The 57,671-nt window shown below is 37.5% G+C and carries 53 protein-coding genes and 1 tRNA gene (2 of these 54 cut by a window edge); 35 read left to right on the top strand and 19 right to left on the bottom strand.

The genetic code is table 11. The features are described 5' to 3' along the window. Positions 1 to 227 carry the end of a DNA repair protein RecN gene (recN, locus tag DV356_RS07720; RefSeq protein ID WP_118806767.1) on the top strand. 1,450 nt of this gene lie to the left of the window's left edge, so the window shows 227 of its 1,677 coding nt (coding positions 1,451–1,677); the start codon falls outside the window, past its left edge; its stop codon occupies positions 225 to 227. 83 nt (positions 228 to 310) lie between these two features. On the opposite strand, the gene glnE is transcribed toward recN, so the two are convergent. The 8 genes from glnE to dksA form a co-directional block, all read right to left on the bottom strand. After that, positions 311 to 3,310 (bottom strand): bifunctional [glutamate--ammonia ligase]-adenylyl-L-tyrosine phosphorylase/[glutamate--ammonia-ligase] adenylyltransferase, encoded by a 3,000-nt coding sequence (glnE, locus tag DV356_RS07725; RefSeq protein WP_118806768.1) that lies wholly within the window; start codon positions 3,308 to 3,310, stop codon positions 311 to 313. A gap of 5 nt (positions 3,311 to 3,315) precedes the next feature. After that, on the bottom strand, positions 3,316 to 4,251 hold the full coding sequence (gene miaA / locus DV356_RS07730) for a tRNA (adenosine(37)-N6)-dimethylallyltransferase MiaA (protein ID WP_118806769.1): 936 nt from the start codon (positions 4,249 to 4,251) through the stop codon (positions 3,316 to 3,318). A gap of 7 nt (positions 4,252 to 4,258) precedes the next feature. Then, positions 4,259 to 6,160 carry a DNA mismatch repair endonuclease MutL gene (gene mutL, locus DV356_RS07735; protein ID WP_118806770.1) on the bottom strand — a complete coding sequence of 634 codons (1,902 nt, stop codon included), beginning with the start codon at positions 6,158 to 6,160 and terminating at the stop codon, positions 4,259 to 4,261. Continuing rightward, positions 6,161 to 7,459: a LysM peptidoglycan-binding domain-containing protein gene (locus DV356_RS07740; protein ID WP_118806771.1), complete on the bottom strand. Its 1,299-nt coding sequence runs from the start codon at positions 7,457 to 7,459 to the stop codon at positions 6,161 to 6,163. A 7-nt stretch (positions 7,460 to 7,466) separates the two neighbouring features. Then, entirely contained in the window at positions 7,467 to 7,943 is a 477-nt protein-coding gene (tsaE, locus tag DV356_RS07745; RefSeq protein WP_005691003.1) for a tRNA (adenosine(37)-N6)-threonylcarbamoyltransferase complex ATPase subunit type 1 TsaE, read from the bottom strand. A gap of 75 nt (positions 7,944 to 8,018) precedes the next feature. Continuing rightward, complete coding sequence (folK, locus tag DV356_RS07750; RefSeq protein WP_118806772.1) at positions 8,019 to 8,501, bottom strand: 2-amino-4-hydroxy-6-hydroxymethyldihydropteridine diphosphokinase; 483 nt, start codon at positions 8,499 to 8,501, stop codon at positions 8,019 to 8,021. Positions 8,502 to 8,509: 8 nt separating this feature from the next. Then, positions 8,510 to 9,868 carry a polynucleotide adenylyltransferase PcnB gene (pcnB, locus tag DV356_RS07755; RefSeq protein ID WP_112119571.1) on the bottom strand — a complete coding sequence of 453 codons (1,359 nt, stop codon included), beginning with the start codon at positions 9,866 to 9,868 and terminating at the stop codon, positions 8,510 to 8,512. A 247-nt stretch (positions 9,869 to 10,115) separates the two neighbouring features. Then, positions 10,116 to 10,553 (bottom strand): RNA polymerase-binding protein DksA, encoded by a 438-nt coding sequence (gene dksA / locus DV356_RS07760; protein ID WP_005657744.1) that lies wholly within the window; start codon positions 10,551 to 10,553, stop codon positions 10,116 to 10,118. Positions 10,554 to 10,812: 259 nt separating this feature from the next. Between dksA and DV356_RS07765 the strand changes: the two genes are divergently transcribed. The 6 genes from DV356_RS07765 (at position 10,813) to DV356_RS07790 (ending at position 19,531) form a co-directional block, all read left to right on the top strand. Then, a complete protein-coding gene (locus DV356_RS07765; protein WP_118806773.1) occupies positions 10,813 to 13,179 on the top strand; it encodes a DNA internalization-related competence protein ComEC/Rec2 in 2,367 nt (788 codons plus the stop codon). Between the two features lie 40 nt (positions 13,180 to 13,219). Then, positions 13,220 to 14,983, top strand: a complete 1,764-nt coding sequence (gene msbA, locus DV356_RS07770) for a lipid A ABC transporter ATP-binding protein/permease MsbA (RefSeq protein ID WP_005663238.1) — start codon at positions 13,220 to 13,222, stop codon at positions 14,981 to 14,983. 72 nt (positions 14,984 to 15,055) lie between these two features. Continuing rightward, the gene (gene lpxK, locus DV356_RS07775; RefSeq protein ID WP_118806774.1) at positions 15,056 to 16,054 is read left to right on the top strand and encodes a tetraacyldisaccharide 4'-kinase; all 999 of its coding nucleotides are present in this window, start codon (positions 15,056 to 15,058) and stop codon (positions 16,052 to 16,054) included. 70 nt (positions 16,055 to 16,124) lie between these two features. After that, positions 16,125 to 16,889 carry a 3-deoxy-manno-octulosonate cytidylyltransferase gene (gene kdsB, locus DV356_RS07780; RefSeq protein ID WP_118806775.1) on the top strand — a complete coding sequence of 255 codons (765 nt, stop codon included), beginning with the start codon at positions 16,125 to 16,127 and terminating at the stop codon, positions 16,887 to 16,889. 1 nt (position 16,890) lies between these two features. Next, positions 16,891 to 18,720, top strand: a complete 1,830-nt coding sequence (gene uvrC, locus DV356_RS07785; RefSeq protein WP_118806776.1) for an excinuclease ABC subunit UvrC — start codon at positions 16,891 to 16,893, stop codon at positions 18,718 to 18,720. Between the two features lie 97 nt (positions 18,721 to 18,817). Next, a complete protein-coding gene (locus tag DV356_RS07790; RefSeq protein WP_118806777.1) occupies positions 18,818 to 19,531 on the top strand; it encodes a TerC family protein in 714 nt (237 codons plus the stop codon). Positions 19,532 to 19,583: 52 nt separating this feature from the next. On the opposite strand, the gene uxuA is transcribed toward DV356_RS07790, so the two are convergent. From uxuA to DV356_RS07805, 3 genes are all read right to left on the bottom strand, one after another. After that, positions 19,584 to 20,768: a mannonate dehydratase gene (gene uxuA / locus DV356_RS07795; protein WP_005667994.1), complete on the bottom strand. Its 1,185-nt coding sequence runs from the start codon at positions 20,766 to 20,768 to the stop codon at positions 19,584 to 19,586. Between the two features lie 19 nt (positions 20,769 to 20,787). Further along, positions 20,788 to 21,543 carry an FCD domain-containing protein gene (locus tag DV356_RS07800; protein WP_118806778.1) on the bottom strand — a complete coding sequence of 252 codons (756 nt, stop codon included), beginning with the start codon at positions 21,541 to 21,543 and terminating at the stop codon, positions 20,788 to 20,790. Between the two features lie 100 nt (positions 21,544 to 21,643). Beyond that, complete coding sequence (locus tag DV356_RS07805) at positions 21,644 to 21,946, bottom strand: transposase (protein ID WP_225732527.1); 303 nt, start codon at positions 21,944 to 21,946, stop codon at positions 21,644 to 21,646. A gap of 324 nt (positions 21,947 to 22,270) precedes the next feature. On the opposite strand from DV356_RS07805, the gene DV356_RS07810 reads away from it, so the two are divergent. From DV356_RS07810 to DV356_RS07835, 6 genes are all read left to right on the top strand, one after another. Next, on the top strand, positions 22,271 to 23,116 hold the full coding sequence (locus tag DV356_RS07810) for an SDR family oxidoreductase (protein WP_112119546.1): 846 nt from the start codon (positions 22,271 to 22,273) through the stop codon (positions 23,114 to 23,116). A gap of 22 nt (positions 23,117 to 23,138) precedes the next feature. Further along, positions 23,139 to 23,966 carry an HAD family hydrolase gene (locus tag DV356_RS07815; protein WP_239495801.1) on the top strand — a complete coding sequence of 276 codons (828 nt, stop codon included), beginning with the start codon at positions 23,139 to 23,141 and terminating at the stop codon, positions 23,964 to 23,966. Between the two features lie 10 nt (positions 23,967 to 23,976). Further along, entirely contained in the window at positions 23,977 to 25,737 is a 1,761-nt protein-coding gene (locus DV356_RS07820) for a glycoside hydrolase family 3 protein (protein WP_112119544.1), read from the top strand. 18 nt (positions 25,738 to 25,755) lie between these two features. Continuing rightward, on the top strand, positions 25,756 to 27,159 hold the full coding sequence (locus DV356_RS07825; RefSeq protein WP_038439608.1) for an MFS transporter: 1,404 nt from the start codon (positions 25,756 to 25,758) through the stop codon (positions 27,157 to 27,159). Between the two features lie 68 nt (positions 27,160 to 27,227). Next, positions 27,228 to 28,631, top strand: coding sequence for a glucuronate isomerase (gene uxaC / locus DV356_RS07830; protein WP_112119543.1), 1,404 nt, complete (start codon positions 27,228 to 27,230; stop codon positions 28,629 to 28,631). Between the two features lie 9 nt (positions 28,632 to 28,640). Continuing rightward, complete coding sequence (locus DV356_RS07835) at positions 28,641 to 29,279, top strand: bifunctional 4-hydroxy-2-oxoglutarate aldolase/2-dehydro-3-deoxy-phosphogluconate aldolase (protein WP_112119542.1); 639 nt, start codon at positions 28,641 to 28,643, stop codon at positions 29,277 to 29,279. A 53-nt stretch (positions 29,280 to 29,332) separates the two neighbouring features. On the opposite strand, the gene DV356_RS07840 is transcribed toward DV356_RS07835, so the two are convergent. Continuing rightward, on the bottom strand, positions 29,333 to 29,659 hold the full coding sequence (locus tag DV356_RS07840) for a zinc ribbon domain-containing protein YjdM (protein ID WP_112119541.1): 327 nt from the start codon (positions 29,657 to 29,659) through the stop codon (positions 29,333 to 29,335). 103 nt (positions 29,660 to 29,762) lie between these two features. Here DV356_RS07840 and DV356_RS07845 point away from each other — a divergent pair, with 103 nt between their 5' ends. Continuing rightward, on the top strand, positions 29,763 to 30,317 hold the full coding sequence (locus DV356_RS07845; RefSeq protein ID WP_118806779.1) for a YtfJ family protein: 555 nt from the start codon (positions 29,763 to 29,765) through the stop codon (positions 30,315 to 30,317). A gap of 56 nt (positions 30,318 to 30,373) precedes the next feature. Here the strand turns inward: DV356_RS07845 and DV356_RS07850 are convergent. After that, positions 30,374 to 30,463 (bottom strand) — tRNA-Ser (locus DV356_RS07850). A gap of 180 nt (positions 30,464 to 30,643) precedes the next feature. On the opposite strand from DV356_RS07850, the gene DV356_RS07855 reads away from it, so the two are divergent. The 5 genes from DV356_RS07855 to DV356_RS07875 are packed head-to-tail and all read left to right on the top strand — an operon-like array spanning position 30,644 to position 34,741. Next, positions 30,644 to 31,306, top strand: coding sequence for a Bax inhibitor-1/YccA family membrane protein (locus DV356_RS07855; RefSeq protein WP_005649826.1), 663 nt, complete (start codon positions 30,644 to 30,646; stop codon positions 31,304 to 31,306). Positions 31,307 to 31,365: 59 nt separating this feature from the next. Next, positions 31,366 to 32,430 carry a YcjF family protein gene (locus DV356_RS07860; protein ID WP_118806780.1) on the top strand — a complete coding sequence of 355 codons (1,065 nt, stop codon included), beginning with the start codon at positions 31,366 to 31,368 and terminating at the stop codon, positions 32,428 to 32,430. After that, positions 32,430 to 33,104: a TIGR01621 family pseudouridine synthase gene (locus DV356_RS07865; protein ID WP_116945416.1), complete on the top strand. Its 675-nt coding sequence runs from the start codon at positions 32,430 to 32,432 to the stop codon at positions 33,102 to 33,104. Before DV356_RS07860 ends, DV356_RS07865 begins: the two co-directional genes overlap by 1 nt. A gap of 47 nt (positions 33,105 to 33,151) precedes the next feature. Beyond that, on the top strand, positions 33,152 to 33,955 hold the full coding sequence (xthA, locus tag DV356_RS07870) for an exodeoxyribonuclease III (protein ID WP_116938202.1): 804 nt from the start codon (positions 33,152 to 33,154) through the stop codon (positions 33,953 to 33,955). A gap of 9 nt (positions 33,956 to 33,964) precedes the next feature. Beyond that, positions 33,965 to 34,741 (top strand): TIGR01619 family protein, encoded by a 777-nt coding sequence (locus DV356_RS07875; RefSeq protein ID WP_005657798.1) that lies wholly within the window; start codon positions 33,965 to 33,967, stop codon positions 34,739 to 34,741. A gap of 50 nt (positions 34,742 to 34,791) precedes the next feature. Here the strand turns inward: DV356_RS07875 and mreD are convergent, their stop codons facing one another. From mreD to DV356_RS07895, 4 genes are all read right to left on the bottom strand, one after another. Further along, a complete protein-coding gene (gene mreD, locus DV356_RS07880; protein WP_005657800.1) occupies positions 34,792 to 35,280 on the bottom strand; it encodes a rod shape-determining protein MreD in 489 nt (162 codons plus the stop codon). After that, positions 35,280 to 36,335 (bottom strand): rod shape-determining protein MreC, encoded by a 1,056-nt coding sequence (mreC, locus tag DV356_RS07885; protein WP_012054775.1) that lies wholly within the window; start codon positions 36,333 to 36,335, stop codon positions 35,280 to 35,282. Before mreC ends, mreD begins: the two co-directional genes overlap by 1 nt. Before the next feature lie 79 nt (positions 36,336 to 36,414). Further along, positions 36,415 to 37,470, bottom strand: a complete 1,056-nt coding sequence (locus tag DV356_RS07890; RefSeq protein ID WP_005657804.1) for a rod shape-determining protein — start codon at positions 37,468 to 37,470, stop codon at positions 36,415 to 36,417. A gap of 129 nt (positions 37,471 to 37,599) precedes the next feature. Next, complete coding sequence (locus tag DV356_RS07895) at positions 37,600 to 39,378, bottom strand: ABC transporter ATP-binding protein/permease (RefSeq protein WP_118806781.1); 1,779 nt, start codon at positions 39,376 to 39,378, stop codon at positions 37,600 to 37,602. A 205-nt stretch (positions 39,379 to 39,583) separates the two neighbouring features. On the opposite strand from DV356_RS07895, the gene DV356_RS07900 reads away from it, so the two are divergent. From DV356_RS07900 to miaB, 11 genes are all read left to right on the top strand, one after another. Continuing rightward, positions 39,584 to 41,239 (top strand): putative transporter, encoded by a 1,656-nt coding sequence (locus tag DV356_RS07900; RefSeq protein WP_065251200.1) that lies wholly within the window; start codon positions 39,584 to 39,586, stop codon positions 41,237 to 41,239. Positions 41,240 to 41,363: 124 nt separating this feature from the next. Further along, complete coding sequence (gene rsfS / locus DV356_RS07905) at positions 41,364 to 41,672, top strand: ribosome silencing factor (protein WP_005652613.1); 309 nt, start codon at positions 41,364 to 41,366, stop codon at positions 41,670 to 41,672. A 53-nt stretch (positions 41,673 to 41,725) separates the two neighbouring features. Beyond that, a complete protein-coding gene (gene rlmH / locus DV356_RS07910) occupies positions 41,726 to 42,193 on the top strand; it encodes a 23S rRNA (pseudouridine(1915)-N(3))-methyltransferase RlmH (protein ID WP_118806782.1) in 468 nt (155 codons plus the stop codon). Between the two features lie 21 nt (positions 42,194 to 42,214). Then, positions 42,215 to 44,170 (top strand): penicillin-binding protein 2, encoded by a 1,956-nt coding sequence (mrdA, locus tag DV356_RS07915; RefSeq protein ID WP_005649850.1) that lies wholly within the window; start codon positions 42,215 to 42,217, stop codon positions 44,168 to 44,170. Continuing rightward, positions 44,160 to 45,275, top strand: a complete 1,116-nt coding sequence (gene rodA, locus DV356_RS07920; protein ID WP_005687466.1) for a rod shape-determining protein RodA — start codon at positions 44,160 to 44,162, stop codon at positions 45,273 to 45,275. The genes mrdA and rodA overlap by 11 nt, the downstream gene beginning before the upstream one ends. 52 nt (positions 45,276 to 45,327) lie before the next feature. Then, on the top strand, positions 45,328 to 46,191 hold the full coding sequence (locus tag DV356_RS07925; RefSeq protein ID WP_118806783.1) for a septal ring lytic transglycosylase RlpA family protein: 864 nt from the start codon (positions 45,328 to 45,330) through the stop codon (positions 46,189 to 46,191). 15 nt (positions 46,192 to 46,206) lie between these two features. Further along, a complete protein-coding gene (locus DV356_RS07930) occupies positions 46,207 to 47,388 on the top strand; it encodes a D-alanyl-D-alanine carboxypeptidase family protein (RefSeq protein WP_118806784.1) in 1,182 nt (393 codons plus the stop codon). A 55-nt stretch (positions 47,389 to 47,443) separates the two neighbouring features. After that, positions 47,444 to 47,722: a DUF493 family protein YbeD gene (gene ybeD / locus DV356_RS07935; protein ID WP_005649857.1), complete on the top strand. Its 279-nt coding sequence runs from the start codon at positions 47,444 to 47,446 to the stop codon at positions 47,720 to 47,722. A gap of 1 nt (position 47,723) precedes the next feature. After that, on the top strand, positions 47,724 to 48,362 hold the full coding sequence (gene lipB, locus DV356_RS07940; RefSeq protein WP_005668019.1) for a lipoyl(octanoyl) transferase LipB: 639 nt from the start codon (positions 47,724 to 47,726) through the stop codon (positions 48,360 to 48,362). Positions 48,363 to 48,415: 53 nt separating this feature from the next. Further along, positions 48,416 to 49,378, top strand: coding sequence for a lipoyl synthase (gene lipA, locus DV356_RS07945; protein WP_005652627.1), 963 nt, complete (start codon positions 48,416 to 48,418; stop codon positions 49,376 to 49,378). A gap of 169 nt (positions 49,379 to 49,547) precedes the next feature. Next, positions 49,548 to 50,972, top strand: a complete 1,425-nt coding sequence (gene miaB / locus DV356_RS07950) for a tRNA (N6-isopentenyl adenosine(37)-C2)-methylthiotransferase MiaB (protein WP_005649877.1) — start codon at positions 49,548 to 49,550, stop codon at positions 50,970 to 50,972. A gap of 70 nt (positions 50,973 to 51,042) precedes the next feature. Here miaB and ung read toward each other — a convergent pair whose 3' ends face one another. Further along, positions 51,043 to 51,702 carry a uracil-DNA glycosylase gene (gene ung, locus DV356_RS07955; RefSeq protein ID WP_118806785.1) on the bottom strand — a complete coding sequence of 220 codons (660 nt, stop codon included), beginning with the start codon at positions 51,700 to 51,702 and terminating at the stop codon, positions 51,043 to 51,045. Between the two features lie 254 nt (positions 51,703 to 51,956). Here ung and grcA point away from each other — a divergent pair, with 254 nt between their 5' ends. From grcA to era, 5 genes are all read left to right on the top strand, one after another. Continuing rightward, positions 51,957 to 52,340, top strand: coding sequence for an autonomous glycyl radical cofactor GrcA (gene grcA, locus DV356_RS07960; protein ID WP_118806786.1), 384 nt, complete (start codon positions 51,957 to 51,959; stop codon positions 52,338 to 52,340). Between the two features lie 167 nt (positions 52,341 to 52,507). Continuing rightward, positions 52,508 to 54,304, top strand: coding sequence for a translation elongation factor 4 (lepA, locus tag DV356_RS07965; protein ID WP_005652644.1), 1,797 nt, complete (start codon positions 52,508 to 52,510; stop codon positions 54,302 to 54,304). Positions 54,305 to 54,312: 8 nt separating this feature from the next. After that, on the top strand, positions 54,313 to 55,362 hold the full coding sequence (gene lepB, locus DV356_RS07970; protein WP_118806787.1) for a signal peptidase I: 1,050 nt from the start codon (positions 54,313 to 54,315) through the stop codon (positions 55,360 to 55,362). Position 55,363: 1 nt separating this feature from the next. Continuing rightward, a complete protein-coding gene (gene rnc, locus DV356_RS07975) occupies positions 55,364 to 56,047 on the top strand; it encodes a ribonuclease III (protein ID WP_012054767.1) in 684 nt (227 codons plus the stop codon). Next, positions 56,044 to 56,952: a GTPase Era gene (gene era / locus DV356_RS07980; protein ID WP_118806788.1), complete on the top strand. Its 909-nt coding sequence runs from the start codon at positions 56,044 to 56,046 to the stop codon at positions 56,950 to 56,952. Before rnc ends, era begins: the two co-directional genes overlap by 4 nt. 63 nt (positions 56,953 to 57,015) lie before the next feature. Here era and rsmC read toward each other — a convergent pair whose 3' ends face one another. Continuing rightward, positions 57,016 to 57,671 carry the 3' portion of a 16S rRNA (guanine(1207)-N(2))-methyltransferase RsmC gene (gene rsmC, locus DV356_RS07985; protein ID WP_118806789.1) on the bottom strand. It continues 337 nt past the right edge of the window, so the window shows 656 of its 993 coding nt (coding positions 338–993); the start codon falls outside the window, past its right edge; the stop codon is at positions 57,016 to 57,018.

The following is a 57,671-nucleotide window of genomic DNA, read 5'->3' on the forward strand; positions in this document are numbered from 1 at the left end:
GTGAACGCTGCCAAGTATTATGCGTAACGCACTTGCCACAGGTTGCTTGTCATGGCCATCATCAGTTTAATGTGGAAAAATTTACTGTGGATAATAAAACTGAAACAAAAATGACCGCACTTTCACAATCTGAACGTGTACCAGCCTTGGCAAGACTCTTGGGCGGAAGTGAAATTACAGAATTAGCTCTAGCCAATGCACAGGAAATGTTAGATTTGGTTCATTAAAAATAGGATTGAATATTTAGTTTTTGGGAGGTTTCAAGAAGATTTGTGATGAAGGCTATTTTGAAACGTTCACAAGCCATATTTTAGGATACAAATAACCTATCCCAAAATGCTTGAATAAATGACCGCTCTTTAACAAATTCACTGTCTTCCACAACGGAAGATTTACCCAACAAATTTAAATGATGAATGGTATTGCGTAAATCGACATAACATTGTTTTAATGTGTCGCAGTCTGTTTGGCTAATAATTTTAGCCTCTGCCATATCATCGAAAATACGTACATTGTCTGACCATTTTGTTAGTTGTGGTTTTTTCGGGGCATTGGCAAGCATTAAATATTGAGCAATAAATTCTATATCTGTAATGCCACCGCGATCTGTTTTAAGGTTAAATTCACTGTGTTTTGAGTGAGATAAATGGGTAAACATTTTTTTTCGCATCTCAATAACATCTTGTTTTAATTGTTCAATATCTCGTGATGCAGAAAGCACTTGTTGGCGGATATGCTCAAATTTAGCTTTAAGAGATGATTCGCCAAATATTGGACGAGCGCGCACAAGTGCTTGTTTTTCCCATGTCCAAGCGTCATTCAATTGATAATGGGAAAATGCAGAAAGAGAGCAGCCAATTAAGCCAGCATCGCCAGAAGGGCGCAGGCGCATATCTGCCTCATAAAGTACGCCAGCGGAAGTATTTATGCTGAAAATACTCACAATCTTTTGTGCCAAGCGTAGGTAAAATTGATTGCTATCAATCACTTTTTTGCCACCTGTTGTTTGACTTTCTACGGCATCGTACAAAAATACGAGGTCTAAATCGGATTTATAACCGAGTTCAATACCACCTAGTTTTCCATAACCAATCACTAAAAATCCTTTTTCGTTATTTTGTAAATGTTCAGGTACACCAAATCTAGAGGAAACTTGTTTCCAAGCTAGATTCACAACCACTTCAATAATGGCTTCAGCAAGATAGGTTAAATGATCGCTTACTTTCATTACTGGCAATGCACCTAAAATATCTGCCACTGCCACTTTTAATAGGGTTGCTTGTTTAAATTGACGTAAAGCATCGATAAGCTGTTCTTCATCATCAGGGGGTAAACGAAGCAAATATTGGTGTAACTCTGTAGGATATTGGGTAAATGGCAATGGATGACGTAGTGCTTCCGTATTAAGCAATTCATCTAATAAGATAGGATGGCGCGCCAATTGTTCTGAAATAAGTTGAGACTGCGCACAAAGTTCAATAACTTGCTGAAGGGCACGAGGATTTTCCAACAATAATTCTAAATAAGTCGTACGACTCGAAATTTTTTCAATAATGTTCAGTATTCGGGGGAGCAAAGTGCGGTAATTTTCTTGTTCAAAAATGAGTGCAAGTATTGTTGGCATCAAATGACTCAAAACATCACGCCCACGCGAACCAATCACTCTGTGATTTAGGCCGTCTTTGAATTGAGCAAGCTTTTCTAAAACTTCATCAATATTATTTTCTGATACACTACTCTCTAATAATGTTTGTTCAATATCCTCAAAATCTGCTTCTAAAAAATCTTGCCATTGGCTATCAGTTTGTGAAGGCTCATCTTGTTCATCACCGATTAATTGAGTAAATACTGCCCGCACTTTTTCTTGTTTTTGTTGTAAAGTGCGGTAAAAATCGTCCCAATTTTCTATTGGATAATGTTTTTCAATGGTTTGATTATTTTCATTTAAACAGGTGAATGTTTTACATGCCTCGACTAAACGAATTTGATCTATTTCATCGGTTGGTAGTGTTTGAGTTTGTTGATCGTTAATGGCTTGTAGAATGTTTTCTACGCGGCGTAAAAAAATATAACTTTCACGTAAATCGTGGAATTGTTGTTCGGTAATTAATCCTAGTTTGGTAATTTCAGGCAAGATCTTTAAGAGTGAATGTTGTTGCAGATTGATTTCTCGCCCGCCTCGAATGAGTTGAAAAACTTGTACGATAAATTCGACTTCACGAATACCACCAGCACCTAGTTTAATATTATCTTTCAAACCACGACGATGTACTTCTCGCTCAATTTTGCCTTTCATTTCACGTAAAGATTGAATCACACTAAAGTCAATATAGCGACGATACACAAAGGGGCGTAACATTTTTTGCAATTTAGATACGTTGGGATCCTTTGTTTGTACGCCCAATACTCGCCCTTTAATCATTGCATAGCGTTCCCAATCTCGACCTTGATCTTGATAATATTGTTCCATTGCTGCAAAGCTGAGAACAAGCGCACCGCTGTCACCAAATGGGCGCAAGCGCATATCGGTTCGATACACAAAACCATCAGAGGTAAATTCATCTAAGGCAGAAATAAGGCGTTGCCCTAAACGTGTAAAAAATTTCGTATTATCTACAGAACGTCGAGCATTCGTATTATCTACAGAACGTCGAGCATTCGTATTATCTACAGAACGTCGAGCATTCGTATTCTCAACGGACGTTTCCCCTTGTGATGGATAAGTAAAAATTAAATCAATATCTGAGGAAAAATTTAGTTCAAAGCCGCCTAATTTCCCCATTCCTAGGATATAAAGCTGCTGCGGATTGCCTTGTTCATCCATTGGTGTGCCTATCTCCGCACAGGCTTGATGATAAAGCCAATCGCGGGCAGAGATAATTAAACTTTCTGCAAGTTGTGAAAGCTGAACAAAAATTTCCTCAACAGTCGCAAGATTCAAACTTTGACAAAAACTTAATTTTGCCATTTCAATGTTACGGAATTGGCGTAATGTTTGATAGAGTGCAGTTTCGTCATGTACATTGGCTAACTCTCTATTCAAACGTTCAATATAGGCAGTGCAATCTGCAAAACAGGGGGATTTTTCCCACCATTGTTTCACTAAGTGCGGGTATTTTTGCAAGACTTTTTCCACAAAGTCAGACATTGCTATGGCATAGCCTAATTGATAAACAGGCAGTTCTGGATGATTTGAATTTTGTTGAATAGCTTCGTGAATTTTTTCTGGGGAAAGCTCTGGAAAAGATTGGCACAGGATTGTGCCAAGAGATTGTAATTTTTGTTCAATGAGGGCAGAAAGTGCGGTCATTTTTTCTAACCTTTTTGATAGGAATCTAAGTGACGTAATACGGTTTCTTTCGCTTGTTGAGGTTGCAAACTATCTAGCCATTGTATTGGTGTTTTCCAACCGCGTAGCCAAGTAAGCTGGCGTTTTGCAAGTTGGCGCGTAGCGCAAATACCACGGAAAATCATTTCCTCGTAAGCGTAATCACCTTGCAAATATTCCCACATTTGACGATAGCCTACACAGCGAATTGACGGCAGATTAATATTTAAATCGCCACGTGCATAAAGTTTTTCCACTTCTGCTTGAAAGCCTAGTTCAATCATTTTATGAAAGCGTTGTTCGATGCGTTCATGCAAAACATGGCGATCTTGCGGCGCAATTGCAAATTGCACAAAATCATAAGGCAAGGCTTCGCCTTTTTCTTCAGTCAGCTCTGTGAGTGATTTTCCCGTGATATAAAAAACCTCTAAAGCACGATTGATTCGTTGAGAATCACTGGGATTAATTCGGGCGGCAGAAATAGGATCGATTTTGGCGAGTTCTGTATGCAATGCTGCCCAACCTTGTTGAGCTGCTTTTTGTTCAAGCTCGGTGCGAATATTTTCATCAGCAGAAGGCAAGGGAGAAAGCCCTTCAATTAAGGCTTTGTAATACAACATGGTGCCGCCCACTAGTAACGGAATTTTGCCTTGTGCGGTAATATCCGCCATTTCGCGTAGCGCATCATCGCGGAAATTCATTGCGGAATAGCTTTCTGATGGATCTAAAATATCAATCAAACGGTGAGGCGCAAGGGCTAGTTCTTCTTTTGATGGTTTCGCTGTGCCTATATCCATTCCTTTATAAATGAGTGCTGAATCCACACTAATCACTTCGACTGGAAGTGAGTTTCGTAATTGAATGGCTAAATCTGTTTTACCTGAGGCAGTTGGCCCCATTAAAAAAATTGCAGTTGGTTTCATAAAAAATTTAAATTTCGTCTAATAAAGGCTGCCAATTAACAGGTTTGAGTAATTGGGTGAATGCGGTGCGATTTGTTTGCGTCAGTAAACGTTCTGTCTCGCTTAATAAATTGAGTGCATCCGCTAAAGCGTTAAAGGTTTTGCATTCTAACTGTGCACAAAGTGCGGTTAAAAATGGGGATGAATTTTCATTTTTTGTTAGCATTGTCATCACGCATTTTTGTAGATTTTGCGTGCGTAATATACTTGGTACGCGATTTAAGGTTAAGCGTAATTGGGCTTGATTTTCGATAAATTCAAAGCCAATTTTTTTGAAGTCATCTGAATATTGTTGCCATTTTTGGAATTGTGATTCGGTTAAGCGAAACACGATTGGAATCAATAAAGGCTGTTGTCCGATGTGTATTTGTTGTAAAGCCAATTGCCATTGCAAGCGTTGTAATTTTTCCAATGAAAGCAAAAAGAAATCTTGATTTTGTTGTAATAACAGCGCGCGATTTTCAATAAGTGAAAGGGTGCGTAGATGTGATGAGCACTCAATTATTTCAGTTGGGATGATTTTGGCTGTATCTGAAATATTTTGTTGTGCTGTATTCGATATATCCTTTTGCTCTGTAGGCGGTAATGTGCGTAACAATTCCCCATACAACTGCTGTTCTGTTTTACTTGGCGTGTCTTTTTTATAATTTTCGCGATAATCACGATAGTCTGCTGTGACATGGCTTGATAAGCCGCGACCATCAAAAAAGTGCGGTGGATTTTGCTGGGGTTTTTCATAATATTGTGGCGCAAAGCTATTTTGCCCCGCAGCTGCACGATTAGGACGAATGCTGTAATTCGGCTGGGGTTCACGCACTGTATTTTCTTCGTGATTTTCTACCGCACTTTGTTCAGTATGCCAATTAATCTGTTCTTGATTGTTTAGTGCATAACTTATGCCTTCGTAAATAAAATCATGAATCAGACGTTGTTGATGAAAGCGTACTTCATGTTTGGTTGGATGAACATTGACATCTACATCGTGCGGATTTAAATCAATAAACAACACAAACGCAGGATAAGCATCGCTTGGCAAATATTGAGCGTAGGCTTGTCTAATAGCGTGGTTGATCACTTTATCACGCACCATTCGCCCATTGATATAGCAATAACTTAAATCATTTTGAGTTCGGCTAAAATTTGGTGTGGCTACCCAGCCCGATAAATGTAAATCATCGTGTTTCCAATCAATTCGTAAGGCATTTTTGACAAAATCATCCCCACAAATCGCGGCGACACGTTTTAGTTGTTGATTGATTGCTTCGGCAGGACGGTATTGACGCACAATTTTTCCATTATGCGTTAATGTAAATGCCGTGTTGAATTTCGTTAAAGCAATGCGGCGAATGACTTCATCAATATGAGCAAATTCTGTTTTATCTGTGCGCAAAAATTTTCGGCGGGCTGGTGTGTTGAAAAAAAGATTGGCGACTTCAACTGTTGTGCCAACAGGATGTGATGCGGGTTTGATTGTTGTTTCCATATCACGACCTTGTGCATAAACTTGCCAAGCTTCAGTTTGTTCTTCAGTGCGAGAAGTAAGGGTTAGGCGTGATACAGAGCTGATACTTGCTAAGGCCTCGCCTCGAAAGCCCAAACTTAAAATGGCTTCGAGATCATCAAGATCGGCTATTTTACTCGTAGCATGTCGTGCTAAAGCAAGACTTAATTCTTCTTTTGGAATGCCACAGCCATTGTCACGAATACGGATTAAATTTGCCCCGCCATTTTCGATGTCGATTTGGATTTTATTTGCGCCTGCATCAAGGCTATTTTCCACTAATTCTTTTACCACAGATGCAGGGCGTTCTACCACTTCTCCAGCAGCAATTTGGTTAGCAAGTTGTGGGGAAAGAATTTTAATTGGCATTTACTTTTCTCTTAATTTAATTTTTTGTCCTGTAATAACTTTGCCATTTTTTAAATGTGGATTTAGGCTCAATAGTATATTTACTGGAATGTTATATTCCCTCGAAATAGCATAGAGTGTTTGGTTTTTTGTTACTTTATGATAGAGCGGAATTATATTTTTTTGATTGTTGTTTTGTATATTCTTCTCTTTTTTTAAATCTTTATTGGTATTATTTACTGATCTATTTTGTTTTTTGTGAGAACTATTTTCATTAATTATTAATGGTTTATTTTTTATATCGCCATTATCAGGAATTTTAATACTTTCATTTAGCCAAAGTGTTTTTCTTTTTAATTGATTTAATTTAATAATATCAGAGACTTTTACGTGATATTTATTTGATAAGCTACCTAAACTTTCTCCTTTTTTTACAATATGGCGAATGCCACTGTCTTTAATATTATCTTCATTTATATTTTGTTCTGAAGTGCGGTTATTTTTCCCTGATTTTTTTATATCGTTTTGTTTGATGTTTTGAACTAAATTGTCTTTCACTAAGGCATTGGTTTTACCGCTACGGAATGCAACTAAGCCTTCATAAATCATATAAGCAATGCGGCGGCGATAGGCTTGAGAGTTAAGTTTTTTTTCTTCTTCTGAATTGGAAAGAAATCCCGTTTCTACCAACACAGAAGGAATATCTGGCGAACGTAGAACACCTAGACTTGCATGTTGTGGCGTACTGCGACTTAATATTGTTACTTTAGCAAAATGGCGCAAAATATGTTCGCCTAACGCATAGCCAGTACGTTGGCTATGTCCAAATTGCAGATCAAGTACAGTCTGATCAAGATATTTGTCATTATTGTGTGAAAGTACTTTTCCTGCGCCACCAAGTAATTCTGAGCGTTTTTCATCGTCTTCTAGCCATTGACCCATTTCATCATTGGCTCGACGGTTTGACAATACCCAAACAGAAGCCCCACGACGATCAGGCGATTCAGATGAATCAGCATGGATAGAAATAAGATAATTCGCTTTAAATTTACGTGCGATTTCTGAACGTTCAGGCACGGAAATATAATAATCACTTTTACGCGTTAATACTCCACGAAAATGTGGATCTTTATCCAATAAGGCTTTTAATTCTTTTGCAATTGAAAGGGTAACATTTTTTTCATAAATACCTAAATTTCGGCTGATTGCACCAGGATCTTTTCCTCCGTGACCTGGGTCAATCGCAATCGTAATAGGTGCTGCCAAAATAGAGAAGCTAAATGTCGAGAAAAAAAGAAAAAATAAGATTTTAGTTTTCATAAATAAGTTAATTAGAAAATGCGCTTATAATATTTTTACCCAAATTTGTTTGTGCGATTAATTCAATATTTCGTGCATCATCGTAATAATCAATATTCACTAAAATATCAGCTTCTGGCAATATGCCTTGACCTTTTTCAGACCATTCAATTAAGCAAATGCTATTAGTATTAAAATAATCTCTAATACCCATAAATTCGAGTTCTTCAGGATCAGCTAACCGATATAAATCAAAATGATAAATCATTTTGCCTGCAATATTATATTCTTCAACCAGCGTATAAGTTGGGCTTTTTACATTACCTTGATGACCTATACCTTGCAGCATTCCGCGCGTCAGCGTTGTTTTTCCTGCCCCAAGATCACCGTTAAGATAAACCATAATTGCTTTTTCTGTATGCAATTTTAAAAGAATTTCGGCGAATTTTTTGCCGAAGCGGAGCATAGAAAATTCATCAGGGATATATTGAGTTAAGCTTTCCATAACAGGTTATGAATGAAGAAAAATGTGGGCAGATTCTACCGCACTTTTGAGATTCATAAAAGTGCGGTGAAATTTCTAGGGATTTAATTTTATCATTTCATGGTCAGCAAATTGCTTGACCAAATCTGCTAGTGGCTGAGCGTTAGGTAAGACCAAATCTGATTCGATTTCAAACAATGGCACAATGACAAACTCACGGTTATGCATATCGTAATGTGGAACTGTTAAGCGTTCGTTTTGAATAATTTCATTGCCGTAAAGTAAAATATCTAAATCTAATGTGCGTTCGCCCCAGCGACGTAAACGCACTCGACCTTGCTCGTTTTCAATACGCTGTAATTCATCTAATAGCTTGAGCGGACTAAGTTCGGTTTCAATTTTTGCAACGGCATTCACATAATCGGGTTGATCTTGTGGGCCGAGCGGTTTGCTTTTATAAAAAGAGCTCGTCGTTACTAAATGCGTGTTTGGTAACTGACTTATCGCTTTAAGCGCAGCATGTAATTGTTCTACTGGTGTGTTTAAATTGCTACCTAGAGCAATATATGCAGTAATCATATCTCCCCTTACTCTGCTGAACGTGTTATTTTACGACTGCGTGGACGGTAGTATTTTTTCTTTGGTTTAGGATGTAAGCGTTGTTGCTCTTGTATCAACTGTTCGCGCTGTTCACCATTGCTGAATTGATATTCGTGCCACCATTTGGCTAATTCAATGGTTTCGCCACCTTCAATTTCTGCACGCATAGCCAGTAAATCAAAGCCTGCACGGAATTTTGGATGTTCCATGGTACGCATTGGTGATGAGCCAGTACGTTTTAATAATTGCAGCTGTAAGAACCAAATATCACGAATGACCGCAGTATGACGACGTGGTGCAGCCAAAGCACGGCAGAATAAATCTAAAACTTCATTACCCGCTAAAGCATAAGCATCATGGTTATTTAGACCGCCTTCATTTTTCAAGATTTCCACTTTTTCGCGTAATGGATACCAGAAAAATGCTGCAAATAAGAATGCAGGATTAATACGAAGTTTATCCGCAACACGTTCATCTGTCGAACTAAGGGCGGTAATGATCATACGTTCTGCAAAACTATCTTCTTTCTCTGTAAAATATGCGCTTAATGCAGGGAAAAGTTGTTCAAATAAACCATATTGGCGTAATAAACGATAGGTTTTTACCCCTTGTCCCGCCTGCAATAATTTTAAACTTTCGTCAAATAAGCGAGCTGGCGGAATATTTTTTAATAAAGGCGCAAGTTCACGAATTGGCTGTTCACTTGGTTTTTCAAGGAACATATCAAGTTTTGCCATAAAACGAATGGAGCGTAGCATGCGCACAGGATCTTCTTGATAACGTGTAACAGGATCGCCAATTAAGCGTAGTTTTCCTGCTTTGAGATCTTTAATGCCCTCGAAATAATCTCGTAACGTATTATCTTGTGGATTGTAATACAGCGCATTGACCGTAAAGTCTCGGCGCACTGCATCTTGTTCGATCGTACCGTAAACATTATCGCGCAGTAACATGCCTTCATTGCTCTGTTTCGCTTGATTTTCATTGCGAGCATCACTGTGATTAGCACGGAAAGTGGCGACTTCAATAATATCTCGACCAAACATAATATGTGCTAAGCGGAAACGGCGACCCACTAAACGACATTGGCGTTGAAAAATGTTTTGGATTTGCTCAGGGCGGGCGTTTGTTGCAACATCAAAATCTTTTGGTTTTTTACCGAGCAATAAATCACGGATACATCCCCCGACGATATAAGCCTCGAAACCTTGACGTTGCAGTTTTTCCACTACATTGAGAGCATTACGGCTAAAATCACGTGGAGAAATATCAAATTGAGCCGCTTTAATCACATTTTTATCATAGCGACGTGTTTGTTCTGATTTTTTTGCTCGCGCTTTTGGCATTTGGCTATTAGAACGCTCAACTCGTTTAGAATGAGCACTTGTTTTGGCAACCTCTTTTGATTTTTTTGTCTTCTTGCCAAACAAATTTTTGATATAAGTAAGAATAATTTACTCCGTTTTGTTGTTGGAAATAAATGACTTGGCTCTTTTCTTGTAAAGAAAAAGGCAAGTGGATTTTCCTGCATTTTTAAATGCAAAAAAGTGCGGCTAATTTTAACCGCACTTTTGTATTTTTCAATAGAATGAATTAACCAGCGACTTGTTTTTCGCGGATTTCAGCTAAAGTTTTGCAATCAATGCAAAGATCTGCTGTTGGGCGAGCTTCTAAACGGCGAATGCCAATTTCTTCACCACAACAATCGCAGTAACCAAAATCATCGGTATCAAGTTTCTTCAAGGTCGCTTCGATTTTTTTCATTAGTTTACGTTCGCGATCTCGATTACGTAATTCTAGACTAAATTCCTCTTCTTGAGTTGCTCGGTCTGCAGGATCGGGGAAATTGGTTACTTCATCCTGCATATGTGCAACGGTGCGAGAAGCTTCTTCCACGATTTGCTCGTGCCAAGCATTAAGAATCTTTCTGAAATGAAGAATTTGCTCTTCATTCATATATTCTTCATCTTTTTTCATTTGATAAGGCTTAACGCCTGCTAAATCTAGCAAGCTCAATGATTCTCTTGACATCTCTCACTCCTAATACATACAGAATTTAAGCGTGGACTTCACGACTTCCTGTCTTGTTATTTTAGTTTGTTCCTGGCTGCTATTTTAGGAACCCAACTTTTGCGGGCGGTATAAATATCAGAAGTTGTTTGTTTTAGCAAGTAAATTTTCCTGAAAAATTTATTTTTACGATATGGATCGCAAAATTTGAAGCAACCGTTTGCATATTTAAATAAAACTAGCCTAGGCTTAGAGAGACTGGAATTAATCTTTTATAAAAATGAAATTAAACTTAATAACTTTAGCTGTCTTGTTAATTGTCGCGGATTTAACGTTGTTATTTCTACCGCAACCGTTGCTATTGCCTTGGCAAGTTGCTCTCGTTATTGCGCTTGTTTTGATTTTTCTTTTTATTTTCTTGCGTAGAAATTTCTTAGTTAGCCTTGCTTTTTTTGTTGCCTCTCTTGGCTATTTTCATTATTCGGCTTTGAGTTTATCACAACAAGCTCAAAATATTACCGCTCAAAAGCAAGTGGTAACTTTTAAGATTCAAGAAATTTTGCACCAACAGGATTATCAAACGCTTATCGCCACAGCAACATTGGAGAATAATTTGCAAGAACAACGAATTTTCTTAAATTGGAAAGCGAAAGAGGTGCCTCAATTATCGGAAATTTGGCAAGCTGAAATTTCTTTACGTCCCCTTTCTGCACGATTAAATTTCGGTGGGTTTGATCGGCAACAATGGTATTTTTCAAAGGGGATTACGGCTGTTGGAACGGTAAAAAGTGCGGTGAAAATTTCGGATGTTTTATCATTGCGAGCAGAAAAATTGCAACAAGTAAAGAAGCAAACGGAAGGATTATCTCTACAAGGTTTATTGATTGCCTTAGCTTTTGGCGAACGGGCTTGGTTAGATAAAACCATTTGGTCAATTTACCAACAAACCAATACCGCGCATCTTATTGCTATTTCTGGCTTACATATTGGGTTGGCTATGGGGATTGGATTTTGCTTGGCGCGTGTTGTGCAAGTCTTTTGCCCCACCCGTTTTATTCATCCTTATTTTCCTTTAGTTTTTGGTGTTTTATTTGCTTTAATTTATGCGTATTTGGCTGGTTTTAGCGTGCCAACTTTTCGTGCCATTTCAGCACTTGTTTTCGTTTTCTTCGTTCAAATAATGAGGCGGCATTATTCGCCTCTTCAGCTTTTTATGCTGGTTGTCGGATTCTTGCTTTTCTGCGATCCATTAATGCCACTTTCGGTCAGTTTTTGGCTTTCTTGTGGTGCAGTTGGTTGTTTGATCCTCTGGTATCGTTATGTGCCTTTTTCACTTTTTCAATGGAAAAATCATCCCTTTTCCCTAAAAGTGCGGTGGATTTTGGGCTTATTTCATTTGCAATTGGGGTTATTGCTCTTTTTTACGCCTTTGCAACTTTTTCTATTTAATGGCTTATCGCTGAGTGGATTTTTAGCCAATCTTATGGCTGTTCCAATTTATAGTTTTTTCCTTGTGCCATTAATTTTATTTGCCGTTTTTACTAACGGCACAATGTTTTCTTGGCAACTAGCAAACAAGTTAGCCGAAGGAATTACTGGGTTAATTTCTGTTTTTCAAGGGAATTGGTTTAATGTTTCATTTAATTTAGCATTGGTTTTAACCGCACTTTGTGCAGGAATTTTTATGTTAATTATTTGGAGTATTTATCGAGAACCAGAGGTTTCATCATCAACTTGGAAAATTAAACGACCAAGATTTTTTACATTGAATCTCAGTAAACCTTTGCTAAAAACTGATCGAATCAACGTTTTGCGATGTTCTTTCGGCATTATTCTTATGTGTTTTATGATTTTGTTGTTTAAACAATTGAGCAAGCCAACTTGGCAGGTAGATACTTTAGATGTGGGGCAGGGCTTGGCAACGCTGATTGTGAAAAATGGCAAAGGGATTCTTTATGATACGGGTTCTTCTTGGCGAGGTGGAAGTATGGCTGAGTTGGAAATTTTGCCTTATTTACAAAGAGAAGGGATTGTTTTGGAAAAATTGATTTTAAGCCACGACGATAACGATCACGCAGGTGGTGCTTCGACAATTTTAAAGGCGTATCCCAATGTGGAATTGATTACCCCTTCACGGAAAAACTATGGGGAAAATTACCGCACTTTTTGTACTGCTGGGCGTGATTGGCATTGGCAAGGGTTGCATTTTCAAATACTTTCTCCTTACAACGTTGTGACACGAGCTGATAATCCCCATTCTTGTGTGATTTTAGTCGATGATGGAAAGAATAGCGTTTTGCTAACTGGCGATGCTGAAGCAAAAAATGAGCAAATTTTTGCCCGCACTTTAGGCAAAATCGATGTGTTGCAAGTGGGGCATCATGGGAGTAAAACATCGACAAGTGAATACTTGCTTTCTCAGGTTAGACCAGATGTAGCGATTATTTCTAGTGGGCGTTGGAATCCGTGGAAATTCCCTCATTATTCGGTTATGGAAAGGCTTCATCGCTATAAAAGTGCGGTAGAAAATACCGCTGTTTCGGGGCAAGTGCGGGTAAATTTTTTTCAAGACCGATTAGAAATCCAGCAAGCTCGCACAAAATTTTCCCCTTGGTATGCACGTGTAATTGGATTATCAAAGGAATAAAAGGTACAATGCACGCAATTTTTACTATTAGATAGCGACTATGCAAGAGCAAAAATTACAAGAAAATGATTTTTCAACCTTACAAACTTTTAAACGTTTGTGGCCAATGATTAAACCTTTTAAAGCGGGGCTTATTGCTTCAGGTATTGCGTTAGTTTTTAATGCATTGGCTGATTCAGGCTTGATTTATTTGTTAAAACCGTTGTTGGACGATGGTTTTGGCAAGGCAAACCATTCATTTTTGAAAATAATGGCTTTTGTTGTTGTGGGAATGATTATTTTACGTGGCGTGACTAACTTTATTTCTAATTATTGCTTGGCGTGGGTATCAGGCAAAGTTGTCATGACAATGCGTCGCCGTTTATTTAAACATTTAATGTTTATGCCAGTGAGTTTCTTTGACAGAAATTCAACGGGGAAATTACTTTCTCGTATCACTTATGATTCTGAGATGATTGCAAGTTCTTCTTCAGGATCTTTGATTACCATTGTGCGAGAAGGAGCATATATTATTTCGCTATTGGCAGTGATGTTTTATACAAGCTGGGAATTAACCCTTGTTTTATTTGTTATCGGACCAATTATTGCAGTGTTGATCACTATCGTTTCAAAAATTTTCCGTAAGTTGAGTAAAAATTTACAAGATTCAATGGGGGAATTGACGGCGACGACGGAGCAAATGCTGAAAGGACATAAAGTCGTGATTTCTTTTGGTGGTCAGTTTGTCGAGGAAGAGCGTTTTAATAAAGTGAGTAACAACATGCGTCGTAAAGGTATGAAAATGGTTACTGCAGATTCCATTTCCGACCCTGTTGTGCAGATTATTGCTTCTTTTGCTTTAGTTGCTGTATTGTTTTTAGCTACCACGCCATTAATTGCGGAAGATAATCTAAGTGCGGGTTCTTTTACGGTAGTTTTTTCATCTATGTTGGCAATGATGCGCCCATTAAAATCCTTAACGAATGTAAACTCTCAATTCCAACGTGGAATGGCAGCATGTCAAACGCTATTTGCCATTTTAGATTTAGAACCAGAAAAAGATAACGGCACTTATAAAGCAGAACCTGCTAAAGGCGAGTTAGAATTTAAAAATGTGAGTTTTGCATATCAGGGAAAAGAGGAACTTGCATTAAATAATATTTCTTTTAGCGTGCCTGCAGGAAAAACCGTTGCTTTAGTGGGACGTTCTGGATCGGGCAAATCAACCATTGCTAATTTAGTGACACGTTTTTATGATATTGAGCAAGGTGAAATTTTACTGGATGGCGTAAATATCCAAGATTATCGTTTATCTAATTTGCGTGAAAACTGCGCTGTGGTTTCTCAACAAGTCCATTTATTTAACGATACCATTGCGAATAATATTGCTTATGCCGCACAGGATAAGTATTCTCGCGAAGAAATTATTGCTGCAGCAAAAGCGGCTTATGCTTTAGAGTTTATCGAAAAATTACCGCAAGGTTTTGATACGGTAATTGGCGAAAATGGTGCGAGCCTATCTGGTGGGCAACGCCAGCGTTTAGCGATTGCTCGTGCTTTATTGCGTAATTCGCCAGTATTAATTTTAGATGAAGCCACATCTGCACTAGATACGGAATCAGAACGCGCCATTCAATCTGCATTAGATGAATTGAAGAAAGATCGTACTGTTATCGTTATCGCCCATCGTTTATCAACCATTGAAAATGCGGATGAAATTCTTGTGATTGATCACGGAGAAATTCGTGAGCGTGGCAACCATAAAGCATTGCTTGAACAAAATGGAGCTTATAAACAGCTATACAGTATGCAGTTTAGTGGCTAATTTATTAATTATCGAAAACGCGAGTTGAAAAACTCGCGTTATTTTATCCGCACTTATTAGAAAGGATTTCCTATGCCCTTCTGGTATTCCAACTCCAAACTTATTTGGCTCTTATCGCCTTTTTCTTTATTGTTTTGGTTGATTAGCCAACTTCGTCGCGCCTTATTTTGTTTGGGGATAAAATCTTCTTATCGTGCACCAAAACCAGTGATAATTGTGGGAAATTTGTCTGTGGGTGGAAATGGCAAAACGCCCGTGGTGGTGTGGCTTGTGGAAGAATTAAAAAAACGAGGTTTGCGCGTAGGTGTGATTTCTCGTGGTTACGGCAGTAAATCTAAAACTTATCCGTTGTTTGTTACTGAAAATACAAATCCAATTGAAGGTGGCGATGAGCCAGTATTGATCGCTAAACGCACCAATGCGCCAGTCGTGATTTCCCCGAATCGCCAGCAAGCGATTGAATTACTCTTAAGCCAAGCAGAGTGCGATATTATTGTTTCTGACGATGGTTTACAGCATTATCAATTACAGCGTGATTTGGAAATTGTCGTAATGGACGCTGAGCGTGCATTGGGAAATGGTTTTGTATTGCCTGCAGGCCCATTGCGAGAATTACCAAGTCGATTAAAATCCGTAGATTTTGTGATCACTAATGGTGGAAAAAATCAGTATTCAGATGCAGTTATGTATCTTGTACCCCATTTCGCGATTAATTTAAAAACCAATGAAAAACGCCAATTAAAGGAATTTCAATCTAGTGTTGCCATTGCAGGGATTGGCAATCCACAGCGTTTTTTTACTATGTTAGAAAAGTTAGGGATTCAATTAGAACGAACTCAAGCATTTCAAGATCATCAACATTTTGAAGCCTCTCAATTAGAAAAACTTGCTGAAAATCAACCGCTCTTTATGACGGAAAAAGATGCCGTAAAATGCCAATCTTTTGCCAACGATAATTGGTGGTATGTTCCTGTAGATGCAGAGATTATTGAGGCTGAAAAACAAGGTGAAAATTTACCGCACTTTTGGGACAAAATAGACAAACTTGTGGCGCAATATAGAAATGGCTGAAAGGATTAATCTCCAGTTGTTTTGATTGCTTGCCGATAAAGCTGAAATATTAAAGAATAAGGAATAAATTATGTCATTTACCGTGATTATCCCTGCTCGTTTTGCATCAAGTCGTTTGCCTGGAAAACCGCTTGCTGATATTGCAGGTAAGCCAATGATTCAACATGTATTTGAGAAAGCACTGCAGTCTGGGGCGAACCGAGTGATTATTGCCACCGATAATGAAAATGTGGCTGATGTTGCTAAAAGTTTTGGCGCAGAAGTGTGCATGACTTCGGTTAATCATAATTCTGGTACAGAACGTTTAGCGGAAGTTGTAGAAAAATTAGCGATTCCTGACAATGAAATCATTGTCAATATTCAAGGCGATGAGCCTTTGATTCCTCCCGTTATCGTGCGACAAGTGGCAGATAATTTAGCAAAATTTAATGTCAATATGGCAAGTCTTGCGGTAAAAATTCATGATGCTGAGGAATTATTTAATCCAAATGCAGTGAAAGTATTAACAGATAAAGACGGCTATGTGCTGTATTTTTCCCGTTCGGTTATTCCTTACGATCGTGATCAGTTTATGAATTTACAGAATGTTCAGAAAGTACAGCTTGCGGACGCTTACTTACGTCATATTGGCATTTACGCATATCGTGCTGGTTTCATAAAACAATACGTGCAATGGGCTCCGACTCAACTTGAAAATCTAGAAAAACTTGAGCAGCTTCGTGTGTTATATAACGGCGAACGCATTCATGTGGAGCTTGCGAAAGAAGTGCCTGCAGTGGGGGTGGATACCGCTGAAGATTTGGAAAAAGTGCGGGCAATTTTAGCGGCGAATTAAAATGTTTGATGCTAAAAAGTTCTTAGCGGATGTCTCTCACGAACCTGGTGTTTATCGTATGTATGACGATAAAGATCAGGTTATTTATGTTGGGAAAGCAAAGGATCTAAAAAAACGTCTTTCAAGCTATTTTCGTAAAAATCTGAGTAGTAAAAAAACAGAGGCGTTGGTGGCATCAATTCATCATATTGACACCATGCTAACTTCATCTGAAACGGAAGCTTTACTGCTAGAGCATAATTTTATCAAGCTTTATCAGCCTCGCTATAACGTATTATTGCGTGATGATAAATCCTATCCATTTATTTTATTAACCAAAGAACGTCATCCAAGAATCACTTCCTATCGTGGGTCTAAAAAATTTGCGGGTGAATATTTCGGGCCTTATCCTCACGCAGGCGCCGTGCGTGAAACCTTATCACTTTTGCAAAAACTTTTCCCTGTTCGACAATGTGAAAATTCCGTTTATTCCAACCGCTCTCGTCCTTGTTTGCAATATCAAATTGGGCGTTGTTCTGCGCCTTGTGTACAGGGATATGTTTCTGATGAAGAATATAACCAGCAAGTTGAATTAGCCCGCTTATTTTTACAAGGCAAAGATCAACTGGTGTTAGATTATTTAATCGGGAAAATGGAGCAGGCAAGCAGAAATTTAGATTTTGAACAGGCGGCTCGTTATCGTGATCAGATTCAGGCGGTGCGTTCGGTTATTGAAAAACAATTTGTATCCAATGAACGTTTAGATGATATGGATATTATGTCCATCGCTTACCAACACGGTTTGGCTTGTGTACAAGTGATGTTCATTCGTCAAGGAAAAGTGCTAGGCAATCGCAGTTACTTCCCAAAAGTCCCTGCCAATACGGATTTATCGGAACTTACCGAAACTTTTGTGGGACAATTTTATTTACAAGGTCATCAAGGGCGAAGTATCCCGAATAGTATTATTGTTGATCGTCAATTAGCTGAAAAATCAGAGCTTGAGCAACTTCTTACGGAGCAAGCAGGCAGAAAAGTGACGATTCAAGAAAGTGTAAAAGGCGATAAGAGTAAATACTTACAGCTCGCACAAGTTAATGCTAAAGCGGCTTTAAATGTACAACTTAAACAATCTTCACGAATGTCAGAGCGTTATCAAGCGTTGTGTGATCTGTTAAATCTCCCTGAAATTAAGCGTATGGAGTGTTTCGATATAAGCCACACGATGGGAAATCAAACGATAGCATCTTGTGTTGTTTTTAATCAAGAAGGCCCACTGAAATCTGATTATCGTCGTTTTAATATTGAAGGCATTACTGGTGGGGATGATTATGCAGCAATGGAACAAGCGTTGCAGAAACGTTATGAGCGTGATTTAGAAGAAGATAAAATTCCTGATATTATTTTTATTGATGGTGGAAAAGGGCAATTAAATCGTGCGCTGAACGTGCTCCAACATCTTCAAGTAAAATGGGATAAAAATAGACCGCACTTAATTGGCGTGGCAAAAGGTGTGGATCGTCGAGCAGGGCAGGAAGTACTGATCATCAGCAAACAAGACCGCGAAATTCATTTGCCTGATGATAGTTTGGCATTGCATTTGATTCAACACATCCGTGATGAAAGTCATAATCACGCAATAAGCGGACACCGTAAAAAACGTCAAAAAGCCTTTACACAAAGTGGTTTAGAAACGATTGAAGGTGTGGGTGCTAAACGTCGTCAGGCTTTACTGAAATATCTTGGCGGTTTACAAGGTGTGAAAAAGGCGACCTTAGATGAAATAGCCTCTGTACCGGGAATTTCCCTTAAACTTGCTGAAACGATTTTTGAAACGCTCAAAAACGATTAATCAATTATCTCTTAAATGTAAATAACGATTGCTTTTCATCATAAAGTCATTATGATCCGAACTTTAGGATCTATTTAACTCTATTATAGGAAAAATTATGTTTGAATGGATTACCGATCCTGAAGCCTGGGTATCACTTGCGACACTTACTGCTTTGGAGATCATTTTAGGAGTCGATAATATTATTTTTATTAGTATCCTAGTTGGGCGTTTACCTGAAAGCCAACGCCAGTCTGGTCGTATTATTGGACTTGGTTTAGCAATGCTGACAAGAATTTTACTTTTAATGTCACTTGCTTGGATTATGAAACTTACTGCACCGTTATTTACTGTGTTTAATCAAGAAATTTCTGGGCGTGATTTGATTTTATTAATCGGTGGTTTATTCCTGATTATAAAAAGTTCTGGCGAAATTAAAGAGGCGATAAATCATCAAGAACACCATGAATCTGAAAGCAAAAACAAAGTGAGTTATCTTGGCGTATTAATTCAAATTGCTGTGCTAGATATTGTATTTTCTTTAGATTCTGTCATTACAGCGGTGGGTATGGCAAGCCACCTTCCTGTGATGATTTTGGCGATTATGATTGCCGTGGGGGTGATGATGTTTGCAGCAAAACCAATCGGCGATTTTGTGGATACACACCCAACGTTGAAAATTCTAGCTTTAGCTTTCTTAGTTTTAGTCGGAATTAGTTTAATTGCAGAAAGTTTGGATATTCACATCCCGAAAGGTTACATCTATTTTGCAATGGGATTCTCTGTTGTGGTCGAGATGATCAATATTCGAATGAGAAGATTGATGAAATAAATTAGAAGTGCGGTCGATAAAAATAATGTTTTTTATGACCGCACTTTTTCTTTTACTTATTGAAATACACTTTTTTTAGTGCCATCTCTAAACCGCGAAATTCAGCTAGACCTTTTAACCGACCAATGGCAGAGTAGCCAGGATTGGTTTTTTTACGTAAGTCATCCAACATTTGATGTCCATGATCTGGGCGCATTGGGATTAAACGAGTTTCTCCTAGATTTAATCGACGATATTCTTCATTTAATAAAGCTTTTACTACATTAAACATATCTACGTCTCCCTCTAGATGAGCTGCCTCATGGAAGGTTAGTGGATTACCTTCACGTTGAGTAGAACGTAAATGAGCGAAGTAAATACGATCAGCGAATTGTTCAGTCATTTTTACCAGATCATTATCGGAACGTACGCCATAAGAACCCGTACACATTGTAAAACCATTTGCTGGTAATGGTTGAGTTTCTACAAACCACTGCATATCTTCAATAGTTGAAACTATGCGTGGTAAGCCTAAGATTGGGCGTGGAGGATCGTCTGGATGAATCGCCATTTTGATTCCTACTTCTTGGGCAACAGGTACGATCTCATTTAAAAAATAAGCCAAATGCGTACGGAATTTTTCGGATGAAATATCTTTATAGCGATCTAATTGAGTTTGAAATTCATCAAGAGTGTAACCTTCTTCTGCACCGGGTAAGCCCGCAATAATATTACGCGTTAATTGCACTATATCTTGCTCTGACATATTGTCATAATAGGTTCTTGCTGCAACTTGTTCTTCTTGATTATAGGTTTTTTCTGCATCAGGACGTTTTAAAATATGAAGTTCAAATGCGGCAAAAGCGATATGATCAAAGCGCAATGCTTTAGAACCATCTGGTAATTCATAAGCAAGATCGGTTCGAGTCCAGTCTAAAACTGGCATAAAATTGTAGCAAACAGTGTCAATTCCACATTGAGCAAGATTGCGAAGAGTTTGTTTGTAGTTATTAATCCATTTTTGATAATTTCCAGTCTGAGTTTTGATCTCTTCATGAACTGGTACACTTTCCACTACTGACCAGCTTAAACCAGCATTTTCTATTTCAGTTTTGCGTTTTTTAATTTCTTCGATACTCCATATTTCACCGTTAGGAATATGGTGAAGTGCAGTGACTATACCAGTTGCGCCTGCTTGACGAATATCAGATAAAGAAACAGGATCTTTTGGTCCATACCAACGCCATGCTTGTTCCATTTTTAACTCCTATAGTTTTCTAACGATCAACAACAATTGGGCTCATATTAAATAGATAACCATCAAAATTAGGATCATCTACATCAGATAATTCAAAAAGTTTTTGCTTAACATTTTCTAAATGTTGCCACATTGCTTTTTTTGCCATTACAGGATCTTTTCTCTGCAGGGCTGTAATAATATTTTCATGATCTTGTAACCAAAGGTGACGATAACTTTGATTTGGAATATGAAGATGTAAACCTTTCCACATTTGACTATTGGTACGAAGATCCCATAATGCTTTTTGCATCTGTAAGATAACTTCATTTTGAGTTATTTCTGCTATAGTGCGATGAAAATCTTCATCTGCCACATAATCTTCATCACCTTGTTCAAGAGTATTTCGCTCTCTTGCTAGAATGTCTTTTAATTTAGTAATATCTGCTCTTGTCACTTGTAATGCAGCAAATTCAGCCATACTACTTTCTAATAATTGGCGAGCTTGTAAAAGTTCAAAAGGACCTACATCAACCTTATCTAAAAATTCATCATTACTTGCAGTGCGTTGTGGCAATGCAATCACATACACTCCAGAACCTTTGCGTACTTCAACAAGGTTTTCTAATTCAAGCATAATGATCGCTTCTCTAATTACGGTTCGACTCACATTGAAATAATTAGCTAAATCACGTTCTGCCGGCAATTTATCGCCTATTTGATATTGGTGATTTTCAAGTTGTTCTTTTAATTCATTTCCTATTTTTTTATAGGAGCGTAAGTCACTGAGCATCATTTCTTAATCCTATCTTTGTATTTTGGTTTACCAATTATACGTTAAATGCAATATGTAAAAAACATTTATCAATATTATTATTTTGGGTTGTACTAGATAACTATAGTGATGCATACTTAACATTTTGTTTTAAAATGAAAATTTTGGATTCAATGTTACTGTAATTAAAACGCCATTCGCATTCCTTCAAATACAGTTCAAAATGCACATTTGGGAATGTCGTTAAACTTGTGTAAATGGCGTTTTGCTTGGTTCCCCAAATGTTAATGTGGTTATGATTTTCAGCAAAATGTATTCTGTGATTGATACGAAAATGGCTAAATTCACTCACATTAAGTACATCATAACTACGATAAGTATCAGTGTAAACCATGCTATCAAGCCTTACTTGCTCTCGAATAATCGGAAGTTGTGTTGTCGATTAAGTATTGGCAGTGGTATGAACCTTGCCATTACGTTTAAGAAACCCGAATACAGCCACTTTGCTGGCCTTACCACGATCACGTTTGTGTGTGCCACCGAAGTTACTTTCATCTACTTCAATTAGACATGATTTACATTAATACTTATCAGGTAAACCAATTCTCGCTTTTCTAGAAGAATATGCAAGATTGTTTTCTTAAAAATGTGATGTATGTCACAAAATTGAAATAAATTGGTTTACCAATTTATTTTGATTGTGTACCATTTGGTCAGTGGTTAATCATTTATGGAAGAGGGAATTATTATGTCAATTGCTAGAAAACATGATCTTAAAAATAAACTCATCGTTATTACTGGTGCAGGTGGAGTTTTATGTGCCTTTTTAGCTAAGCAGTTGGTTCATACACAAGCTAACATCGCTTTATTAGATATTAACTTTGATGCGGCTAATGCTGTTGCTGATGAAATTAACCAACAAGGCGGGAAAGCAAAAGCATATAAAACGGATGTATTGGATATTGATAGTCTAAAAGTAGTTCGGGAACAAATTATGCTGGATTTTGGTACTTGCGACATTTTAATTAATGGTGCGGGAGGTAATAATCCGAAAGCGACTACAGATAACGAATATCATCAACTTAATCTTAACGAAAATACCAAAACATTTTTTAATTTAGATAAATCAAGCATCGAGTTTGTGTTTAATTTGAACTACTTAGGAACACTTTTACCTACTCAAGTTTTTGCTCAAGATATGATTGGTAAACAAGGTGCAAACATTCTAAATGTGTCTAGTATGAATGCCTTTACTCCATTGACAAAGATTCCTGCGTATTCTGGTGCGAAAGCCGCTATTAGTAACTTTACCCAATGGCTGACAGTGTATTTTTCAAAAGTGGGCATTCGTTGCAATGCTATTGCTCCAGGTTTTTTAGTGAGCAACCAAAATCAAGCATTACTTTTTGATGAACAAGGAAAACCAACACCGCGAGCAAATAAAATTTTAACCAATACTCCAATGGGACGTTTTGGTGAACCAGATGAACTTGTTGGTGGTGTGCTGTTTTTAATTGATGAAGCTTACGCAAGCTTTGTAAATGGAGTGGTATTGCCAATTGATGGTGGTTTTTCTGCTTATAGTGGTGTTTAGTGACAGTGAATTAGGTGAAAAAATGCAAAATTTCAGTAAGCAAAAAGAGGTTATTGTTTGCGTAGATTCTGATGGATGTGCAATGGATACAATGAATCTTAAACACGAAAAATGTTTTGGACCTTGTGCGGTAGATACCTTTCATATTGGAGATAGAGAGCGTTTTCTTTCTTTATGGAACAAAATTAATTTATTTTCTGAAACACGAGGTTGTAATCGTTTTAAAGGCTTAGTGTTATCTCTCGAAGAGTATGGATATCAAGGCGACATTTCTATATTTAAATCATGGGTGAGTCGCACTAAAGAGCTTTCTAATCGATCCTTGAAACAAGAGATTGAGATTTCACCATCAGAGGATCTAACTCTTGCGTTACGATGGTCGGAACAAGTTAATCAAAGTATTATTACGCTCAAAGAAGAATTTAAAACGTTTCCTAATGTGCAGCAAAATCTGGCATTTATTAAAAGATTTGCGGATGTTGCCGTAGTGAGTGCAGCTAATAATGAAGCCATTATTGATGAGTGGGGAAAATACCATTTATTAGAGAGCGTTAATATTATTTTTGGACAGGATCAAGGTAGTAAAGCAGATAGCCTAAACGAGCTGAAAAAATATGGCTATCTGCCAAAAAATATCTTGATGGTGGGCGATTCACCTGGTGATTTATTTTCAGCAATGGCAAATAATGTATGTTTTTTCCCTATTTTATGTGGCTTCGAAAGTCAGTCTTGGCAGCAATTAATTTTAGAGGCGTTAGGAAAATTAGTTTATGGTCAATTTGATACGGGATACCAGCAGACATTGATTGAACAGTTCCACCATAATTTGAATACACAATCAAATAATTAAGGAGACAAATATGGCTGTTGATTTAAGTAAAAAACCATTTTATCTCGATGCTGAACAAATTGCTTGGGTAGAAAATACGATTGCAAATATGAGTTTAGAAGAAAAAATTGGGCAATTATTTGTCAATATGGGTTCAAGTCGTTCAGAAGAATATTTAACTAATATGGTTAATAAATATCATATTGGAGCAGTGCGTTATAACCCAGCTAAGGCTGAAGAGGTTTATGAACAAAATCATATTTTGCAAACGAAGAGTAAAATTCCGCTTTTGATTGCAGCAAATACTGAAGCGGGCGGAAATGGTGCTTGTACAGATGGCACGGAAATTGGTCTTCAAATAAAAATTGCTGCGACTCAAGATGCTCATTATGCCTATGAAATGGGCAGAGTAGCGGGGATTGAGGCTTCGGCTATTGGTTGTAATTGGAGTTTTGCCCCAATTGTGGACATTAATTATAACTGGCGCAATCCTATTATTTCTAACCGCTCGTTTAGTTCTGATCCTGATACCGTATTGGAAATGGCGCTTGCTTATATGAAAGGCATTCAAGAAAGTGGTATTCAACCTGCCGCTAAACATTTCCCAGGAGATGGTGTTGATGAGCGAGACCAGCATCTTTCCTTTAGCATTAATGACTTTTCATGTGAAAAATGGGATGAAACATTCGGTAAAGTTTATCAAGGGTTAATTGATGCAGGGTTGCCTTCTATAATGGCGGGGCATATTCATCTACCAAGTTATGAGAAATATTTTTCTCCAGAATTGAGTGATGAAGAGTGCTTGCCTGCTACACTTTCTAAACCGCTTTTAACAGATTTATTGCGTGGAAAATTAGGGTTTAATGGTGTAATTGTTACTGATGCAAGCCATATGGTTGCAATGACATCAAGCATGAAACGTAGTGAACTTGTTCCTCAAGCTATTGCTGCTGGTTGTGATTTATTCTTATTCTTCAATGATCCAGATGAAGATTTTGCTTATATGATGGATGGATACCGCAATGGTGTCATTACTGAAACACGTTTATATGATGCTCTTTGCAGAATATTAGGTTTTAAAGCGAAACTTAATTTGCATAAGACACCAAAAGAACAAATTCTACCTCCAAAAGAAGCTGCTATGGCAAAAATTGGACTGCCAGAAAATAAAGCGATTTTCCGTCAAGTTGCTGATAAAGCGATTACGCTTGTTAAAAATAAACAAGCAATTTTCCCGATTTCGCCTGAAAAACACCCTCGAGTGTTATTAGTGAATATTAAAGGGGTTGAGGGAGGCTTTGGAAAAATGGTCGCAGGAAGCTCAAAAAGTGCCATTGAAATTTTACAAGAGCAATTGACTAAAAAAGGTTTTTCCGTCTCAATTTATCAGTCTCCGATGGATAATATTCTAGCTCTTCCGGATGAAGAACAAGTACAAGCGATTCGCAACGAATACTCCCAAAAACGTCCAATCTCTGATTTAGTTGGTCAATATGATTTGATTATTAATGTAGCAAATGTACATATGAGTACCGTACAGCGCATCGTGTGGCAAGCAACTAAAGGCACGCCGGATATACCTTTCTATGTGCATGAAATTCCAACGATTTTTGTTTCTGTGCAATGTCCATTCCATTTGGCAGATGTTCCTCAAGTTAAAACTTACATTAATGCCTATGATGGAAAACAAGACACGATGGAAATGTTAGTAGAAAAATTAATGGGCTATTCTGATTTTAAAGGCGTAAGCCCGGTTGATGCATATTGTGGGTTTAAAGATACTTATATTTAACCATACAAGGATAAATTTATGAACACATTAGAATCAAGACCTTTTGGTCTCAAAGATAAAATTGCCTATATGACAGGTGACATCGCAAATGATATGAGCTTTATGATGTCAGCTTTTTTTCTTATGCTATTTTATACCAATGTATTAGAAATTCCGGGGTATGTTGTTGGGTTACTCTTCTTAATATCACGTGTATTAGATGCTTTTACTGATATGGGAATGGGACGTTTAGTTGATACTATGAAGCCTTTTAAAGAAGGGCGCTTTAAAGGAATAATTAGACGTGCTGCACCATTTGTCTGTTTATCTGGTTTCTTGCTATTTCTTTATGTTGTAAAAGATTGGTCATATCCAGCCAAATTAGCTTATGTGAGCATTACTTATATTATCTGGGGGAGTTTCTGTTACACTGCGGTTAATATTCCTTATGGCTCAATGGCAAGCGTTATCAGTAGTTGTCCTGAAGATCGTGCTTCTCTATCTGTATTCCGTTCGATTGGTGCCAATATTGCGCTATTAACAATTTCTTTTATTGTTCCGTTATTGATTTATAAAAATGTGGATGGTAAACAAATTATTATTCCAGAGATGTTTACTATTATTATGGGTGTTTTAATGCTCATCGCATTTTATTTGTATCAATTCTGCTGGAGAAATTCAGTTGAGCGCATTCAATTGCCAGAAAAAGTAGGGCGCAGACATAATAGAAATGAGTGTTTTGGAGATGTCAAAGCTATTTTTGTTAGTCTTTTTTCAAATAAACCATTACAAATTTTTATTTTAATTGCCATCATTTTACTATTAGCTAATTTACTTATCGGTGCAATGAATCCATACCTTTATATTGATTACTTTAATAGTAAATTTGCATTATCTATTGGTGGAACATTACCTGTCATTGCTTCTTTCTGTGTTGCACCGTTTGCACAAACCTTGGTGAAAAAATTTGGTAAAAAAGAATCAGCATCGATTGCTTTATTGCTCACTGGAATTGGATATTTTATTCTATTCGGAGTTAAAACAACCGATGTATGGTTATATATGGCGATTGCTTTCATTTCTTTATTGGGACTCAATTATTTTATGGTGATTATTTGGGCGTTTATTACTGATATTATTGATTACCAATTCCTGAAAACACATCGCCGTGAAGATGGTACTATTTATGCGGTATATTCTTTTGCACGTAAAATTGGACAAGCACTTGCAGGCGGATTAGGTGGTGTTGCATTAAGTTTGGTAGGTTATATGCCTAATGTGCCAAGTCAATCAAGTGAAACTCTGAATTCAATTTATAATGTTGCAACGTTGGTTCCTGCAATCTCTTGCATTGCAATTTTTGTTATTTTAACTTTCTGGTATCCACTTTCAAAAGAAGTTGTCGATAATAATTCTCGTGAATTGGAGAAAATAAATAAATAATAATCTATCCCCTCTTTTAGAGGGGGATCTCCTTCTTCTTATTTACAGAATCATTCAAAGGTAACATTATGAAATCATTTATGGATGAAAATTTCCTTCTTTCAACGAATACTGCAAAAACGCTTTATCACGATTATGCCAAAAATAAACCTATTTTTGATTATCACTGTCATTTAAATCCAAGAGAAGTGGCAGAAAATCGTCAATTTAATGATTTAGCTGAAATTTGGCTAGAGGGTGATCACTACAAATGGCGAGCTTTGCGTACAGCTGGAGTACCAGAAGAATTGATTACAGGGAAGGTTACTAACTATCAAAAATATTTGGCTTGGGCGAAAACAGTCCCCCTTTGTATTGGTAATCCAATTTATCACTGGACACATTTAGAATTACGCCGTCCTTTTGGTATAACCAATATGTTATTTAATCCGCAAAATGCAGATAAAATTTGGCATCAATGTAATGAAATGTTGCAACAACCTGAATTTTCTGCGCGAGGCATTATGCAGAAAATGAACGTGAAATTAGTGGGGACAACAGATGATCCCATTGATTCTTTGCAATATCATCAAGCAATCAAGAATGATGAAAGTTTTGATATTGATGTTGTACCAAGTTGGCGACCTGATAAAGTATTCAAAATTGAGTTGCCACAATTTAATGACTACCTTGTACAGTTAAGTGAAATTGCAGATGTAGATATTTATACGTTTGCAGATTTAAAAAAAGCGTTGTTAAAACGTCTCGAATATTTTGATGCTCAAGGTTGTAAATCTGCTGATCATGGTATGGAAATTGTTCGTTTTGCTCTAATCCCGGACGAATCAGTATTAGATGATATTCTTCAAAAACGTTTGCAAAATCAACCTCTATTAGAAGAAGAGATTGCGCAATTTAGCACAGCAATTCTGGTATGGCTTGCTTCGGAATATTGTAAACGCCAATGGGTGATGCAAATGCATATTGGTGCAATACGTAACAATAATAGTCGAATGTTTGCTTTACTCGGTGCAGATAGTGGCTTTGATTCCATTGGTGATCGAGCTTATGCATATCCCCTCTCTCGTTTGTTAGATGCAATGGATAAGGAAAATCAACTGCCTAAAACTATTTTATATTGCTTAAATCCTCGAGATAATGAAATGATCGCTAGTATGATCGGAAACTTTCAAGGCGATGGTATTGCAGGGAAAATACAGTTTGGTTCTGGATGGTGGTTTAACGATCAAAAAGACGGAATGGAACGTCAGTTACAACAGCTTTCTCAATTAGGGTTACTCAGTCAATTTGTTGGAATGCTAACTGATTCACGTAGTTTTTTATCTTACACTCGCCATGAGTATTTCCGCCGTATTTTATGTGAAATGATTGGTGGATGGGTTGAAAAAGGTGAAGCGCCAAATGACATTTCATTACTGGGTAAAATGATTGAAGATATTTGTTTCAACAATGCAAAAAATTATTTTAAATAGGGGAAAATTATGTTATACACAACTCAACAAATTATTGAAAAACTTCGTGAACTCAAAATTGTGCCTGTAATTGCGTTGGATAATGCAGACGATATTTTGCCGCTAGCAGATACGTTGGCTAAAAATGGTTTACCTGTGGCAGAGATTACTTTTCGCTCTGAAGCAGCGGCAGATGCGATCCGTTTGTTGCGTGCAAATAGACCTGACTTTTTAATTGCTGCCGGTACAGTTTTAACAGCTGAACAAGTGATGCTAGCAAGAAATAGTGGGGCGGATTTTGTGGTAACACCAGGATTTAATCCAAAAATTGTGAAATTATGTCAAGATTTAAATTTTCCAATAACGCCAGGGGTGAATAATCCTATGGCAATTGAAACTGCATTAGAAATGGGAATTTCGGCGGTAAAATTTTTCCCTGCAGAGGCTTCAGGCGGAGTGAAAATGATTAAAGCATTGCTCGGTCCTTATGCTCAATTACAGATAATGCCGACTGGTGGTATAGGGCTTCATAACATAAGGGATTATCTTGCTATTCCTAATATTGTTGCTTGTGGAGGCTCTTGGTTTGTGGAGAAAAAATTGATTCAATCCAAAAATTGGGATGAAATTGGACGATTAGTCAGAGAAGTGATTGATCTTATTAAATAAATTTATTTCTTTAAAGTGCAAAGTGCGGTCTATTTAGACTGCATTTTTTTCAATTAAGCTTTTTTCAAAAACTCAGATTTCAACATGATTTTGCCGCAATCGACATTATGATCGCCATTTACTAAGCGGATGTTTTTGAATTTTGTACCTTTTTTCAATACTTCTGATGAACCTTTTAATTTTAAATCTTTAATCAAAAGTACATCGTCGCCATCTGCAAGCAAATTCCCATTGCTGTCTTTTACGATTAATTGATCGTCATCTGATTCTTGAATTTCATTATTATCCCATTCATTACCGCAATCAGGGCAAACAAAATTAATTGAATCGTGGTAAACGTATTCACTTTGACATTTAGGGCAATTAGGTATTTGATCCATTGGGTTTTCCTTCTTGATTACATATAATAGGCGTACGAGTATAGCAAAAAAGATGTCTTTCGCCAAAGCGTGAAAGTTTTTGATAAATTTTTGAGGAAAATGTATGAAAAAACAAATTCTTGCCTTAGTTTGTGGCGTAATGTTTAGTAGTTCGACTTGGGCGCACAATTTGCAATTAGAGCAATCTTTACCAGCAGTGCAAGTAACGGAGTATGGTGAAATTGTGCTTTCTGGAAAAGATACTGTGTTTCAACCTTGGGGTTCTGCGGAATTAGCGGGCAAAGTGCGTGTTGTTCATCATTTAGCGGGTAGAACGGCTGCAAAAGAGAAAAATCAGTCGATGATTGATGCGATAAAAGCATCCCATTTTAATCCTGTAAAATACCAAACAACCACTATTATTAATGCGGATGATGCGATTGTTGGTACAGGTATGTTTGTAAAAAATGGTGCGCAAAAAGGCAAACAGGAAAATCCACATAGCCAAGTTGTGTTAGATGATAAAAGTGCGGTAAAAAATGCTTGGGGATTAAATTCTAAAGATAGTGCAATTATCGTATTAGACAAAACGGGAAAAGTAAAATTTGTGAAAGAAGGAAAATTGTCTGATAGCGATATTCAGACTGTTATTTCACTAGTGAATGGATTGACCAAATAACGTAATACAAAGTAAAAATCCCTAAGTCGTGTGACTTAGGGATTTCTTAATTCTGATGGCGGAGGAATAGGGATTCGAACCCTAGGAGGGCGTAAACCCTCGCCGGTTTTCAAGACCGGTGCCTTCAACCACTCGACCATTCCTCCGTGATTAATGCGCGTAGTATAATGAATATTTTATTGATGTAAATAGAAATTTGATGATTTAACTTTAGATGATGATAATTTATTCATTTTGATGAAATTAATTCCATTAATACCATTGACTTTTTTATCCCTAACCCTTACTTTACAGAAGACTTTTTATTTATTTTACAAGGAGCTTTTATGCAATCACGTCTTATTGTGGATGCTCAAAAAGAATCGTTACTCAGCACACATAAAGTGTTGCGTAACACATATTTTTTACTGGGATTAACAATGGCTTTTTCAGCGGTTGTTGCGTTTATTTCAATGAGCTTAAACTTGCCTTATCCAAATATTATTGTGTTACTAGTGGGTTTTTATGGCTTACTTTTCTTAACCAATAAATTAGCTGATCGCCCTGCTGGTATTTTGGCTGCCTTTGCTTTCACTGGATTTATGGGATACACCATCGGGCCAATTTTAAATATGTATGTGGCACGTGGAATGGAAGATTTGATTATGCTTGCATTCGCAGGAACTGCTATCGTATTTTTTGCGTGTTCCGCTTATGTATTGACTACGAAAAAAGATATGTCATTTTTATCAAGCGCAATGTTCGCATTATTTATTGTGTTATTGCTTGGTATGGTGGCGAGTTTCTTCTTCCAAATTCCTGCTTTATCGGTCGCAATTAGTGCATTATTTGTAGTGTTCTCAACAATGACCATTTTGTATGAAACCAGTAATATTATTCACGGTGGAGAAACAAATTACATTCGCGCAACCGTGAACATCTATGTTTCAATCTACAATTTATTCTTGAGTTTATTAAGATTACTTTCTATCTTTTCAAGTGATGAATAATGATTGAATTTTGACTTTATGACCCCACTATTTAGTGGGGTTATTTTTTGGAATAGATAATGGAAAAACAAATTTTTGAACATTCAGTTAATGTAGAGGAAGAACACTATCAGCCCAAGCAAGAATTCCATAATATGGAAGCAAAGCTAGATGAAGCGTTGGACGGAGAGTTACTTGATGCTCAACTTGGACAAGCATTGAAACCAAAATCCAGTTTTAGAAAAACTTTATTAAAATTTACCGCACTTTTATTTGGCTTGGCGACGGTTGCGCAATCCGTGCAGTGGATTTGGGATAGCTATCAACAACATCAATGGATTTATCTTGCTTTTGCTTTAGTCAGTTTGATTATCATTTTATTGGGTATTAAAGAGATTATTTGTGAGTGGCGACGTTTAGTTCGTTTAAAAAAACGTGAGCAATTGCAACAACAAAGTCAGCAGATTTGGTTAGAAAGTGCGGTAAAAAATGGCGATGTTTTTTCCGTTCATAACGCAGAAAAAAGTAAAATTCTTTGCTTAGATATTGCAAAATCTTTAGGTTTGGAAAATGATTCTCCAGCGGTAATTCAATGGCAACACCAATTAAATGAAGCTTATTCGGCGCAAGAAATTGCTCATTTATTCAGTCGTCATGTTTTGTCTTCTTTTGATGCACAAGCTAAAAAATTGATTAGTAAAATGGCAGCTGAATCAGCTGTGATTGTTGCGATTAGTCCACTTGCTGTAGTGGATATGTTTTTTATCGCGTGGCGCAATCTTCGATTAATGAATAAGATTGCTGAAATTTATGGGATTGAATTAGGGTATTTTTCACGTATTAGATTGTTAAGAATGGTATTGGTCAATATCGCTTTTGCTGGAGCAACCGAAGTGGCACAAGATATTGGAATGGATTGGCTTTCTCAAGATGTGACCGCAAAATTATCTACACGTATTGCTCAAGGAATTGGTGTGGGATTACTCACTGCTAGATTAGGCGTGAAAGCAATGGAACTTTGTCGTCCGTTAGCATTTCAATTAAACGAAAAACCAAAACTGTCACATATTCAACAGGAATTACTTAGTTCGGTAAAAGATATTGTTCTCGGTAAAAATAAAATTTACAAAAAGGAGCAAATCTGATGGAAATCGAGGTTGTTTATCAACATAGCGATTTTATTATTATCAACAAGTCTGAGGGGATTGGCGTTCATAAAGATCAAGAAGAACAAGGCTTAACAGAACTTGTTGCAAAACAACTGAATGTGCCTCAAGTATGGTTAGTTCATCGCTTGGATAAAGTGACTTCGGGGCTATTAATTTTGGCACTGAATGCTGAAAGTGCGGCTGAATTTTCTCGACTTTTTTCTGAACATAAAATTCATAAAACGTATTTGGCATTAAGTAACCAAAAGCCTAAAAAGAAACAAGGATTGATCGTCGGGGATATGAAGAAAGCCCGAGACGGTGCATGGAAACTTTGTCAAACTAAAGAAAATCCAGCGATTACGCGTTTTGAAAGTGTAAATTGTGAACCTAATTTACGTTTATTTATTTTAAAACCTCAAACGGGTAAAACACATCAATTACGTGTTGCCATGAAAAGTTTAGGTAGCCCGATTTTAGGCGATGGGCTTTATGGTAAAAATACTGAAAAAATTGACCGCACTTATTTGCATTCGGTTCAATTGGAATTTGATTATTTGAATGATTTTATTTCGGTCACTTGTTTTCCTATTCAAGGTCAATTTTGGCTTAAGCCTACAGTATTTGAGCAAATTCAGGTTTATCTGACAAAGCCGTTTTTATCAAAATAGAAATCTCTGTATAATAAAGCCAATTTCACTCTTTAATAGGAACAAAAATGAAATTTATCTCTTTTAATATAAATGGTTTACGTGCTAGACCACATCAACTTGAAGCTATTATTGAAAAATATCAGCCAGATGTTATCGGCTTGCAGGAAATTAAAGTTGCTGATGAGGCTTTTCCTTATGAAATTACAGAAAACTTAGGTTATCACGTATTTCATCACGGACAGAAAAGTCATTATGGCGTGGCATTATTGACTAAACAAGAACCTAAAGCAGTTCGTCGTGGTTTTCCAACAGACAATGAAGATGTGCAAAAACGCATTATTATGGCTGATCTTGAAACTGAATTTGGCTTATTGACTGTCATTAATGGCTATTTCCCACAGGGGGAAAGCCGTGCTCACGAGACTAAATTTCCAGCTAAAGAGAAATTTTATGCAGATCTTCAACAGTATTTAGAAAAAGAACACGATAAATCTAATCCGATTTTAATTATGGGCGATATGAATATTAGCCCGAGTGATTTAGATATTGGTATCGGCGATGAAAATCGTAAACGTTGGTTACGCACGGGTAAATGCTCTTTCTTGCCAGAAGAAAGAGAGTGGTATCAACGTTTGTATGATTACGGATTAGAAGATAGTTTCCGTAAGCTAAATCCAACAGCAAATGATAAATTCTCGTGGTTTGATTACCGTTCTAAAGGTTTTGATGATAATCGAGGTTTACGAATTGATCATATTTTGGTAAGTCAAAAATTGGCTGAACGCTGTGTCGATGTGGGTATTGCATTAGATATTCGAGCAATGGAAAAACCGTCTGATCACGCACCGATTTGGGCTGAATTTAAATAGGAAAGCGAAATGGATATGGCAAATTGGCAGAATTATCGTTCTACTGTGAATGGTATGCCTGCCGTGTTTACCGCAAATATTGAAGATGTTGAAAAATATCACGGTAAAGGTCTCGATAAAATAGTGCAGTTTACTATTGATTATCAGGCTGATGATGAAACGGGTTTACCCTCAGAAGTTGAATACGATAAGTTAATTAACCGTGTATTTAAAATTTTGACACAACTAACCGCACTTCCAAATGTATTTTTTGCGGGGCATTTTATTTGTAATTCTCAAATAAAAATACATTTTTATTGTAAGCACGAAAATCTTATTGTAGAAACTTTACAACAAATTGATTTTGTTAAAGATATTAATGTGCAAAAGGATTTAATTTGGGATACTTATTTTGACTTTTTGCTCGCTTCTCCATTGGAGATTAAGTTAAATGCAACGGAAGAATTGCTTGATTTATTAAAAAGTAAAGGTCGTAATTTAAGTGATACCTATTTAGTAGAGCATAGTTTTCATTTTGATGAAGAGCAGAAAATGTTCCCTTTTATGGATGAGCTTAGTTTAGGGGATTATTCTTTCACGACATTACAATATTCTGCACAAGCGATTCAATTTAATGAAGATGACGAACCTTATTTCTTGGTAAAATTAGAGCAAGAAATTTCATTAGAAAATAGCGAAATTTTTGAACAAGTAGAACGTTTTGAAAAATTGGCTGAACAATTTTCGGGAGAGTATATCGGTTGGGAATGTGATTCTTTACTGGATAGCAATAAGCCGTTGAATTAGGTGTTTGAAACATTCATAAATCATAAAAAAGAGAGAGTTACCTCTCTTTTTTAATGTAATTTAACTTTTCTGCGTATTTTGCGCATTAATAAAAATACCCAAGGCCATAGTAAACCAGAAGCGAATGCGCCCAAGATGGCTTGCCAATGAAAAAAGGCAGTATGGAGTGAAAATTCAACTAAGAAAATAAGTAATCTTATAATGAAGACGAAAAGTACAACCAATAAACTTTGGAACCAAAGTGATAAATTTCGCAGAATTAAATAGTTTTTGGCAATGATGTACATGCTCGTAGAAAGTACGAGAGCGTGAACGCCTAATGTAGAGCCTAATATTAAATCCCAAGTTAATCCGAGTAAAAATGACCAGCCTATACTTACTTTATTGGGAATAGCTAATACCCAATAAAGTAATACAAGTACAAGCCACGCAGGCTTTAGCATTTGGAAACCAACTGGCCAAGGTGCAAGTTCTAATACAAAGGCAATAACAAAGAAGCTTAAAATAGTGAACCATTGTAAAATAAATCGTGTTTGCATTAGTCTTCTATCCTTTCTTCTTGCTGTTCTATGGGAAGATCTTCTTCATTTTGAAGAAAATCTGTTGGAATATCTGGTTCAATAATGGTTTTTTCTTCATTTTCTGGAAAGTCTTTTTCTGTTAAGGGTGTTTTTTTCACTCTATAATTTGCTTCATTAGCTTGGCTTTCTAAACGTTTTTGCACCAGATTGCGAACTTCTTCTGGTGACATTGATTTTACTTTTGATATATCTAGGTTACTTGGCCAAAGTAAAAGTACATAACGTAAACGTTCTAATAAAGCTAAAGGTTTAGCTTTAACTATTGCAAAGTAATTAGAGCTATCACGCGAAACGCTTTGTACAACAGCTACGGGATAGCCTTCAAGAAAACGTCCACCAAGCCCAGAGGTTACGAGAAGATCGCCTTTTTCTATATCAACGGAACGAGGCACGTTATCGAGGCTTAGTTCATCGGTATGCCCAGTCCCACTCGCAATAACACGAACATCATTGCGTAGAACTTGCACTGGAATTGAGTGTGTTACGTCTGTGAGTAGCAGTACTCGGCTAGTATTTTCGCCCACGGAAATAATTTGTCCAATGACGCCTTTTTCATCAATGACAGGCTGACCTACATAAGCACCGTCTTTTTTGCCTTGATTAATAACAATTTGTTGGCGATAAATATCTGTTTCTGCAGTAAGAACTTCGGCAATTTTTTTGTATTCATCGGTTCTTAACGGAGAATTTAATAAAAGACGTAATCGCTGATTTTCAACTTTGAGTTGATCAAGTAAAAGTAAATCTGCATTTTTTTCCAAAAGCTGTTGGCGTAGTACTTTGTTTTCAATTTGTAATTTATTGGTATCAACAAGATTTTCTGAAATGCCATCTAAGATACTTCTAGGGCTATTTGCAAGATAATATAAACCGCCTATTGCCGTTTCCATTGCACTACGTGCTTTCGTTATTGAGCTATTACGTCCATCAGCTAAAATTAAGGCAATAGATGCAAAGATAGCGATAAGCAGACGAATACCTAGGGGAGGGGCTTTGCCGAAAATGGGTTTCATTAAACTTTCTCTTGTTGAATGAAAAAAGTGAAAGGAAAAGTGCGGTTATTTTTAACCGCACTTTTTGTTCATATTCTGATTAAATTTCATCACTAAAAATATCGCCGCCGTGCATATCGATCATTTCTAATGCTTCGCCACCACCACGAGCAACACAGGTTAATGGATCTTCTGCGATGATAACTGGGACACCAGATTCTTTAGAAAGTAAAATATCAATATTACGTAATAAAGCACCGCCACCAGTTAATACCATACCACGTTCGAAAATGTCTGCTGCGTGTTCTGGTTGGCATTCTTCAAGTGCCGTTCGAACCGCTGCTACAATACCGTTTAATGGTTGTTGAATGGCTTCTAGGACATCACGTGATGTTAAAGTAAATGAACGTGGCGCACCTTCAGCTAAATTATGTCCGTGTACTTCCATTTCTTTAATTTCGTCACCTTCTTGAATATAAGCAGAACCAATTTCTTGTTTGATGCGTTCGGCGGTAGGTTCTCCGATAACCGAGCCAAAAGTGCGGCGAACATAAGAAATAATCGCCTCGTCGAAACGGTCACCACCGATACGCACGGAAGAAGAATATACGATACCATTTAAGGAAATTACAGCCACTTCTGTCGTACCGCCACCGATATCAATTACCATAGAACCAACTGCAGTAGAAACGGGTAATTTAGCCCCAATTGCAGCTGCCATTGGTTCTTCAATTAAATATACTTCACGCGCACCAGCACCGATTGCTGATTCTTTAATTGCGCGACGTTCTACTTGTGTTGCACCAGCTGGCACACATACTAATACACGTGGGCTTGGACGCATAAAATTACCGCTATGAACTTGTTTGATAAAGTATTGCAACATTTTTTCTGTCACAAAAAAGTCTGCAATAACGCCATCTTTCATCGGACGAATTGCTACAATACTTTTGGGAGTACGACCTAACATTAATTTAGCTTCTTTACCCACAGCTGCAATGCTTTTTAATGTGCCTACGCGATCTTGACGAATCGCAACAACAGAGGGTTCATCAAGTACAATACCTTGTCTTTTGACATAAATTAAAGTATTAGCTGTGCCTAAATCAATAGAAAGATCGTTTGAAAACAACCCACGAATTTTTTTAAATAACATAATTATACCGTTTAAAATGAAAGTTAGTTTTGTTTGACAAAAAGTAGAAAATGACTTTGTCAAACATACAAAAAATTGCACTAAATGTATCAAAAAAAGCGTTGCGATTACAGTGTTTTTTAGCGTTTTTTATAGCACTTGCCATTGCCCTTTGTCTTGCAGAATTAACTGTTGTTGATGTAAGGTTTTAAGGGTTGAACGGTGTCCCACACTGATGATTGTCGTTTGTGGTAGTTCTTGTTGTAACAATTGATACATCGAAAATTCTAAACCTTCATCCATACTAGCTGTGGCTTCATCTAAAAATGCCACCGCTGGTTTGTGTAGAATTAATCGTGCAAACGCCAAACGCTGTTGTTCGCCAAGAGAAAGAATGCGCGTCCAGTCTTGTTCTTTTTCTAATTGTTCAGCCAAATGTCCTAGTTGTACTTTATTTAATATTTCTACAGCTTGTGTATGTGAAATATTGTCAGGGTTATTTGGATAAGCTAATGCTGACATTAAATTTCCTTGTGGCACATACGGCTTTTGTGACAAGAAAAGCTGATTGTGCGTAGGGTAATTTATTTCCCCCTCGGCGTAGCTCCAAAGCCCCGCAATGGTGCGTAAAAGCGTGGTTTTTCCTGCCCCAGATTTTCCTTGAATAAGCAAACTTGTTCCTTGCGGTAAGGTAATGTTTAGATGTTTAATTAGTGTATGACCTAATGGATTTTGAATACTTAAATTTTTGAAAATCACATCTGTTGGATGATTGTGGATCTGTGTTTGTGATTTATTATTTACTTTTTCAATGGCATAACTGAACCCAGTTAAACGATCTAGCGTTGCTTTATAGCTTGCAAAATTATCATAAGTATTACGGAAGAATGAAAGATTTGCGTGTAACTGACCAAATACTTGCAAGGTTTGCATTAGATCGCCTAGTTTTATTTGTTTTTCAAAGTAACGTCCAACTTGAATTAACAATGGAAAAACAACAGAAATTTGGCTTACGACTAGGTTAAATCCTGAAAATTTTAGTGTTCTAAATATAATGACCCACATATTGTGAATGACGGCGTTGAACTGCTGATAAAGCTGATTTTTTTCGACTTTTTCGCCCGCATAAAAAGCAATGCTTTCAGCATATTCTTTAATGCGAATTAAAGAATAACGATAGTTTGCGTTTAGGCGTTCATTAATAAAATTCAATGAGATTAATGGGCGACCGAGCCAGAATGCGATGAGGGTTGTGAAAATGACATAACCAAACACTAAAAATACCATCATATGCGGAATTTCTACGCCAAGTACCATCATTGGTCCTGCTAATCCCCATAACAAAATCGTGTAAGAGATCATCGAGGTGACCGCATCAATGACACCAGTGCTTAAAGAAAGCGTGGTTTTTACATAAGATTGCACATCTTGTTGAATACGTTGATCGGGGTTATCTAGGTTTTCTGATAAATACTGTGTTTTGTAATAGGTGCGGTGTGCCATCCATTTATCAACAAGTTGTTCGTTAAGCCACTCAATCCAGTTGATGACGAAACGTTGCTCTAAATAATAGCTTACTAATGCTGCTGAAACAGAACTTGCGGCAATGACGCAGAATAAGCCCATTTGTTGCCAAAATACATGTTCATTAAATTCTTGCAATGAGGTATACATATTTTTGTACCACTCAGAATGTACAAGGCTGATACGTACGCTAAGTAATGTCATTGCAACAATAAGCAGAAAGAATAAGATAGGTTTAATGCTACGTTTAGGCGAAAGATAACCGCCTGCAAACATCCAAAATTGTTTTCCCCATTGGGTAAAACGCACCAAAAGAAAAATGCCAAAACTAAAGACGACTGAGGTGATGGCTAGCGTTTGTAAAATCCAAATAAGAGAAGTAATAGCTTCTTGGCGGTAATCCATAAATATTCCATCCGAAATAAAAGTGCGGTGAAAAATAACCGCACTTTTTGTAAAAGGGTCAAAAATTTTTGGTATTGTAGAGTCTATGCTCAATTTCGCAAGAAAAAATGTGACGAACATATCATTTTTTGAGTTTGGTTAAGGTTTTCAAAAAACAACTTGGATATAATCCGAAGGAGTTAAATTTCATTTTTAAGGGGTCAATATGAGTGATATTGCGATCACGATTAGTCTTCTTGCCCTCGTCGCCGTAATCGGCTTATGGATCGGGCATTGGAAGATCCGCGGGGTTGGGCTTGGCATTGGTGGCGTGCTGTTTGGCGGCATTATTGTTGCCCATTTCACTAATCAATATGGCTTGCAACTGGATGCGCATACGCTGCATTTTGTGCAAGAATTTGGTTTGATTTTATTTGTTTATACTATTGGTATTCAGGTTGGGCCTGGCTTTTTTTCTTCTTTACGAAAATCTGGTTTAAAGCTAAATGCCTTTGCCATTTTGATTATTGTGCTGGGGTCAATTGCCGTGGTTCTTGTACATAAAATTGCGGATGTTCCACTGGATATTGCCTTAGGTATTTATTCTGGTGCTGTTACTAATACGCCAGCGTTGGGGGCAGGGCAGCAAATTTTAGCAGAATTAGGGGTGCCTCAAACCACTGTGACTATGGGGGTGTCTTATGCAATGGCTTATCCATTCGGGATTTGCGGTATTTTGCTTGCAATGTGGTTAATCCGCTTGTTTTTTAACGTCAAAGTGGACGATGAAGCCGCTCGTTTTAATGCGGAGAGCAGCCAAGATAAAGAAAGTTTACATAATATTTCTTTAAAAGTGACGAACCAAAATCTAGATGGTCTGACGTTAATTCAAATTCCGGGATTTAGCGATGAAGAAGTCGTATGTTCACGTTTAAAACGCGATGATATGGAAATTGTTCCAAAGGCAAGTACTGAGATTCGTACCAACGATATTTTACGATTAGTGGGCGATGATAATTCGCTTGCTAAAATGCGTTTAATTATCGGACACGAAGTTGATGCACCAACCGTTGCCTATAGTGGCGAAATTCGTTCCGAGCGTGTGGTGGTAACGAATGAAAAAGTATTAGGCAAAAAGATCCGTGCGTTAGGCATTCATCAAAAATATGGGGTTGTAATTTCACGTTTAAATCGTGCAGGGATTGAGTTAGTTCCAACGGGAAATACCACACTGCAATTTGGCGATGTGCTACATATGGTTGGACGCAGTGATGTACTAAATCAGGCCATTTCAGTTATTGGTAACGCACAACAGAAATTACTTCAAGTGCAAATGTTACCAGTGTTTATCGGTATTGGTTTAGGGGTACTCGTTGGTTCGATTCCATTCTATATTCCAGGTTTCCCTGTTGCGTTAAAATTAGGGCTTGCTGGCGGGCCATTGGTGGTTGCGTTGATTTTAGCGAGAATTGGCACGATTGGTAAACTTTACTGGTTTATGCCACCAAGTGCTAACTTGGCATTGCGCGAAATTGGGATTGTTCTTTTCTTGGCGGTTGTTGGTTTAAAATCAGGCGGAAGTTTCTTTGATACTTTAGTGAATGGTTCGGGACTTGAATGGATGGGATACGGTATTTTTATCACTTTTGTGCCGTTGATTATTGTTGGGACTATAGCACGCTTATATGGAAAACTTAATTACCTCACAATATGCGGTTTACTTGCAGGTTCAATGACGGATCCTCCCGCTTTAGCATTTGCGAATGAAATTAAAGAAGATAACGGTGCTGCAGCACTTTCTTATGCAACTGTGTATCCATTGGTGATGTTCTTGCGAATAATGTCGCCACAGTTATTGGCAGTGTTATTATGGGCAGCATAGTAAAAATAATTTCAATTTAGACATAAAAAGCGCGGTTAATTTCGCGCTTATTTTTTGCGTGGATTTTGCGCAAGAGGGTATTCAATGATAGAATTCCGCACCTTTATTGCTAAGTGAGAACAAAATGGCGTTAGTTGAATTTTTGATGGAAACCTTAGATGGGTTAAAGGGAACAGATATTGTACATTTTGATGTACGTGGAAAATCCTCGATTACGGATAATATGATTATTTGCACGGGGACGTCGAGTCGCCAAGTTTCTGCAATGGCAGATAATTTAATTACAGAATGTAAAAAAGCAGGTTTTGAAACCTTTGGCGAAGAAGGTAAAAATACTGCAGATTGGATTGTGGTGGATCTTGGTCAAGCTATCGTACATATCATGCAACCTGACGCCCGTGAAATGTATCAATTAGAGAAACTTTGGGCGTAAATTTTAGTAAAGTGCGGTAAAAAATAACCGCACTTTTTAGATAAGGATGACTTGTGAAAATCACGTTAATTGCCGTCGGAACAAAAATGCCTTCTTGGGTTACAACGGGTTTTGAGGAATATCAACGCCGTTTCCCAAAAGATATGCCTTTTGAACTAATTGAAATCCCAGCAGGCAAGCGTGGAAAAAATGCTGATATTAAACGTATTTTAGAACAAGAAGGTAAAGCGATGTTAGCGGCCTGTGGAAAAGGCAAAGTCGTGACGTTAGATATTCCTGGTAAACCTTGGACGACGCCGCAGCTAGCTGAGCAACTAGAAGCGTGGAAAAATGATGGTCGCGATGTTTGTTTATTGATTGGTGGGCCTGAGGGGCTTTCGCCAGAATGCACAGCTGCCGCAGAGCAAAGTTGGTCGCTTTCTCCCTTGACATTACCTCACCCGCTTGTTCGTGTCGTGGTGGCTGAAAGTTTGTATCGAGCGTGGTCGCTAACCACTAATCATCCTTATCATCGAGAATAATACATCCTTATTTTTAGTCAGATGAATTTAAAAAAATTCTTCAATACACCAACGCACGAACCGTTCCGCGATAAAAAAGCGGAGCGTAACCTTTTTGCACGCCGAACGTTAGTGGCTTTTTTGGGGATTTTGCTCTTAACAGGGGTTTTATTCACCAATATTTATCAGCTACAGATTGTTAATTTCGATACTTACCAAACGCGTTCTAATGGTAACCGAATTAAATTATTACCTTTACCGCCAACACGTGGCTTAATCTATGATCGTTACGGCAAATTATTAGCCGAAAATCTTACTTTTTTTGGTTTATACATTGTGCCAGAAAAAACTGAAAATTTAGACCGCACTTTAGATGAATTACGCTATATTGTGGGATTGACGGATAACGATATTGAAAATTTTAAAAAGGAACGTCGCCGCGGAACGCGTTATACACCGATTTTATTAAAGCCGAATTTAACAGAAGAACAAATTTCACGCTTTGCGGTAAATGGCTACCAATACCCGAGCTTAGAGGTACGTCCTTATTTCAAACGCCATTATTTATATGGCGAAACAATGGCGCATATTTTGGGCTATGTAGGTAAAATGAATGATAAAGATGTAGAACGTTTGAAACGAGAGGATAAATTCGCGAATTATGCGGGAACGAACGATATTGGAAAATTGGGTATTGAACGTTATTACGAGGATATTCTGCAAGGTACCACGGGTTTTGAAGAAGTAGAAATTAATAATCGCGGCAAAGTAATCCGCACTTTGCGTAGCCGACCTGCTGTGGCGGGAAAAAGTATTCATTTAACCATTGATTTGGCATTACAGCGTTATATTACTGAACTTTTATCGGGACTAAAAGGTGCTGTAGTTGTGCTTGATCCGAAAGATAGTAGTGTATTAGCGATGGTATCTACACCAAGTTATGATAATAATTTATTTGTTGATGGTATTTCCTCCGAAGATTATAAACGTTTATTAAATGATCTTGCTCGTCCACTTTATAGTCGTGCGACACAAGGTGCGTATCCGCCCGCTTCGACAGTCAAACCTTTTATTGCAGTAGCCGCACAAACTGAAAATGTGATTACACCAAACACAACGATTTTTGATCCGGGATATTGGGTATTACCTAATTCCACAAAACGTTTTCGTGATTGGAAAAAAACAGGCCACGGGGATACGGATTTGAATAAAGCGATTACTGAATCCTCTGATACTTATTTTTATCAAGTAGCTTATAATATGGGTATTGATCGCCTTTCTAATTGGATGAAGGATTTTGGTTTTGGTATGCCAACGGGGATTGAAATTCAAGAAGAAACGGCTGCCAATATACCAACTCGAGAATGGAAACAAAAACGTTATAAACGCCCTTGGGTGCAAGGCGATACGATTTCGGTTGGGATTGGTCAAGGTTATTGGACGGCAACACCACTACAAGTAGCAAAAGCGACGACAATATTGGTCAATAATGGCAAAGTAAATACACCGCATTTGATGAAAGCAATTGAAGGTGCAGTATTAGAGCCTTATGAAGATCCGTTACTTTATCCTGATATTAACACACCTAAAGTGGCAGCTTGGGAGGCAGCGAAACGCGGTATGTACAATGTTGTTAATGCTGCAAATGGAACTGGGCGAAAAGCCTTTGCAGATGCAAATTATCGTGTTGCAGGGAAATCTGGCACTGCACAAGTGTTTAGTTTAAAGGAAAATGAAAAATATAATACGGCAGGCTTAAAAAAAGAATTGCATGATCACGCTTGGTTTACCGCTTACGCCCCTTATGATAATCCTAAATTAGTTGTAACAGTGATTTTAGAAAATGCAGGTGGTGGTTCAAGTAATGCCGCACCGTTAGCACGTAAAGTGATGGATTACTATTTAAATCAGCGTTTACCACAAGTTGAAAAATATAATGTACCTATTCAGCAAAAAAAAGATTTGTCACAAGAGAGCGAACAAATAAATGGAAGATAAAATCCCTTTTTGGTTGCGTGTTTGGCAACGTTTGCATATTGATTTTTGGCTGTTTATCGGACTTCTTGCAATAACTGCTTATGGTATGCTGGTGTTATATAGTGCATCAGGCGCCAGTGAAACGATGTTTAATAGCCGAATTATTCAGGTCTTACTTGGATTTATTGTTATGCTGTTAATGGCTCAATTTCCACCAAGATTTTACCAACGCATCGCACCTTATCTTTATTTAATTGGTTTTGTGTTATTGATCTTGGTAGATGTTATTGGTACGACAAGTAAAGGTGCGCAGCGTTGGCTTGATCTTGGATTTATTCGTTTTCAACCCTCTGAAATTGTAAAACTTGCTGTGCCATTAATGGTGGCGGTGTATTTAGGTAATCGCCCGCTTCCACCTAAATTAAGTGAAACATTTATAGCGATTGCAATGATTCTACTGCCAACATTGCTTGTGGCGATTCAGCCTGATTTAGGCACAGCAATTTTGGTCAGTGCGTCAGGTTTATTTGTCGTGTTTTTAGCAGGAATGAGCTGGTGGCTTATTTTAGCGGCAGTGATTGGCTTAGCTGGATTTATTCCGATCATGTGGTTATATCTAATGCACGATTATCAACGCACTCGCGTTCTCACATTATTGGACCCAGAAAAAGATCCTCTCGGTGCTGGCTATCATATTTTACAATCAAAGATTGCGATTGGTTCTGGTGGATTAAGCGGAAAAGGCTGGATGCAGGGGACTCAATCACAATTAGAATTTTTGCCCGAACCTCATACAGATTTTATTTTTGCGGTAATGGGTGAAGAGCACGGAATGATTGGTTTTTTGATTTTAATGGCGATTTACTTGTTTATTATTGTGCGAGGTTTAATGATTGCCGTAAATGCTCAAACTTCTTTTGGGCGTATTCTTGCTGGTGCAACAACATTAATTTTCTTTGTTTATGTATTTGTGAATATTGGAATGGTAAGCGGAATTTTGCCTGTTGTGGGTGTGCCATTACCTTTATTTAGTTATGGTGGTACCTCTTATGTTGCGATTATGGCAAGTTTTGGTTTACTGATGTCTATTCATACGCATAAAAGTCAATTTATGAAAAGGAGCTAATTTCATTTTTTTCTTTCTTAAAGAAAGAATAAATGAAAAGCGTTAATATTTTATGAAATTAAAAACTGGGTTAAATTTGACCGCACTTTTGCTATTTATGATAAGCGTAGCTTTTCCTGTGCAGGCTGATACGCAAAAAATGTATGGTATTCGAGGGGATAATCTTTCTATCGCAACTCAAATGCCTGCACCAAGGACTTATTCAGTAAAAGGGCAAACTTATACCACTAAAAGTGGGAATGAAGCCAAATCTTATATTAAAGAAGGTTTAGCAAGTTATTATCATCTTAAATTTGATGGGCGCAAAACAGCAAGTGGCGATGTTTATAACTCAAAACAATTTACTGCAGCACATAAAACATTGCCAATAAATTCTTATGCTTTAGTGACAAATTTACATAACAATCGTAAAGTTATCGTACGTATTAATGATCGTGGGCCTTTTAGTGATAAACGTTTAATTGATCTTTCACACGCTGCGGCAAAAGAAATTGGCTTAATTTCCCGCGGCATAGGGCAGGTAAGAATTGAGGCGTTGCACGTTGCTAAAAATGGGAATTTATCAGGCGCAGCCACAAAAACACTGGCTAAACAAGCAAAAACTCAGGAAGCTGTCGATCGTTTAGTATTAAAATCTAACACACTTTTTGATAACGCATCTAAGTCAATAAATGCTCTAAAAGGAACCGAATTTTACTGTTTGAAAATGCTTGAATTAACCTCTCGTAGCCAAGCAAATAAATTAATTACGCAACTTGCGTTAGCGAATATTCAGACTGAAGTGAATAGGGCAGGAAATAAATATGAAATTTATATTGGGCCTTTTGATAATAAAGCACAAATGGCACAAGTGAGAACCAAATTACAAAAAATGGCAGTAAACAAGCCACTAATTGTTTACACATATAAAAATTAATTGTAGGAACACACTATGTTGAAAAGAACAACAAAAATCGCATTTTTATCAAGTTTTGCGGCACTTAGTGCTTTTTCGGTATCTGCAGAGGATATGCAGTTTGGCGTAACTCCACCACAAATTACGGCTCAAACGTATGTATTGATGGATTATAATTCAGGTGCAATTTTGACCGCACTTAATCCAGATCAACGTCAATATCCAGCATCACTGACTAAAATGATGACAAGTTATGTAGTTGGTGTCGCATTAAAACAAGGCAAAATCCATAATACCGATATGGTTACCATTGGTGAAAGTGCGTGGGGGCGTAATTTCCCTGATTCATCAAAAATGTTTTTAGATTTAAATACACAAGTATCTGTAGCAGACTTAAATCGAGGTGTGATTGTTGTTTCTGGTAATGATGCGACTGTTGCATTAGCTGAACATATTTCTGGCAATGTACCGAACTTTGTAGAAACAATGAATAAATATGTTCAACAATTTGGTTTGAAAAATACAAATTTCACCACGCCCCATGGTTTAGACGATCCAAATCAATATTCTTCCGCGCGTGATATGGCAATTATTGGTGCACATATTATTCGTGATTTACCTGAAGAATATAAAATTTACTCCGAAAAAGACTTTACATTTAATAAAATCAAACAAGCTAACCGTAATGGACTATTATGGGATAAAACTATCAATGTTGATGGAATGAAGACAGGGCATACTAGCCAAGCAGGATATAACTTAGTCGCTTCAGCGACTACATCAAACAATATGCGTTTAATTTCTGTAGTAATGGGTGTGCCAACTTACAAAGGTCGTGAAGTAGAAAGTAAGAAACTTTTACAATGGGGTTTTGCTAATTTCGAAACATTTAAAACTTTAGAGGCTGGTAAAGAAATTTCAGAACAAAGGGTTTATTATGGCGATAAAAATTCAGTAAAACTTGGTGCTTTCATGGATCACTTTATTACGATACCTAAAGGTAAACAAAGTGAGGTTAAAGCTCGTTATGAATTAGCAGATAAAAATTTACAAGCACCATTAGCAAAAGGTCAAGTGATTGGTAAAGTGGTTTATCAACTGGATGGTAAGGATATTGCAAGTGCCAATTTACAAGTGATGAATGATGTGGGAGAAGCGGGTATTTTGGGTAAACTATGGGATTGGTTAGTATTGACTGTGAAAGGGTTATTCTCATAAAAACAAGTTGAAAATTGACCGCACTTTTTGATTTATTTTATTTTTAGGAAAGAAAATGACAATAGAAAACGATTATGCAAAACTCAAGGAATTAATGGAATTTCCAGCAAAAATGACTTTTAAAGTTGCGGGAATTAATCGAGAAGGGTTAGCACAAGATCTTATACAAGTGGTGCAAAAATATATTAAAGGCGATTATATTCCAAAAGAAAAGCGCAGTAGTAAAGGCACTTATAATTCAGTTTCAATTGATATTATTGCTGAAAACTTTGATCAGGTAGAAACACTCTATAAAGAACTGGCTAAAGTTGAAGGCGTGAAAATGGTTATTTAGTATGAACAATTCCCTTATCGTTCGTCAGTTAGGATTGCAAGATTATCAAGAAATTTGGCACAAAATGCAGGATTTTACTGATACTCGAAATGCTGAAACGCAAGACGAAATTTGGTTAGTACAACATTATCCTGTTTTTACACAAGGGCAAGCAGGTAAACCAGAGCATCTTTTACAACGTAGTGAAATCCCTGTGGTGCAATCGGATCGTGGTGGGCAAATTACCTATCACGCACCCGGTCAGCAAGTGATGTATGTGCTTATTGACATTAAACGCCATAAAAATTTAAATGTACGTCAATTAGTTACCGCACTTGAACAAACGGTGGTTAAAACTTTGGCTGAATATGGCATTGAAAGCTATCCAAAGCCTGATGCGCCAGGTGTTTATGTGGATGGAAAAAAGATTTGTTCTCTTGGATTACGTATTCGTCGTGGTTGCTCTTTTCACGGGTTGGCATTGAATATTAATATGGATCTTAATCCTTTCCATTATATTAATCCTTGTGGTTATGCAGGGCTTGAAATGTGTCAGTTAGCGGATTTTGTTAATCAAGATAAAGCTGATTGCGATAATGTTTCAGCAAAATTAATTAAACACTTCGCCAATCTTTTAGGCTATAATATAACAACTTTATAACATTTTATAAAAACTAAATGCCCAATTTGGGCATTTTTATTTAGGAAAATACTATGTCTACGCCTTTCAAAATGGAACGCGGTGTAAAATATCGCGATGCGGCAAAAACCTCAATTATTCCCGTAAAAAATATCGATCCTAATCAAGATTTATTAAAAAAACCAGAATGGATGAAAATTAAACTTCCAGCAAGTTCAGCTAAAATTGAAAGCATTAAAAATGGAATGCGCCGTCACGGATTACATTCTGTTTGTGAGGAAGCATCTTGTCCAAATTTACACGAATGTTTTAATCATGGCACAGCCACTTTTATGATTTTAGGTGCAATTTGTACGCGCCGTTGCCCATTCTGTGATGTGGCTCACGGTAAACCATTACCGCCAGATCCTGAAGAGCCACAAAAATTGGCAGAAACGATTCAAGATATGAAACTTAAATATGTGGTAATCACATCGGTGGATCGTGATGACTTGCCTGATCGTGGTGCTGGTCATTTTTCTGAATGTGTAAAAGCTGTGCGCGAGCTTAATCCTAACATTAAGATTGAAATTTTAGTGCCTGATTTTCGTGGTCGCATTACACAGGCTTTAGAGAAATTAAAAGATAATCCGCCAGATGTCTTTAACCATAATTTAGAAAACGTACCGCGCTTATATAAAGAAATTCGTCCAGGTGCGGATTACGAATGGTCACTTAAATTATTGCGTGAATTCAAAGAAATATTCCCAAATATCCCAACCAAATCTGGTTTAATGGTTGGGTTAGGCGAAACCAACGAGGAAATTTTGCAAGTGATGCAAGATTTACGTGATAACGGTGTGACTATGCTCACGTTGGGTCAATATCTTCAACCTAGCCGTCACCATTTGCCTGTTGCCCGTTATGTGCCGCCAACTGAATTTGATGAATTCCGTGATAAAGCCAATGAAATGGGCTTTGAACATGCGGCTTGTGGACCATTTGTTCGTTCTTCTTATCACGCTGATTTACAAGCCAGTGGCGGATTGGTGAAATAATTTAAAATTGCGCTAAATTAAACCGCACTTTTTGCTTCTTACAAAAGTGCGGTTTATTTTTGATATTTTTTTCACCGAATATTCACTAGCCAGAAACAGCGCAAGCCTGTAGAATAGCCCATTGCTTTATTTAACTAATTATTTATAACACCTAACGATATTGTAGAAAATGACTCAAAAATTACATATTAAAACTTGGGGCTGCCAGATGAATGAATATGATTCATCTAAAATGGCAGATCTTTTATTAAGCACCCACGGATTAGAACTCACGGAAGCACCTGAAGAAGCAGACGTATTATTATTAAATACCTGTTCTATTCGTGAAAAAGCACAAGAAAAAGTGTTTCATCAACTGGGGCGTTGGAAAGAATTAAAGAAAAATAATCCAAATTTAGTGATTGGTGTGGGCGGCTGTGTGGCTTCTCAAGAAGGGGAACATATTCGCCATCGTGCGCCTTATGTGGATATTATTTTTGGCCCACAAACTTTGCATCGCTTGCCTGAAATGATTAATCAAATTCGTGGTGGAAAAAGTTCCGTCGTAGACGTAAGTTTCCCTGAAATTGAGAAATTTGACCGCTTACCAGAACCTCGCGCAGAAGGCCCAACGGCATTTGTTTCCATTATGGAAGGCTGTAATAAATACTGTACTTTTTGTGTTGTGCCTTATACTCGTGGAGAAGAAGTTAGCCGTCCCGTAGATGATGTGCTATTTGAAATTGCGCAACTTGCGGAACAAGGTGTGCGTGAGGTCAATCTACTTGGTCAAAATGTAAATGCTTATCGTGGGCCAACGCATGATGGTCAAATTTGTAGCTTTGCTGAGTTGCTTCGTCTCGTGGCTTCTATCGATGGTATTGATCGTTTACGTTTCACAACCAGTCATCCAATAGAATTTACCGATGATATTATTGATGTATATCGTGATACGCCTGAATTGGTGAGTTTCTTACATCTTCCAGTGCAAGCAGGTTCTGACCGTGTATTAACAATGATGAAACGTGCTCATACCGCATTAGAATATAAATCCATTATTCGTAAACTTCGTGCTGTGCGTCCAGATATTCAAATCAGCTCAGACTTTATTGTTGGTTTCCCAGGTGAAACGGCGGAAGATTTTGAGCAAACTATGAATTTGATTGCACAAGTGAACTTTGATATGAGCTTCAGTTTTGTTTATTCCGCTCGACCAGGTACGCCAGCTGCAGATATGCCAGATGATGTGACGGAAGATGAAAAGAAACAGCGTCTTTATGTGCTACAAGAGCGTATTAATCAACAAGCGGCACAATTTAGCCGTCGTATGCTTGGCACAGAGCAGCGTGTGTTAGTTGAAGGGCCATCGAAGAAAGATATTATGGAATTAACAGGACGCACTGAAACAAATCGTATTGTTAATTTCCAAGGTTCTCCAGAAATGATCGGTAAGTTTGTGGATGTGAAAATCACTGATGTTTATACTAATTCGTTACGTGGCGAAGTGGTGCGTACTGAAGATGAAATGGGATTACGTATTGCGCAATCTCCACAAGAAGTGATGAATCGCACACGTAAAGAAGATGAATTAGGCGTAGGGCGTTACCACGGCTAATTGAAATACTGAAATATTTAACCGCACTTTGAGAAATTAAAGTGCGGTTATTTTTTTAGAGATATATGGTTTAGATTTGCCAATCAATTGGTTTCATTCCATTGCTTTCCAAATATGAATTTGTTTTGGAAAAATGATGACAACCAAAGAAACCTCGATGTGCTGACAACGGGGAAGGGTGTGGCGCCGTTAAAACAAAGTGACGAGTGCGGTCAATAATTTGCCCTTTTTTTTGTGCGTGACTGCCCCAAAGTAAAAACACCAGTTTTTCACGATGTTCATTGAGTACTGCAATAACTTTATCTGTAAACCTTTCCCAACCTAAATTGGCGTGTGAATGTGCCATACCTCGTTCCACGGTAAGCACAGTGTTAAGTAGCAATACCCCTTGTTCTGCCCATTTGACTAAATAACCATTTGATGGCATTTGAAATCCCGAAATATCTTGTGTGAGTTCTTTATATATATTTAATAGGGAAGGGGGAATGGCTACTTCAGGTTTTACTGAAAAAGCCAATCCATGAGCTTGGTTTGGTCCATGATAAGGATCCTGACCTAAAATTACCACTTTTACATCTCCAAAAGCGGTATATTTGAATGTATTAAATACCTCTTTTTGTGGTGGATAAATTGTTTTCCCGTTTGCTCTTGCAAGATGAACCTGTTGTAGTGTGTGTTGAAAGTAAGGTTGTGCTTTTTCTGTTCCGATAACGTCTGTCCAGTTTTTCATTATTTTATCCTATTAATAAGTTTTTATTCATTATAAACAAAAACATTCATTCAATAAAAAGTTAAATTAATGTTAAATTATTGATATAAATTTTATTTAAAAATTAATGAATTTTAATTTAGATCAAATTTATAAAAATTAATTAAAAAAATAACCTGCTCTTTATCAAATAAATATAAAATAATTTGAAATATTAAAATGATTTGATAAAATTTGTACAGTATTATTATTTTCGTGCCAATTAGGAGGCTATTATGATTAAAGGTATTCAAATTACTCAAGCAGCAAATGACAATTTGCTTAATTCATTCTGGTTATTAGACAGCGAAAAAAATGAAGCACGTTGCTTATGTGCAAAAGGCGAATTTGCTGAAGACCAAGTTGTTGCAGTTAGCGAATTAGGTCAAATCGAATACCGTGAATTACCAGTAAACGTAGTACCAACTGTTAAAGTTGAAGGTGGCCAACACTTAAACGTAAACGTATTACGTCGTGAAACGTTAGAAGATGCGGTAAATAACCCAGATAAATATCCACAATTAACTATCCGTGTTTCTGGTTACGCAGTACGTTTCAACTCTTTAACGCCAGAACAACAACGCGACGTGATCACTCGTACTTTCACTGAAAGCCTATAATTTCAGTTTGAATGAAAAAAGAAACCTCGAAGTCATTCGGGGTTTTGTTTTATCTAAAAAGTTTGAAAATTTGACCGCACTTTTCCCTTTCATCTCTAGCGATTTTCGCGCTTTTCAGGTACAATCCGCCAGTTAAATTTAATGATTTTTGAGAAAAACAATCTTTTATGAAGAATATTCGCAACTTTTCTATTATTGCCCATATTGACCACGGTAAATCGACACTTTCTGACCGTTTGATTCAAACTTGTGGTGGCCTTTCGGATCGTGAAATGGAAGCGCAAGTGCTAGATTCAATGGATCTTGAGCGTGAGCGTGGAATTACCATCAAAGCACAAAGTGTTACTTTAAATTATAAAGCCAAAGATGGCGAAACTTATCAATTAAACTTTATCGATACACCAGGACACGTGGACTTTTCCTATGAAGTGTCTCGCTCTCTTGCTGCTTGTGAAGGGGCATTGTTGGTAGTTGATGCTGGTCAAGGGGTAGAAGCCCAAACTCTAGCAAACTGTTATACTGCAATCGAAATGGATTTAGAGGTAGTACCGATTTTAAATAAAATCGACTTACCAGCTGCTGATCCTGAACGCGTCGCTGAAGAAATTGAAGATATTGTTGGAATTGATGCGATGGAAGCGGTTCGATGCTCAGCTAAAACGGGTGTCGGTATCGAAGATGTATTAGAAGAAATCGTGGCAAAAATTCCTGCACCAGAAGGCGATCCTAATGCGCCATTACAAGCATTGATCATTGATTCTTGGTTCGATAATTATTTGGGCGTGGTATCTTTAGTGCGTATTAAAAACGGGGTATTACGTAAAGGCGATAAAATTAAAGTGATGTCCACAGGGCAAACTTACAACGTAGATCGTTTAGGGATTTTCACGCCAAAACAAGAAGATACTACCGTTTTAGAATGTGGCGAAGTGGGTTGGGTAGTTTGTGCCATTAAAGATATTTTAGGTGCACCAGTGGGCGATACCTTAACCCATCAACATAATTCTGCAACTGAAGTGTTGCCAGGCTTTAAAAAAGTAAAACCACAGGTTTATGCCGGGCTTTTCCCTGTAAGTTCTGATGATTATGAAGCGTTTCGCGATGCACTTGGTAAATTAAGTTTAAACGATGCGTCACTTTTCTATGAACCAGAAACTTCGACCGCGCTTGGTTTTGGTTTCCGTTGTGGTTTCCTTGGACTTCTGCATATGGAAATCATTCAAGAGCGTCTAGAGCGTGAGTATGATTTAGATCTTATCACGACTGCACCAACGGTAATTTACGAAGTGCAATTAACGAATGGCGAGGTTGTTTATGTGGATAGTCCTGCAAAATTGCCTCCACTTAATAATATTGCTGAAATTCGCGAGCCAATCGCAGAATGTAATATGCTGGTGCCGCAAGAATATTTAGGTAACGTTATTACCCTTTGCGTTGAAAAACGTGGCGTGCAAACCAATATGGTATATCACGGTAATCAGATTGCGCTGACTTATGAAATTCCAATGGGCGAAGTGGTTTTAGATTTCTTTGATCGTTTAAAATCAACATCGCGTGGTTATGCTTCGTTAGATTACGGTTTTAAACGTTTCCAAGCGGCAGATATGGTTCGCGTGGATATTATGATTAACAGCGAACGAGTAGATGCGTTGGCTTTAATCGTTCATAAAGATAATTCACAATATCGTGGTCGTGAATTGGTTGAAAAAATGCGTGAGTTAATTCCTCGTCAGCAATTTGATATCGCTATTCAAGCAGCGATTGGAAACCATATTATTGCTCGTTCTACGGTGAAACAATTACGTAAAAACGTATTAGCAAAATGTTATGGTGGGGACGTGAGCCGTAAGAAAAAACTCTTACAGAAGCAGAAAGAAGGGAAAAAACGTATGAAGTCTTTAGGTAACGTAGAAGTGCCGCAAGAGGCGTTTTTAGCAATTTTACACGTAGGAAAAGATAAATAAGGAAAATTATGTCAAATTTATTTTTTGTGATTTTATTGGCTGTCGGCTTTGGTGTGTGGAAAGTTTTAGATTATTTTCAGTTGCCAAATACTTTTAGTATTTTGTTACTAATTTTGACCGCACTTTCTGGCGTATTATGGTGTTATCATCGTTTTGTGGTGCTGCCAAAACGTCATCGTCAAGTGGCACGTGCAGAACAACGTTCTGGTAAAACCTTAAGTGAGGAAGAAAAAGCCAAAATTGAACCGATTTCTGAGGCTTCAGAATTTTTGTCTTCACTTTTTCCTGTGCTTGCAGTGGTATTTTTGGTTCGTTCTTTTTTGTTTGAACCGTTTCAAATTCCCTCTGGCTCAATGGAGTCCACTTTACGCGTTGGCGATTTTTTAGTTGTGAATAAATATGCTTATGGTGTGAAAGATCCGATTTTCCAAAACACCATTATTGCAGGCGAAAAACCACAACGTGGCGATGTGATTGTGTTTAAAGCACCACAACAAGCGTTGATTCGTACTGGTCTTGGGGCTACTCGAGCAGCCTTTGCAGAAAATTTAGCGTTAAGTTCAAAAGATAATATGTCTGGTGTGGATTATATTAAGCGTATTGTTGGAAAGGGCGGAGATCGCGTCATTTTTGATGTGGAACAAAAAACGCTAAAAGTGGTATATGGCAAAGAAGGCAAACCCTGTGAAATTGATTGCGAAACTAAGGCGTTTGAATATACACAAAATCCAACAAATCCTGCTTTTCCGAATGAATTAGAATTGACTGAAAAAGGTGATGTAACACATAACGTGTTAATTAGTGAATATCGTCGTTATTCAGGCCTTGAATTTTTCCCACAAGAGGGAATGCAAACTGCAGAATGGCTTGTGCCAGAGGGGCAGTATTTTGTGATGGGGGATCATCGCGATCACAGCGATGACAGTCGTTTCTGGGGCTTTGTACCTGAAAAAAATATTGTGGGTAAAGCCACTTATATTTGGATGAGCTTAGAAAAAGAAGCGAATGAATGGCCAACAGGTTTCCGTTTTGAGCGTTTCTTTACAGCAATAAAATAAGATGAATCATTTAGATCGACTTGAGCGTAAAATCGGCTATCGTTTTAATGATATTGCGCTCTTAAAGCAGGCACTTACGCATCGAAGTGCGGCAACTCAACATAATGAACGCCTAGAATTCCTAGGCGATTCCATTCTTAATTTCACTATCGCTGAAGCACTTTATCATCAGTTTCCACGTTGTAATGAAGGAGAACTGAGCCGTATGCGTGCTACTTTGGTACGCGAACCCACTTTAGCGATTTTAGCGCGCCAATTTGAATTAGGCGATTATATGTCGCTTGGTTCTGGCGAGCTAAAGAACGGTGGTTTTCGCCGCGAATCTATTCTTGCCGATTGTGTAGAAGCGATTATTGGCGCAATGTCTTTGGATCAAGGATTGGCTGTGACGACCCAAGTGATACGAAATTGGTATCAACAGTTATTGGCAGAAATTAAACCAGGCGATAATCAAAAAGATGCGAAAACGCGTTTACAAGAATATTTACAAGGCAAACATTTGCCATTGCCAACTTATGAAGTAGTCAATATTCAAGGGGAAGCCCATTGCCAAATTTTCACTGTTGAATGCAAAGTGAAAAGTGCGGGGAAAATTGACCGCACTTTTGTGGCAAAAGGATCTAGCCGTCGTAAAGCTGAACAAGCGGCAGCAGAACAAATTTTAAAAGAACTGGACATCAAATGACCGAACAATTCGACAAAACCTATTGCGGCTTTATTGCTATCGTAGGTCGCCCAAATGTGGGTAAATCAACGCTCTTAAATAAAATTTTAGGACAAAAAATTTCAATTACATCGCGTAAAGCACAAACCACCCGTCACCGTATTGTTGGGATTAAAACTGAAGGTGCGTATCAAGAAATCTACGTGGATACACCGGGGCTTCATATTGAAGAAAAACGGGCGATTAACCGCTTAATGAACCGTGCCGCAAGTAGTGCTATCGGCGATGTTGATTTAATTATTTTTGTCGTAGATGGTACACACTGGAATGCAGATGATGAGATGGTGCTAAACAAACTACGTAATGCAAAAGCACCCGTTGTGCTTGCTATCAACAAAGTAGATAACATCAAGAATAAAGATGATTTATTGCCGTTTATTACAGGTCTTAGCAGTAAATTTAACTTTGCTCACATTGTGCCAATTTCTGCACAGCGTGGTAATAATGTTCATGAATTAGAGACAATTGTACGCCAATCTTTACGCGAAGGTGTGCATCATTTCCCAGAAGATTATGTCACAGACCGCTCGCAACGTTTTATGGCATCGGAAATAATCCGTGAAAAATTAATGCGTTTTACGGGAGAAGAATTACCCTATTCTGTTACGGTTGAAATCGAACAATTCAAAGTAAATGAACGTGGTACTTATGAAATAAATGGCTTAATTCTCGTTGAACGTGAAGGTCAGAAAAAAATGGTAATTGGTGCGGGCGGTCAAAAAATTAAAACTATTGGTGTGGAAGCGCGTGCGGATATGGAACGTTTATTTGATAACAAAGTCCATCTTGAACTTTGGGTGAAAGTGAAGTCAGGTTGGGCAGATGATGAACGTGCACTGCGTAGTTTAGGATATATGGATGAATAAAGTGCGGTAAAATTTATACGCATAATAAAAATCCCCATTATTGTGATGGGGATTTTTTTGTTTCTAATTTTTCACTGAATACACTTTAAATTTTCCTGTTTGAGCAAGAACTTGATAATCATTGAAATGTTGTTTAAGTAGCTCGGGATAAGGCAGAAATGAATTGGCGACAATACGTAATTCTCCACCTTGATTGAGGTGCCATTTTGCTTGAGTGATGAGTTCTGTCACTGCTCGATAGGCAGTATCAATACCATCATGGAATGGTGGATTCGAAATAATTAAATCAAATTTTCCTTCTATATCAGAAAAGACATCACTGGCGTAAATTTCGCCTTGTAATTGATTTTTAGAAAGTGTTTTATGCGCTGATTCTAATGCCATCGCATGAATATCAGTCATGGTAATTTGTGCATTAGGAGAGCGTTTTTTGATCATAGATCCAATTACTCCCGCCCCACAGCCAAGATCGAGAACTTTTCCTTTTATTTTATTATCAATGGTTGAAAGTAACAGTTCTGTGCCTGTGTCTAATTCCGCTGCACTAAATACCCCAGGTAAACTATATATAGTTAAGTTTTCAAGTGTTGAATGTTGATAGGTTTTCCAGAAATTTTTAAGTTCAAAGTGCGGTTTGTTTTGTAGTGAAAAATGATATAAACCGCAACGACGAGCAGAGTCAATTTTTGCTATTTCACCATAAGGTTCTAATGTTTTTT

It is taken from the genome of Haemophilus influenzae, assembly GCF_003494325.1.
In the GTDB taxonomy this organism is placed as follows: domain Bacteria; phylum Pseudomonadota; class Gammaproteobacteria; order Enterobacterales; family Pasteurellaceae; genus Haemophilus; species Haemophilus influenzae_I.

Excerpts from the sequence above, each read along its gene's own strand:
- glnE (WP_118806768.1), bottom strand. The coding sequence starts at position 3,310 with ATGACCGCACTTTCTGCCCTCATTGAACAAAAATTACAATCTCTTGGC.
- miaA (WP_118806769.1), bottom strand. The coding sequence starts at position 4,251 with ATGAAACCAACTGCAATTTTTTTAATGGGGCCAACTGCCTCAGGTAAA.
- mutL (WP_118806770.1), bottom strand. The coding sequence starts at position 6,160 with ATGCCAATTAAAATTCTTTCCCCACAACTTGCTAACCAAATTGCTGCT.
- DV356_RS07740 (WP_118806771.1), bottom strand. The coding sequence starts at position 7,459 with ATGAAAACTAAAATCTTATTTTTTCTTTTTTTCTCGACATTTAGCTTC.
- tsaE (WP_005691003.1), bottom strand. The coding sequence starts at position 7,943 with ATGGAAAGCTTAACTCAATATATCCCTGATGAATTTTCTATGCTCCGC.
- folK (WP_118806772.1), bottom strand. The coding sequence starts at position 8,501 with ATGATTACTGCATATATTGCTCTAGGTAGCAATTTAAACACACCAGTA.
- pcnB (WP_112119571.1), bottom strand. The coding sequence starts at position 9,868 with ATGCCAAAAGCGCGAGCAAAAAAATCAGAACAAACACGTCGCTATGAT.
- dksA (WP_005657744.1), bottom strand. The coding sequence starts at position 10,553 with ATGTCAAGAGAATCATTGAGCTTGCTAGATTTAGCAGGCGTTAAGCCT.
- DV356_RS07765 (WP_118806773.1), top strand. The coding sequence starts at position 10,813 with ATGAAATTAAACTTAATAACTTTAGCTGTCTTGTTAATTGTCGCGGAT.
- msbA (WP_005663238.1), top strand. The coding sequence starts at position 13,220 with ATGCAAGAGCAAAAATTACAAGAAAATGATTTTTCAACCTTACAAACT.
- lpxK (WP_118806774.1), top strand. The coding sequence starts at position 15,056 with ATGCCCTTCTGGTATTCCAACTCCAAACTTATTTGGCTCTTATCGCCT.
- kdsB (WP_118806775.1), top strand. The coding sequence starts at position 16,125 with ATGTCATTTACCGTGATTATCCCTGCTCGTTTTGCATCAAGTCGTTTG.
- uvrC (WP_118806776.1), top strand. The coding sequence starts at position 16,891 with ATGTTTGATGCTAAAAAGTTCTTAGCGGATGTCTCTCACGAACCTGGT.
- DV356_RS07790 (WP_118806777.1), top strand. The coding sequence starts at position 18,818 with ATGTTTGAATGGATTACCGATCCTGAAGCCTGGGTATCACTTGCGACA.
- uxuA (WP_005667994.1), bottom strand. The coding sequence starts at position 20,768 with ATGGAACAAGCATGGCGTTGGTATGGACCAAAAGATCCTGTTTCTTTA.
- DV356_RS07800 (WP_118806778.1), bottom strand. The coding sequence starts at position 21,543 with ATGATGCTCAGTGACTTACGCTCCTATAAAAAAATAGGAAATGAATTA.
- DV356_RS07810 (WP_112119546.1), top strand. The coding sequence starts at position 22,271 with ATGTCAATTGCTAGAAAACATGATCTTAAAAATAAACTCATCGTTATT.
- DV356_RS07815 (WP_239495801.1), top strand. The coding sequence starts at position 23,139 with ATGCAAAATTTCAGTAAGCAAAAAGAGGTTATTGTTTGCGTAGATTCT.
- DV356_RS07820 (WP_112119544.1), top strand. The coding sequence starts at position 23,977 with ATGGCTGTTGATTTAAGTAAAAAACCATTTTATCTCGATGCTGAACAA.
- DV356_RS07825 (WP_038439608.1), top strand. The coding sequence starts at position 25,756 with ATGAACACATTAGAATCAAGACCTTTTGGTCTCAAAGATAAAATTGCC.
- uxaC (WP_112119543.1), top strand. The coding sequence starts at position 27,228 with ATGAAATCATTTATGGATGAAAATTTCCTTCTTTCAACGAATACTGCA.
- DV356_RS07835 (WP_112119542.1), top strand. The coding sequence starts at position 28,641 with ATGTTATACACAACTCAACAAATTATTGAAAAACTTCGTGAACTCAAA.
- DV356_RS07840 (WP_112119541.1), bottom strand. The coding sequence starts at position 29,659 with ATGGATCAAATACCTAATTGCCCTAAATGTCAAAGTGAATACGTTTAC.
- DV356_RS07845 (WP_118806779.1), top strand. The coding sequence starts at position 29,763 with ATGAAAAAACAAATTCTTGCCTTAGTTTGTGGCGTAATGTTTAGTAGT.
- DV356_RS07855 (WP_005649826.1), top strand. The coding sequence starts at position 30,644 with ATGCAATCACGTCTTATTGTGGATGCTCAAAAAGAATCGTTACTCAGC.
- DV356_RS07860 (WP_118806780.1), top strand. The coding sequence starts at position 31,366 with ATGGAAAAACAAATTTTTGAACATTCAGTTAATGTAGAGGAAGAACAC.
- DV356_RS07865 (WP_116945416.1), top strand. The coding sequence starts at position 32,430 with ATGGAAATCGAGGTTGTTTATCAACATAGCGATTTTATTATTATCAAC.
- xthA (WP_116938202.1), top strand. The coding sequence starts at position 33,152 with ATGAAATTTATCTCTTTTAATATAAATGGTTTACGTGCTAGACCACAT.
- DV356_RS07875 (WP_005657798.1), top strand. The coding sequence starts at position 33,965 with ATGGATATGGCAAATTGGCAGAATTATCGTTCTACTGTGAATGGTATG.
- mreD (WP_005657800.1), bottom strand. The coding sequence starts at position 35,280 with ATGCAAACACGATTTATTTTACAATGGTTCACTATTTTAAGCTTCTTT.
- mreC (WP_012054775.1), bottom strand. The coding sequence starts at position 36,335 with ATGAAACCCATTTTCGGCAAAGCCCCTCCCCTAGGTATTCGTCTGCTT.
- DV356_RS07890 (WP_005657804.1), bottom strand. The coding sequence starts at position 37,470 with ATGTTATTTAAAAAAATTCGTGGGTTGTTTTCAAACGATCTTTCTATT.
- DV356_RS07895 (WP_118806781.1), bottom strand. The coding sequence starts at position 39,378 with ATGGATTACCGCCAAGAAGCTATTACTTCTCTTATTTGGATTTTACAA.
- DV356_RS07900 (WP_065251200.1), top strand. The coding sequence starts at position 39,584 with ATGAGTGATATTGCGATCACGATTAGTCTTCTTGCCCTCGTCGCCGTA.
- rsfS (WP_005652613.1), top strand. The coding sequence starts at position 41,364 with ATGGCGTTAGTTGAATTTTTGATGGAAACCTTAGATGGGTTAAAGGGA.
- mrdA (WP_005649850.1), top strand. The coding sequence starts at position 42,215 with ATGAATTTAAAAAAATTCTTCAATACACCAACGCACGAACCGTTCCGC.
- rodA (WP_005687466.1), top strand. The coding sequence starts at position 44,160 with ATGGAAGATAAAATCCCTTTTTGGTTGCGTGTTTGGCAACGTTTGCAT.
- DV356_RS07925 (WP_118806783.1), top strand. The coding sequence starts at position 45,328 with ATGAAATTAAAAACTGGGTTAAATTTGACCGCACTTTTGCTATTTATG.
- DV356_RS07930 (WP_118806784.1), top strand. The coding sequence starts at position 46,207 with ATGTTGAAAAGAACAACAAAAATCGCATTTTTATCAAGTTTTGCGGCA.
- ybeD (WP_005649857.1), top strand. The coding sequence starts at position 47,444 with ATGACAATAGAAAACGATTATGCAAAACTCAAGGAATTAATGGAATTT.
- lipB (WP_005668019.1), top strand. The coding sequence starts at position 47,724 with ATGAACAATTCCCTTATCGTTCGTCAGTTAGGATTGCAAGATTATCAA.
- lipA (WP_005652627.1), top strand. The coding sequence starts at position 48,416 with ATGTCTACGCCTTTCAAAATGGAACGCGGTGTAAAATATCGCGATGCG.
- miaB (WP_005649877.1), top strand. The coding sequence starts at position 49,548 with ATGACTCAAAAATTACATATTAAAACTTGGGGCTGCCAGATGAATGAA.
- ung (WP_118806785.1), bottom strand. The coding sequence starts at position 51,702 with ATGAAAAACTGGACAGACGTTATCGGAACAGAAAAAGCACAACCTTAC.
- grcA (WP_118806786.1), top strand. The coding sequence starts at position 51,957 with ATGATTAAAGGTATTCAAATTACTCAAGCAGCAAATGACAATTTGCTT.
- lepA (WP_005652644.1), top strand. The coding sequence starts at position 52,508 with ATGAAGAATATTCGCAACTTTTCTATTATTGCCCATATTGACCACGGT.
- lepB (WP_118806787.1), top strand. The coding sequence starts at position 54,313 with ATGTCAAATTTATTTTTTGTGATTTTATTGGCTGTCGGCTTTGGTGTG.
- rnc (WP_012054767.1), top strand. The coding sequence starts at position 55,364 with ATGAATCATTTAGATCGACTTGAGCGTAAAATCGGCTATCGTTTTAAT.
- era (WP_118806788.1), top strand. The coding sequence starts at position 56,044 with ATGACCGAACAATTCGACAAAACCTATTGCGGCTTTATTGCTATCGTA.